Consider the following 57,671-nt stretch of genomic DNA (forward strand, 5'->3'; position numbering starts at 1 on the left):
CCGAGCAGGCCGCGCAGGCGCTCGGTGAAGGCGATCTGGTCCTGCAGGTTGAGGGCATGGCTTTCGGTACGTTCGAAGAAGTCGTTGGCCCGTGTGAGCGCCGGCTTGGGCTTGCCGTACACCGGGTTGTAGATGTCCAGGCCATAGCCTGCCGAGGTCGCGCTTTGCGGGTATTTCTGGCTGTTGCGGTAGTTTTCGTATTCAAGCCCGATCAGGCTCTGGTGCTGCCAGCCGAGCAGCTGGAACTGGCCGTGCAGCTCGGCCTGGGTGATGTTGTCGTTCCACTCGAAGTCACGCTCGCGGTAGAAGCGGGTGAGGGTGTTGCCGACCAGGGCCTGGGGCTCGGAGCTGTTGCCCTTGAGCGTGCCCTGGGTGTAGTGGTTGGCCAGGCGCAGCTTCCAGTCGTCGTTGAGAAAGTGCTCCAGCGCCAGGTCGAGGGTCTGGTTGTCGTTGCGGATCTTGCCGTCGTTGGGTTCGCCCATGAAGGCCGAGCGCGGCACCGAACCCATCTGGCCGTTGACCGCCGGAATGCCCCGATCAAACACCGATTCGGTGCGCGAGAACTCGGCATCGAGCATCACCCGGGTGTCCGGCGACAGCTGCCAGCTCAGCGACGGGCTGACGATGCGTCGTTCACTGTTCACGTGATCGCGGAAACTGCCGTTGTCCTCGACCGCCAGGTTGATCCGGCCCAGCAGGTTGCCTTCGCTGTCCAGGGGCGAGTTGGCATCCAGGGCGGTGCGGTAGCGGTCCCAGCTGCCCGCGCTCAGGCTGAGGGTGCTGAAGGTCTCGGCCTGGGGGCGCTTGCTGACGATATTGACCAGCCCGCCAGGGTCGCCACGGCCATAGAGGCTGGCGGCCGGGCCCTTGAGCACTTCGATGCGCTCGATGCTGGAGGTGTCCGGGGAACTGTAGCTGCCGCGGTTGATGGCAAAGCCGTTCTTGTACAGCTCGCCGGTGGTGAAGCCGCGCACGCTGTAGTTGAGGAAGGTCAGGCCGCCGAAGTTGTTCTGCCGCGACACGCCGCCGGCGAAATCCAGGGCGCGGTCGATGCGGGTGGTGTTGAGGTCCTTGATCACCTGGGCGGGCACCACCTGGATGCTCTGCGGGGTGTCGCGGATATCGCTGTCGGTGCGCGTGGCGGTGGCCGAGCGGGTGGCGCGATAGCCTTGCACCGGGCCGTCGGCACGCTCTTCGAGGTAGGCGTCGGTGATCGAGGTTTCCTCCAGCAGCAGGGGTTGGGCTGCCGAGAGGGGTTGGCCGAACAGGCCCAGAGTGAGGCCGGCCAGAAGCGGTGCGCGAGGGTTCACGGGGGATCTCCAATTAATATGTAATAACGTAACATTTACCATTGCTCTGACGCCATAGGGAGCTGTGGTTTACGGCGTGATTGTCAGATGGGAATGATTCGCGTTATTGTAATGTTATTACGTAACTGGAGGTTCCCATGCAAGTACTGTCCTCACTCAAGCAGGCCAAGCGCCGTCATCGTGATTGCCAGGTGGTCAAGCGTCGTGGCCGGATCTATGTGATCTGCAAGTCCAATCCGCGGTTCAAGGCCAGGCAGGGCGGGGTGAAGAAGAAGCGGGGGTAGCACGCTGTCCTGGTCGAATCGAAGAATTACGTTTGGCTCCATGAGAGATCGTCCAGCCCTGTTATTTCTGTGGGAGCGGGTTTATCGGACCGCCGCACCGCCGCGAACACCGGCGGAGCCGGTGCCATTCACCGCGCTGGATTCTTCGCGGGTAAACCCGCTCCCACAGAGTCAAGCTAAACCAATGGGTTACATGTCGTCCCATAGGAGCCCACCAGAAAGTGACGCACCTGATGCCATACCTTGGACGCAGAGGCTACCGGAGCGTCCTGCGCAAACGCCGCCAACCCAGCACCACACCACTGAGGGCAATCACCAGTCCACCGCTACTCAGGACGATGATCAGCCCTTCCCGCAACAGCGGCCGCGCCAGCAGCGGTTGCCAGTCCCAGCTGTGCAACAGGTTGAACAACCAGCGGCCGGTGCGTTGCGCCCGGTCATGGCTGGCCACCAGCATGCCGCTGGCCGGGTCCATGTAGGCCCAGGTGCCGGATGGGTCGTCGAAGCGCAGGCGCAGCACAGGTAACGGCCTGGACTGGAAACCGTACATGCTCTGCGGATCGCGGGCGAAGTAGTGGAAGTCGTAGGCGGTCTGCCAGTCGTCTTGCACCGCAATGCCCGGGGCCATGACCTGCGCGGCCGTCAGCAGACGTTGCCGGGCAAACGCCCGGGCCGGTGGCGCGCCGGCTTCAAGGATGCGGCTGTCGCCGTTGGCGTTGCGTGCCACCAGGTAGGTGACGTCGGCCAGGCGCTGCCACTGCAACTCGACGGCATTGAAGCCTGCCTCATCGCGCAACCGCGCCAACGCGGTGGCGATCGGCAGCTTGAGGTCGGCGGCGCGTAGCGGGCCGGGTTGCAGGGCGATCTGCGAACGGCTGTCGGTCAGGCCCCAGGGGCGCATCGACATCAGGCCACTGAACACCCACAACACCAGCACGCCGCCGAACAGCAGCCCGCCGATGTGGTGCCAGCGCAGCCAGCCGCTCGGGTAAGGGCTGCACGAGCCGCTGCGATAGCGCTTGCGCAAGCGTAGGCGCAGGATGCCCACCGCGATGCCCAGGACCGCCATCAGCGTGCCGAGCACGGACAGGCCGATCACCAGCGTGCGCCAGCCGTTGTCGAAGCCGAACCCGCCGCGCAAGGGATAGAGCCAGTGCAGCCAGGCACCGACCCAGTTCCATGTGCGTTCCTGTGCGGTGGCGTCGCGGACCACTTCACCGCTGCGCCCGGACAGGTACAGCCAGGTGCCGGCGGCATCGTCCACCCGCACCCGGTGCAAGGGCCGGTCGCCGTCCAGGGCCCGGGAGTGGGTCCACATGTCCTCGTCCACCGTGCCCTGGTAGGCCAGTGCCGCGTCACCGGCGTACTGCCGAGCATTGGCCAGTGCCCAGTCGGCGTCGGCCTGAGCCAGGGGCGCGCCGCTGGCGGCATCGAGGGTGACGCGGCGCCCGTCGGCCAGCTCCAGCAGGTAGTGCGCCCGCCCGCCCAGGCTGGTCAGGCGCAGTGCCTTCAACGGCTGCTGCGCCCACTGCGCCGGCAACTCGGCGCAGCAACCCGCCGGCAGTGCCGGCAGGTGGGCCAGGCGCTCGGCCGGGGTCAACTTGGGGTAGCCGACATACAGCATGACCACCCCGGAGACGAACCACAGCGCCATGAACAGGCAGGCGACGATACCCAGCCAGCGGTGCCACAGGTACAGCTGGCGTTTCAGGCCCATCAGTAGCGCCACTGCACAGCGACTTCCAGGCTGCGCGGCTCACCCAGGTAGTACTGGGTGTTGGTCTGGTGGATGAAGCGGGCGTAGACCTCGTCGGTGAGGTTGCGCAGCCGCGCGCTGAGCTGCACGTGCTGGTCCAGGTCGTGGGTCATCGACAGCCCGTAGACGGTGTACGACGGCACCCAGGCGGTGTTGGCGGTATTGGCGTACACCGACGACACATAGCGGGCGTCGGCGCCGACCTGCCAACCCGGCGCCAGGTCGTAGGTCAGCCACAGGTTGGCGACCCGGTCGGGGATGTTCACCGGGTTCTTGCCCTTGCGCGAGTACACCACGCCGCCGATGGTCTCGTTGAACTCGTCGTACTCGGCGTTGACCCAGCTGAAGTTGCCCGCCGCCAGCAGCTTGGGCGTGACCTTGAACGAGGCCGCCAGCTCGATGCCGGTGGACGTCTGCTGGCCCGCCTGCTCGGTGGTGTTGGGCACGGTCGAGGAGGGCACCGAGATGTTCTTGCGCACGATGCGATAGGCCGCTGCAGTGGCCGAGCCGCGCCCATCGAGGAAGTCGAACTTGCTGCCCACTTCCACCTGGCGGCCGGTGCTCAGGTCGAAGTCGCCGACCTGGCTGATCGAGGCGCCGGTGAGCGAGCCTCCCGGCGGCTCGGCCGAGGTGCTGTACTGGGTGTACAGGCTGACATTGGGCGTCAGCTCGTAGACCAGGCCCAGGCGGCCAGTGAAGGCGTCCCAGCGCCGGTCCAGCTTGGCCCGGGTCACGTGGTCGACCACGTCGAAGTCGATATGGTCGTAGCGCAGCGCGGTGATCAGCGACAGCTGGTCGGTCAGGCGGGTGCGGTTTTCGACGAAGCCAGCGGTGGTGTCGGTGTTGGTGCTGCGGCCTTTGGCCCGCGGCGCGTCCATGCCGGGGATGTCGAGGAAGTGATCAGGTTGGAAGCCGTTCGGGTCGATGCGGTCGAAGGCACCCTTGGACAGCGGGTAGTTGGTCTGTTGGTTGCGGTTGTAGTCCACGCCGAACGCCCAGTCGCTGGCCAGGCCGAACAGCTGGCCCTGGTGGGTCAGCTCGACGCGGTTGCCGTTGACCTCCTGGTCGTGGCGCTGGCGGTAGCCGCCGGAGCGGTCGATGGCGGTGTTGCCGGCGTTGTAGCGGTACACCTCGAGGTTGCGGTAATCGCGCTGGCCGTTGTAGTGGTAGAAGGTGTTGCGCAGCTGGTTGCTGTCATCGATGCGGTAGTCGGTGATCGAGCGCAGCCAGCGCGTGCGCTGCTCGTAGCGGCCGTCCTCGACGTTGTAGTTGTTGAAGCGATTGTGCTTGTCGATATGCAGGGTGCCGACCGCCGGCTGCAGCACCGGCGAGCCCCAGTACGGGCTGTCCTCTTTTTCTTCCAGGTACTCGATGGCCAGGGTGTGCGACAACTGGTCGTTGATGTCGCTGAGCAGCGAGAAGGCCAGGTTGCCGGCCCCGTTCTCCTGGCGGTCGATATAGCCATTGGTGCTGGTGCGGCTGTAGTCGAGCCGGGCGTAGTGGCGTGGGCCGTCGCCGCTGTTGAGCGCCTTGTTGAAGCCGACCGAGGTCTCCATCGTGTCGTAGCGGCCATAGCTGACGCGGCCTTCGAAGATGTCTTCGTCGCGGTTGGCCAGCTTGGTGATCATGTTCAGGCTGCCACCGACGGCGCCGCTGCCGTTGAGGAACGACGAGGGGCCGCCGAGCAGTTCGACACGGTCGTAGATCCACGCCCCGACCGGTCGCCCGGCAGCGCCGTACTGCAGGTTGATGCCATTGAACAGCTGGCTGACCTGGGCACCGTTGAAGCCGCGGTACGACACGTAGCCGCCCCAGCCGGGCGGTGCCGAAGCGTTGACCCCGGGCAGGGCGTTGGCGGCGTCCTGGAAGTTGCGCGCGCCGATGCGTTCCATGGTCTTGCGGTCGGCGACGCTGACCGAGGCGGGGTTTTCGCGGGCGCTGAGGTTCAGCCGCGAGCCACTTTCGATAGGGCGGTCAAGGTCGAGGCCGGTGGCCTCCTTGGGTTGGTCGGCGGTGGCCGTGACGTTGCTGGCGGGCAGGGTCAGGGTGTCATCCTGCGCCCAGGCGCAGGTTGCGCTGCCAACGAGCAGCGCCAAAGTGGTCATGCGAAACATGCAAGGCTTCCTGGCTGAAATCGGTTAGCGCACGCCCGCTGCCGATCAGGCAGCGCAGGGCGTGGCGATGTCAGAACGCGAGAAGCGAAGCAGGAGAGGCGCGCGGATTGACCAGTGGCCAGCGCTGCTTGGGCAGGGGTGGCGCGGGTTGCCTGGGTAAGGGTTTGCTCGACTCCCCGGCGAGCAAGGCCAGCAGGCCGAAGAACACGGCCAGCAGGGTGGCGCTGAACAGGCTGGCGATCACGCAGTCGCCGCCGGCGGGCAGCACCGGGTCGCTGATGTCCTGGTCGCCCTTGAACACGCCGCTGCTGTCGGCCGCGCACCAGGCGGCGTCATCCAGGCCGGCCAGGCGCAAGCCCGCCATCTGGCCATGGCCCATGGCGCACAGCAACGAGCCGAACAGGATGCTGAAATACAGCACCCAGGCGACTTGCGATCGTGTGTGGCGGGCCAGCTTCATCGGCAAAGCTCGAAGGGAATGAGAATAGGTTCGGCGTGCGGATTCTACAGCGTTTGAAACATCTGCCTAGAGTGCTCGGCCGATAAAAAACATTCGAATCGATTCACCTGGCTGGCTTGACGCCTCTCGGCCCCAGGTGTTCAGATGCCGACCGATTTCAGGTGTCCCATGCCGCCGCGCATGGGGTGAAACGGGAAACCGGTACGCGCTTCGCGCCAGTCCGGTGCTGCCCCCGCAACGGTATGCAAGTGATGCCTTCGACAGACCACTGTGGCCAGTGCGCCATGGGAAGGTGAAGGTGTCTTGTCTTGCGAGCCCGGAGACCGGCCTGGAATGTGGTAGGCAAACTCCTGCGGTGGGCGGGCATGGGCCGGTATTGGCTGTGCGCGATCCCTGCTCCTGCGTGCTTCTGCGAAAGTCACTTTCGAGAAGAGCATGATTGCTGTGATTCACTCCCGACGTTTCTCCCCCAAGGCCCGGACCCTGCTTCTGGGCTGCCTGGCCAGCCCCCTGGCACTGGCCGAAAACACCCCTCTGATCCTCGACCAGCAGATCGTCGCCGCGCCCTCGGTGGAGTCGACTACGGTCGCCGCCATGGCCCAGTACGGCAGCAAGGTCGAGATCGTCAGCCGCGAGCAGATCGAGCGCGCCGGCCCCGCTGCCGACATCACCCGGGTGATGCAGATGTTCATCCCCGGCTTCTACGTTGCGCCGAAGAACGGTCCGTTCGACTACGGCACCTACTCGCTGCTGGGCGGGCGCAACGACGACACCTTGATCCTGCTCGACGGCGTGCGCCTGAACAACCGCCTGTACGGTGGCCTATACCTGGACACCCTGCCGGCCAACGCGGTGGAGCGCATCGAGGTGCTCAAGGGCGGCCAGAGCCTGTTGTTCGGCACCCAGGCGGTGGCGGGGGTGATCAATATCGTCACCCGCAGCCCGCAGCGCCGCGAGGCTTCGGGGGAGGTCAACCTGGGCCTGGACAGCTTCGCCGGCAACAGCAAGGACGCCCGCGTCGAGCGGATCTTCAGTAATGGTTTCGGCGACCTGGGGCTGCTGGCCTATGTCAGCCACAATGTCTCCGACGGCTACCAGCCGTTTCGCAATCGCGACTACAGCGGCAACGTCAGCGACAAGAAACGCGGCTACGAGGTGACCACCTTCGGTGGCAAGGCGATCCAGGCCTTCGGTGACGATGCGCGGCTGGAGCTGTTCTACCAATACACCGACGCCAACCTCGATTTTGCCCGGCCGGTGAACAACTACAAGACCACCAACGACCGCGTGCAGCAGATCGCCACCGCCACCTTCGAGCAGCGCCTCAACGAGCGCCTGAGCTACTTCGTCAAGGGCCATGTCAACGACTGGGACACCCGCTACACCCGCATCAACAACCGCGCCGACGGCAGCCGCAACGTGGTCAACCACAACGACTACTGGGGCTTCACCGACTGGGGTGTGCAGGCCGAGGGCAAGGCCGAGCTCGACGGCGGCCATGTGCTGGTGTTCGGTTCCGACAACCAGTGGTTCAAGGGCCAGGACGACGTGCTGGTGATCGACGACAACAAGGCCCAGGCCAATGCGCTGTATGCCCAGCTGCGACCGAGGATCGAGGCCCTGCCGAACTGGCACCCGAGCCTCGGCGTGCGCCACGAGGCCATGAGCGGCGGCGACAGCGCCACGGTGGGCATGCTCACCTCGCTGTACGACCTGAACGACAACTGGCAGCTGCGCGGCCAATATGGCAGCGCCTACAAGCTGCCCAACGCCGAGCAGCTGTTCGTCAACGAACCCGGCGACGAGATCGGCAACCGCGACCTCAAGCCCGAGAAGAGCCGCAATGCCGAGCTTGGCCTGGACTACCACGGCCTGCTGCTGGCGCGTGAGTTCAGCGCCAGCGTCACCGTGTTCCGGCGCAAGATCACCGACCTGATCACCCTGGACGGCAGCCAGTGGGTGAATGGCCAGGGGCAGGTGCAGATGCGTGGTTTCGAGGCCGATGCACGTATCCAGCTCGACGACCAATGGAGCCTGCAGGCCGACATGACCCGTAACCTCACCGAGTCGCGCACCGGGGCGACGATCAACGACGTGCCGAGTTTCTTCGCCCGCTCGCGGCTCGGCTACGAATCGGCAGACCGCAGGTGGGGTGCCGGAGGGGCCATTCGCTACATTCGCGACGTGGTCAGCTCCAAGGGCGTCGACTATGGCCATTACTCGGTGGTCGATGCCGATGCCTATCGCTACCTGGATGGCGCCCGCCAGCACCGGCTGAGCCTGCTGGTGGAGAACCTGTTCGACCGCGACTATGTCACCAGCCGGGCGAGCAATGTCGACAACCTCGGGCGGCCGTTCACCAGCGAACTGCGGTACACCTACACCTTCTGAGGGGCGTGAGCATGGACTATCAGCGTGTGCTGTTCGTGGGCCCCGGTCTGGCGAGTGGCTCGGTGGCCGAGGCGTTCGGCGCCGAGGTTCGCGACCTGCGTGGCCGCGAGGCGGACCGGGATATCGTCGATACCCTGGAGGGCTTCGACGGGCTGTGGGTGGTTATCCGCGAGGCCCTTGACCTGGGCATTGAGCGCTTGCTGGTAGTGGACCTGGAACCCACCTCGGACAGCGCCTACCTCGACTGGCTGCGCGATGAGCTGGGGCGCCTGGCGCAAGGTCGCGCCGGTATCTGGATCACGGCCCAGGCCCTGGGCCGGCGCGGGCTGGATGCTCGGGCGGCGTGTGCCAGCGTCGGCGAGCATGCCCGTCACCTGCCATGCGACCAGGTCAACGCGGTGGCCAGCGATCCGGACTGGTCGCGGATACCCGAGCATGCCCGCCAGGTGTTCCTGTGCACCGGCCCACGCTGCGTGCGGCGCGGTGCCTTGCCGTTGTGGAAACGCCTGCGCCGCCAGTTGCTGGAGCGTGACTTGATCGAGACGCCAGGCGGCGTGCTGCTGACCCGTACCGGTTGCCAGTTCCCCTGCAACCTGGGGCCAGTACTGACGGTGCACCCGGACGGCTGCTGGTATCGGGTACGTGATGGTCGGGAGGTGGAGGAATTGGTAAAAACGCATCTAGAGGGCGGAAGGATCGCCGAAAGATTGCTGATCAAGGGAGGGACATGCGATGCGTAAAGCCTGGTTGCTGTCGCTGGCCCTGTGCTGTGGCACACCGGCCCTGGCCGAGCGCTTTCGCAACTGCGGGCAAGACTGGCAACGGCCTGCGGCGACGCCTGCACGTATCGTCGCCCTCAACCAGCACGCGGCCGACCTCCTGCTCGCCCTTGGCGTCGGGCCGTCGATGGTCGGTGTGGCCTACCTGGACGACAACGGCGCCGCCTACAAGCAGAGCCGCTACCAGGGCGTGCCGGTGATCGCCCGGGAGTATCCGGCCAGCGAGGTGCTGTACGCGCAAAGGCCGGACCTGGTGGTCGGCGGATTCGCCACGGCCTTCGGCGATGGGGTCAGCTCGCGAACCCGGCTGGCCGGCAACGGGATCGCCACCTACCTGCTCGAGTCGGCCTGTGCCGGCCATTCCCTGGACTACTACGCCCATGTCCGGCGTGACCTGACCCTCCTTGGCGAAATGCTCGGCAGGCAGGCGAGGGCGCAGGCGTTGATCGAGGCGATGGAGGCGGACCTGGCGCGGGCCAGGGCGATCGCGCCTGTCGGCAAGCCGCTGTCGGTGTTCTACCTCGACAGCGAGGTCCGGGGGCTGGACAGCGAAGGTGGGCGGGGTTTCGTCACGCCATTGCTGGCCGCCGCCGGGGCGCGCAATGTGCTCGGCGGGATTGACCAGTACCGGGTGACGGTCAACCGCGAGGCGCTGCTGAGCAGCGACCCCGATGTGATCCTGCTGGCCGACGCCCTGTGGTCGCCGGCCAGCCGCAAGCGTCAGCTGCTGACCCGCGACCCGGTGCTCTCGAGCCTGCGGGCGGTGCGCGAGAATCGCATGATCGATATCCCGTTCACCGAGCTGGTACCCACGCCGGCCAGCGGGCGGGTGGCCCTGGAACTGGCGCGGCGGCTCAGGGAAGTGGCTGTCCCATAGCTGGCCCGCCCTGATCGCGAAGCTTGGCGTGGGAGCGGGCCTGCCCCGCGATGGGCTGGGTGCTACTCGCCGATGACCAACTGACGCGCCAGCTGGTTGTGCCGCTCCAGTACCCGCGGCAGGTCGACGGTGGTGATGCGCCCACCCTGAACCACCACACGCCCGTTGATCACGCTGGTGTCGACATGGGTCGGGGTGCAGAACACCAGCGCCGCCAGCGGGTCGTGCAGGGCGCCGGCATAGGCCACATGGCCAAGGTCGAAGGCGACGAAGTCGGCGACCATGCCCGGGGCGAGGGCGCCGATATCGTTGCGGTTGAGCACCTTGGCGCCGCCCAGGGTGGCAATCTCCAGCGCCTCGCGGGCAGTCATCGCATCCGGCCCGAAGCCGACCCGTTGCAGCAACAGCGCCTGGCGCACCTCGCCGATCATGCTGGCGCCGTCGTTGGACGCCGAACCATCGACCCCCAGGCCCACCGGCACGCCGTGGTCGCGCATCTTGCGGATCGGCGCGATGCCTGAGGCCAGGCGCATGTTCGAGCACGGGCAGTGGGCGACCCCGGTGCCGGTGCGGGCGAACAGCTCGATGCCGTGCTGGTCGAGCTGCACGCAGTGGGCGTGCCAGACGTCGTGGCCGACCCAGCCCAGGTCCTCGGCGTACTCGGCCGGGGTCATGCCGAACTTCTCGCGGCTGTAGGCGATATCGTTGACGTTCTCGGCCAGGTGGGTGTGCAGCGACACGCCATACTGGCGGGCCAGAACCGCCGCCTCGCGCATCAGGTCGCGGCTGACCGAGAACGGCGAGCAGGGCGCCACCACCACGCGCAGCATCGAGCCGTGGCTGGCATCGTGGTAGTCCTCGATCAAGCGCTGTGACTCCTTGAGGATGTCGCTTTCCTTCTCCACCACCGAGTCCGGCGGCAGGCCGCCCTGGCTGCGGCCGACGCTCATGCTGCCGCGCGCGGCGTGGAAGCGCATGCCGATCTCCTCGGCGGCGTGGATGCTGTCGTCGAGCTTGCAGCCGTTGGGGTAGATGTACAGGTGGTCGCTGGAGGTGGTGCAGCCCGAGAGGATCAGCTCGGCCATGGCCGTCTGGGTCGATACCGAGATCATCTCCGGGGTCAGCCGCGCCCAGATCGGGTAGAGGTTGGTCAGCCAGTTGAACAGTTCGCCGTCCTGGGCCGCCGGCACCACGCGGGTGAGGCTCTGGTACATGTGGTGGTGGGTGTTGACCAGGCCCGGGATGACCACCTTGCCGGTCATGTCGAGGATCACGTCGGCGTGTTGCGGCAGGGTATCGCTGGGGCCGACCTGCCTGATCACATTGTCTTCGATATAGAGGCCGCCGCGTTTGATCTCGCGGCGTTCGCCGTCCATGGTCACCAGCAGTTCGGCGTTCTTGACCAGTAGTGTCTTGGGCATGGGTGTCCCTCCCGCTTGGGGTGTGTTTTCTGATTGTAGGGAAGCGTCAGGCGCCGTGGCGAAGCCCGGCGTCGAAGGCTGGAGCAGAACCGCGCACGCGCAGGATCGGCCCTGGCGAGGGCGTATCGGGCGTGTGGGTCGATGGCAGCAGGGCGGATGCGGCGTTCAGGACGCACGGCATTCGAGAAGGGGGCCCGGGGAGGTTGGGCGATAGCGGATGTCGCATGGCTTGAGCCTGTCGCAATACGCAACGGCGATGACCGTTGTCGTAGGCGTGAGGCAGTGTAAACAGAATTTCTTTTTTTTGTATACGAGTTTTTTGCCGCAATTCTGACGACTGCGGGACGGGCCACTCTCATGGAACAAACTTGATTTAGCTTGACCCTGTGGGAGCGGGTTTATCGGACCGCCGCACCGCCGTGAAGAATCCAGCGCGGTGTATGGCACCGGCTGCGCCGGTGTTTGCGGGCAAGCCCGCTCCCACGGGGATCGCGCCAGATTCTAAAAATTGAGCAAGACAGTTGCTCCCACAATGATTCAGGGCATGATTGATGTCGTTGCGCCAGCATGCGACTGTCTCGCTACCAGCCACTGTCACAGGCCGGCAGGTTCGCGCGGGCTGATTACACTGTGGAAATCGCCACACGGGGAGTACCTGGGATGGGCTGCGCGTTGATGGGGCATGCGGCAAGGCTGGCGTCTGCACGGGGCAGGCGTTCATGAACAACCGTGGCCGGAGTATCTCCCTGCAATGGCTGGTGGCGCTGGCGATCATGCTGGGCATGCTGGCGCTGGGCGCGGCCCTGGCCTGGCAGGGCTACCTGGGGGTGCGCCAGACCCTGGTGGCCGCCGCCGGCGATGCCGCCCAGCAGATCGGCCGGACCATCGACGAGCGCGCCCGACGCCTGGTCGATCCGGTGCAGAGCAGCATCCGCCTGCTGGCCTTCGATACCGCTGCGGGCACAATGGCGCAGCACCTGGAGCGCCTGCCGCAACTGGTCGAGAGCCTGCGCGCCAACCGCATGCTCAGCGCCGCCTACCTCGGCTACCCCAATGGCGAGTTCCTGCTGGTCCGCCGCCTGCGCGACCCACAGTTGCTGCAGCGCTTCGCGGCACCGGCAGGCACGATGTTCCTGGTACAGACCGTCAGCCTGGGCGAAGACGGTGCGTTGCATGGCGAATGGCGTTTCTACGACCAGGCGATGACCCTGCTGCTGCACCAGCCCAAGCCGGACTACCGCTACGATCCGCGTCAGCGCCCCTGGTTCGTCGAAGCCTCTGCGCAAGCCACCACCGTGCTTACCCGCCCTTATGTGTTCTTCACCACCCGCGAGATCGGCCTGACCATGGCCCAGCGTAGCGTCGATGGCGCGGCGGTGATCGGCATGGACGTCTCGGTCACCGACCTGGCCAGCGAGAGCCGCGACCTGCGCATGACGGCTGGCACCGAGATCGCCGTGGTCGATGACCAGGGCAGCGTGGTGGCCTATCCGGACCTGCAGCGGGTCATCGTCCGCGAAGGCGAGGGCGTGCGCCTGTCGCGCATCGATGAACTGGGCATTGCCAGCCTCGCACGGATCCATGCTGATACCCTCCAGGGTACCCGGCCACAGCCGTATCAGGTTGAAGGGCAGACCTGGTATGGCATGCGCGTGCCGCTGACCACCGTGGCCGGGCAGGACCTGCAGGTGCTGATTGCCGTGCCGGCCCACGAGCTGCTGGCCGGCGCGCGCCAGGTGTTGTTCGAGCAACTGCTCTGGGCCGGCGCGCTGGCGGCGGTGTTGCTGTTGCTCGGTGGCTTGCTCGGCCGGCGCATCGGCCGCCCGTTGCGCCGGCTTACGGAGCAGGTGCAGGGCCTGGCCGGTTTTGATTTCAGCCGTGAGGTGGGTGTGCTCTCGCGGGTGTCGGAGGTGCGTGAACTGAGCCGGGTGCTCAGCCGCATGTCCGGCACCATCCGCAACTTCCAGGCGATCACCCTCACGCTCAGCCGCGAGACCCAGCTCGAGCGTATGCTCGACGGCGTGCTCAACCACCTGGTGGCGGCTGCCAGCGCCAGTGCCGGCGCGGTGTACCTGTACGATGCCGACAACGCACGCCTGCGCCTGGCTGCGGCCTGCCGGGCCCAGGACTATCCGGCTGAACTGGCGGTACATGAGCACGACCATCAAGACCTCGCCAAGGCCGTGACCCAGGCCTTGTCGTTGCAGGGACGCAGCCTGGCGGTGGTGCTCAACGACCGCGGCCAGTCGCTCCTCGGCATTCTGGTCCTGCAACTGGAGGACGAACACGCCGGGCAGGCGTTCCGGCGCTTCGTCGAGGAACTGTCCGGCGCCGCCGCCGTGGCCATCGAGACCCGCCAACTGGTCGAGGCCCAGCAGCGCCTGCTGGATGCCATGATCAAGCTGCTGGCCGACGCCATCGACGCCAAGAGCCCCTATACCGGCGGCCATTGCGAGCGAGTGCCGCAGCTGGCGCAGATGCTCCTGGACCAGGCCGTGCAGGCCGAAAGCGGCCCCTATGCCGGCTTCAGCATGAACGAGGACGAGCGCTACGAGTTTCGCGTGGCCGCCTGGCTGCACGACTGCGGCAAGATTACCAGCCCCGAATACGTGGTGGACAAGGCGACCAAGCTCGAGACCCTGTACAACCGTGTGCATGAGGTGCGCATGCGCTTCGAGGTGCTCTGGCGCGACGCCGAGATCGCCTACTGGCAAGGCGTGGCCAACGGCGATGACGAGTTGCTGCTGCGCCAGGCGCTGGAGCAGTGCCGGGCCGAGTTGCAGGACGAATTTGCCTTCGTCGCCCACGCCAATATCGGCGGCGAGTTCATGCAGGAGGCCGACATCGAGCGCCTGCGCCTTATCGGCCAGCGCCGCTGGCTGCGGCACTTCGACAACCGCCTGGGCATCTCCCGCGACGAGGCCGCGCGCTTCGCCGACACGCCAGTCGCGCCCTTGCCGGTGGAGGAGCCGCTGCTTGCCGACCGCGACGAGCACCAGGTGCCCTGGGGGCCGCGCAAGCCACCGGTGGCCAAGGACGACCCGCGCAACCACTGGGGTTTCGACATGCGCCTGCCGGCCCATGCCAGCAACCACGGCGAGCTGTACAACCTGTCGATCCGCCGTGGCACCCTCAACGACGAGGAGCGCTTCAAGATCAACGAGCACATCGTGCAGACCATCATCATGCTCAGCGCGCTGCCGTTCCCGCGTCAGCTGCGGCGCGTGCCGGCGATTGCCGGCAACCATCACGAGAAGATGGACGGCAGCGGCTATCCGCGCCGGCTTGGCAAGGATGCGCTGGGCATCCCCGAGCGGGTGATGGCGATCGCCGACATCTTCGAGGCGCTGACCGCGGCGGACCGGCCGTACAAGGCGCCGAAGACCCTGTCCGAGTCGGTGAAGATCCTGGTGTCGATGGCCCGTGACAACCATATCGACGGGCAGTTGCTGCGGCTGTTCCTCAACACCGGCGTGTATCGCCAGTATGCCGAGCAGTTCCTGCGCCCCGAGCAGATCGATGAGGTGGACGTGGCCTACTGGCTGGCGCAGTTGTAGGTATTCAAAGCCTCAGACCCTCAGCAGCAGGTGCTCACGCTCCCAGGCGCTGATCACCTGCCGGTAGTTTTGCAGCTCGGTGCGCTTGACCGCCACATACCCGCGCACGAACCGGTCGCCCAGGTACTCCCCAAGCAGCTCGCAACCCTCCAGCCGCGCCAGCGCCTCGTCCAGCGTGGCCGGCAGGCGCAAGCCGCCATGGTCGTAGGCGCGTCCCTGCACGGGCGCGCTGGGCGCCGCCTGTTCGAGCAGGCCGAGATAGCCGCACAGCAGACTGGCGGCCATGGCCAGGTAGGGATTGGCATCGGCGCCGGGCAGGCGGTTCTCCACGCGCAGGGCGGCCGCTGTCGCGGTGGGCACGCGCAGGCCCACGGTGCGGTTTTCTTCGCCCCATTCGACATTGACCGGGGCACAGGCGTCGGGCAGGAAGCGGCGGTAGGAATTCACGTTCGGGGCGAGCAGCGCCAGTGCCTGGGGCAGGTACTTCTGCAGGCCGCCGATGTAGTGCAGCAGCCGATCGCTCGGTGTGCCGTGGGCGCTGGCGAAAAGGTTGGCGCCGGTGGCCCTGTCCAGCACGCTCTGGTGGATGTGCATCGAGCTGCCAGGTTCATGGGCGATCGGCTTGGCCATGAAGGTCGCGCTGATACCGTGCTGCAGCGCCGCTTCGCGCAAGGTGCGCTTGAAAACGATCAACTGGTCGGCCAGGCGCAGCGGGTCGCCATGGTGGAAATTGACTTCCATCTGCGCAGGGCCGCTTTCGTGGACCAGCGTGTCCAGGTCCAGGCCCTGGACGGCGCACCAGTGGTAGACGTCCTCGAACAGCCGGGCGAATTCGTGGGTGGCTTCGATGGAGAAACCCTGCCGACCCGTCTCCGCCCGGCCCGAGCGGCCTTCGGGCGCTTCCAGCGGCAGGTCCGGGTCATGGCTGCGCTTGGTCAGGTAGAACTCCAGCTCCGGCGCCACCACCGGTTGCCAGCCACTGTCGCTGTACAGGGCCAGCACGCGCTTAAGCACATTGCGCGGCGATAGCTCGATGGGCTGGCCGTGCCGGTCGAAGCTGTCGTGGATGACCATGGCGGTCGGCTCCGCCAGCCACGGCAGGCGGTAGATGGCATGGGCGGCGGGGCGGCAGTGCATGTCGATGCCGGCTTCGTCCAGCAGCGCGTAGAAGACCTCGTCGTCGACGAAGTCGCCGGTCACCGTCTGCAGCAGCACACTCTCCGGCAGGCGCATGCCGCCCTCGTCGAGGAAGCGGTCGAGGGAGGCGACCTTGCCGCGGACGATGCCGGAAAAGTCGCTCACCACGCATTCGACCTCGCAGATACCCTGTTGCCTGAGCTGCTGCGCCAGTGGTTCGGCGGGGGTGTTCATTCCCACCCCGGAAGGGGGCATGCGTTCATCCTGAATGCCGGCCCGCCCAGGCAGGGGATTCGCGTACAGCGTCATGTTGCACTCTCGATACGCCAAAGACCTGGCAAAGGGTATTGAGTTGCGTATCAAGTTGCTGTCGGTTTGCGGCTCGTCGGCGTAAAGAGTTGATAAAGCGTGGCGGGTAAAATCGGCCCGCCACCGCTCTATGAAACAACAGGCGCCTTTCAGGCTAGACAACGTCAGCGTGGGAGCGGGCTAGCCCCGCGATCACCGGCGTAGCCGGTGCCATACACGGCATCGCGAGGCAAGCCCGCTCCCACAGCGATCTCTCAGGACGGTTGGGCCGCCAGGCGATTGCTGACGCTGCGCCCCAGCACCAGCACCGTGACAAAGCCGCAGCCCACCAGCGCCGTGGCCAGGCTGAACAGCACCGCGCTGCCCATCTGGTCGACGATCCGCCCACCGAAGAACGAGCCCAGGGCGATGATCACCTGGAACATGGCGACGAACAGCGGCATGCCGCGCTCCACATCCTTGGGCGCCACGACGAACATCCAGATGCTGGCGCAGGCCGGGAAGGCGCCGAAGGCGAAGCCCCACAGCGCGATCAGCATCGCCGCGCCGGTGAGGTTGGTGGCGAAGTAGGGGAACAGCGCGGTGCCGACGCCGATCATCAAGGCGACCAGCATCAGGGTGTAGCGCACGCTCTGGTTGGCGGCAAAACCGGCGAAGACATTGCCCAGCACCCCGGCCACGCCGTAGAGCAGCAACAGCGAGCCGATCATCGGCCCGTCGAAGCCGGCGTTGTGCTTGAAGAACGGCGCGACGTAGGTATACGCGGCAAAGTGCGCCAGGCCGATCAGCAACACCGCGATCAGGCCGACCCGCGCCTGCGGGTTGATGAACAGCGCCGGCAGGTCGCTGATGCGGATGGCCTTCTCCGGGTTGAGCCGCGGCAGCAGCAGGACCTGCGCCAGCAGCACCGGCACGCCGACCAGCGCGGTGACCAGGAAGGTCATGCGCCAGCCCATGAGCCCACTGAGCCAAGTGCCCACGGGCACGCCGAGCACGGTGGCCAGGGTCACGCCGACCATGATGATCGAGGTGGCCTGGGCCACGCCCACGCCCTTGGGCGCCAGGCGGCCGCTCAGGGCGATCGCGGTCGCCCAGAAACCACCGATGCTGATGCCCAGCAGCACCCGGCCGAACAGCAGCAGGCCGAAGTCGGTGGCGTAGGCCACCACGGCGTTGGCGACGATCATGATCAGCGTCAGGGCGATCAGCAGGTAGCGTCGGTCCAGGGCACCGATGCCCACCGACAGCAAGGGCGCGGCCAGGGCCGCCATGATGCCGGGCAGGGTCACCATCAGGCCGGCCTGGCCGGCGCTGATGCCAAGATCAGCGGCGACATCGTTGAGCACGCCCACCGGCAGGAACTCGCTGGTCACCAGGGCGAAAGCGCCCACGGCGACCGAGAGAATCGCCAGCCACTGCTGACGGACGCTCTGCTGGCTGTGTTCGGGTGGGCTGTGGGGGGACGGGTTGGGGCTTGGCATGGTGCGGGCTTCCATAGGGGACTGTCGCCTGGGACAGGCGCTGCAGCGAGGGGAAAACGGGGAGGCGATTATAGGGGGTGGATTTTGCAGCTCGACAGGCGGGCGGCTTGATAGTAATCATCAGTGGGATCGATGGGTGGCTTGGGTAGAGCGTTGCGGCCATCCCTTTCAAGTGTTTTGCGATTTTGGGGATTCAAGATTGCCGGGGTCGCTTTGCGACCCTTTCGCGGCACGAGGCCGCTCCTACAGGGATCGCGTACCCCATGTAGGAGCGGCCTTGTGTCGCGAAAGGGCTGCAAAGCAGCCCCAGTACGCTGACTGACAGGCATCACAATTTTTCACCAGCACAGAAGGACATATGACAGCGGCACATCAAGGAAGCTGCCTGTGCGCAGCGGTCAGCTACGAGTTGCTCACGCCACCCAAGGCCGTGAGCCATTGTCACTGCAGCCAGTGCCGCAAAGGCCACGGGGCTGCATTCGCGTCATACGGTAGCGTGCCGCGCAGCGCGCTTCGCATACTTCGCGGGGCCGACAGCATCAAGGCCTACGCCTCTTCGCAGACAGTGTTACGCGAGTTCTGCGGGGCGTGTGGCTCGACGTTGTTCTGGTCACGACCCGAAGGTGAGTTCGCCGACTGGATCTCTATCGCGCTGGGTACACTTGATACACCGTTCCAGCCACGCAAGCAAAAGCACGTCTACATCGATTCTGCGGTGCCCTGGTATACGCCATCCCGTTATTGTCCCGAGGCCGACTGACGGCTTGCATCGCCGGAGTGGGGTATGTTGTTGCCTCTGCGCTTGTTTACTGGCCTGTCATCACTGCTTGAGTACTCGATGCTGATTTCCACGCTTTCCAACGGTCGATTCATTACGCCATCGCTCCAGGCCGAACCCTGTGTGCCATGGTGGAGTTTCACCAAGACGGTGTTGGCCGCGACCGCCCTGACTCTGGTGCGCGACGGACGACTCGCCCTGGATGCCGCGCTGCCTGAAACCAATTACACCCTGCGTCAGCTGCTGCGTCACGAAGCGGGTCTTGCGGATTATGGCGAGCTTCCCGCGTACCACGCGGCGGTTGCCAATCATGAATCCGCGTGGTCCGCGGACGAGATGATGCAGCGCCTGGATGGCGCTCGACTTCGCTACGCCCCAGGAGCGGGTTGGCGCTACTCGAATGTGGGCTACATGCTGGTAGCCAGGCTCATCGAACGTGCCACAGGCCTGCCGCTTGAAGAGGCGCTCAGGCAGCAAGTTCTGGCTCCACTTGGCATCTTGTCGGTTCGCTTGGCAACGAAACGCTCAGACCTGCACGGTGACTACCTCGGTCATTCGTTGAACTACGACCCTGGCTGGGTCTACCACGGGTTGCTGATCGGCCCTGTTTCCCAGGCTGCCCTTTTCCTGGAGCGCCTGCTTGCCGGGACACTGCTTCCGGGCAACCTGCTCCAGGAAATGCAGGCAACAAAGGTGTTGGGTGGGCCAATGGCCGGCCGGCCGTGGATCGCACCAGGCTATGCCCTGGGTCTGATGCGAGGGACGATCGAGGGCGGCCTGACGCTGGCCGGGCATACCGGGTGTGGCCCCGGCAGTGTGGTGGCGGTCTATCGATGTGCGGTTGGGGAGGCCATCGCGTGTTGCGCAGTGTTTTCGAGGGCCTTGGATGAGGGGCGTATCGAGGCGCTGGTCGCTCAGGAGATACGCAAGGTGCTTGAGGCTGTGCGCTGAGGCTGCCTGGTTCTTGTTCCGCTTTCAATGGATATCACTTGCTGCCCGATTCAATACCCATTTTGAATTGTTAACGGATACACGTGAGCGGCTGCTTCCGACCCAAAGCGGACAATCATGAAGCGCAGTAATCGGCCAAATGCGACCGCTCGGATATGCCTGCGAATGAAGTGGCAATTGCCGAAACAACGGATTCGGATCAACACCCGCTTGGGCTCAGACACCCTTGCCACGAGCTTTACACTACCCCGTGTGGTACTTGTCCCAGAGCTTGTTCCGGAATCGCCCTCCTGGATCGACTTGCGCTTTGAGTGCTAACAGACGGCGTGCGTTTGGGTAGGCACTTGAGAAATGTTCCTGCGTGGCATGCAGTTGGTAGGGAAGATAGTAGGTACCGCCAAGCAACAGCGCAGCGTTGATGAGTTCGCGTGTCCACACGCCAACTGCCTCGCGATCATCCACCCCAACGCGCTGCCAATAATAGAGCACGAATGAAAACACTTCTTCGCGTGCCCAGGACAGAAGCGAGTCGGGGTCGGCCGGAGCGTGTCGGATGGAGATATTAACGGCGTCAACGCTGTGCGCCTGAAGAATGGCGGCCATTTGCGTTACGAACGCATTGAGCTGTGTCACTGGCACAAAATATTCTTGCAACGCATAGGTACTGTTTCGGGTTGCAATGGGGCCAAGCGAAGCGACATCCGCACTGGCCTCGTAGTTGCGCCGTACGACCGGTTGATTGAGATAGCGCAGTGGATCGATCACATCCTTGCGAATCATTGGGCCACCGGGAAGCTTGGTCACACTCCACATGACGGTCTGGTTGATCTTGTACGACTGCCCCGGGGCCACCAGCCTTTCCGCGACGGTCAACGCTTTGTCCGAGGCACGCCAAGTGATGGAAGTAGCCATGTCGAAATAAGGGGGGGCCAAATCGGCATTATGCAGGATAGCCTGTTCGTTCTCGCGGACGTGCTCATTGAAAAAACGCGGGTAATCAGCAACTGGCATGCGGCGTATCTGACGTTCAATTGTGATGTTGGACGCAAGGTCCAGTTCGACCTCAGTGATCACCCCGATCGCACCGTAGCCACCGATAGCCGCGTAGAACAGGTCGGAATTTGTGGTGCGGGACGCTTCTGCTACCGAACCGTCTGCAAGCACCAGTTGCAGAGAACGCACCGAGTTGATGACTGGACCTGCGCCGACATAGCGTCCATGAGCATTGACTGACAGCGATCCGCCGACGGTGAAGTTGGCATAACTCTGCATGATTTTTATCGAGAGGTCGTCCGGGTCTATGACCGACTGCAGGTCACGCCAACGCATCCCTGTTTGCACGCGTATGACCCTGCTCTCAGGCGAGTATCGGATTACCTGATTAAACTGACGCATGTCGAGGTGCAGGCTGTTTTCGGTAGCAATCTGCCCCCCCATGCTATAGCGGCCACCACCGATGCTGACTGGGCCTGACGACATAGCGAGCGCCCGCTGTAATTCGCCCGTGGTACGAGGTGCGAGCAGACGATTGACCCAAATCGGATTGAGCATCGTCACATCGTTCACCAAGACGCCCGATGGTGCCGCCCATGACGACCACGGTGAAAGCACACTGACGGCAATCCCGGTCATCCCAGCCTGGAGTAGATGGCGCCGAGTAAGAATAGGCGATGACTCTGAAACGGCGTGCTGTTGCGTACTGTCGATCAATTGCGCTCCCTCGCTGAGAATCAAAAATAATATGCGCCTTCGGATTTCAAAGCAGCCTAGGTCCGCAGCCAGTAGTAGAGGTTGCAATTCGACTGCATGTGCTGAGAGGGTTGGTTGTCGGAGTCAGGGTCTGGAATGGCAACTCGGCGAGCCCAGAGCGGGAACCACTCGTGATCACGTACATCGCTATTGTTAGGCTCTCGCACATTCTTTGACATGCTTCGTTCGCAGGCACCGAATTGGACGAAGTTCACCTGCGCCTCAATCAAACTACATCTATTCGGGCCACCCTCCTGGTGAGGGTAGTAGAGCTGGAACACGTCATCCTCCCAGAAACAAATTGGGCAGATGTCGTATGACCCTGGGGGTTCCTCGAAGACTGCATATCCGCAGCATGGGCACGTAAACATCAATTCTCACTTATGGGTGGCCGTAGCGACACGCCGAACGGCTGCAATGGGCCAAAGCAGCCGGGGAGGGCCGCTATGATCTTTGTGGGAGCAGGTTTACCCGCGAAGCAGGCAACGTGCCGGATAGCACCGCTTTGCCAGTGCAACTGTCCAGTGTTACCTATGCGTCCAGAGCAGGCCTGGCCCACTGCGCCAGAAACTCGGCAATTCTGCGCTCAATACCACTCTCCACCGTCCGCAGCCGCAGAATGGGAAGGCCACTGGCAGCCAGAATCTCATTCTTCCTGGCGTCCCGAGCGGCCTGCACGGGGTGATCGTGATACCCGCCATCGACCTCGATCACCCCAACCGGGGTCTTGCCCACTTTGAAATAGATGACGAAGTCGCAACTGGCGCGGCTCATGAACGCCCGCTGGGTTTGCGTCCACTCGGGCTTGCTCGGCGATGCGAGCATATCCAGCTGGATATGCGTGTGGAACGTCAACGCATGGCACGCCGGGGCCGAGAGCGCTTCGCGCAGCAACTGCGCCACGATCTGCTCGGACTTGTAGCGTGAATCCTCTGACCGCAGACGGGCGTTCAGGCGTGCCAGGGACTGGTCGTACTCGCGGTACAACAAGTCGAATGCCGACACCACTGGCGCACGCACGATCTGCTCGTCCTGTGCGTAATAGCTGATGTAGCGGATCAGCGCGGCGATGTGGCCATTGTTTTCGGTGAACACCTCGTCACCGGTCACCAGGGTGAAACGATGCTTGGCCCGCGACACTGCCACGTTGATCATGCGCGGGTCGTCGACGAAATCCAGGCGTCCTTGCGTCTGGTTGTAGCGCTTCTTGTCCAGCACGGTGGAAAAGACGATCTCGTCGCACTCGCGCCCTTGGAACTTGTGCACCGTGTCTTTGACGAAGTCCGCCGGCAGGTGCTTGTCGCAGAGGTTGACCTGTGCCCGGAACGGGGCGATGTAACCGCGGCCTTCACCGTCCACTGCAACAGATTGTCCCTCGTCTTCGAGTACCTTGAGCAAGGAATCCAGCTCCCGAAGGTTGGTGTTCTTGCGTGCGTGGTTGCCCTTGGCGGTCACCACCAAGCGCAGGGGCTCCTCGCCGTTGTCCACGGTCATCGGCACCAGTGCGTTGTCATAGAACTGCTGGTTGCAGAACTGGATGATCCTGGGGTGGCAGCGGTAATGCTCCTTCAGCAACGTCCTTGGCAGTGCCTCCTGGAACACGGCAATGCACGAATCCAGCAGGCTGTAGTGCTCGCAATCGTAGGCCTCGGCCGGCGCCCGCAGCCCCAGTTTCACGGGGATGTGCGGCAACTGGCGGTTGTCGCCGACGACGATCAGGTTCTTGGCGCAGCCCAGCGGCAGGATGCCCGGCACGATGTCCTGCAAGGAAGCTTCGTCGATGATCACGTAGTCGAGGATCGCCCCCGGCGCGATCGAGTTGACGATCGAGTGCGTGCCGCTGCCCAGGATAGGGAAACGCTGCACGAAGGCATCAAAGTCCCTGCGGTAGGTCTTGACATCGAAGCTGTCTCGCGGCGGAACCTGACCTTGCAGATGCTGCTTCAGATGCTGCATCGATGCGGTTGTCAGCTCTTTGAGCAAGGCCGTGAAGTTTGCGCGCGCCAAGGATTCACGGCACGCCCGCAGCTCGGTTTCCTTATCCTGCAGCGACTTGTCGTAGTAATGCATCTGCAGGGCATGGAACGCGGCCATGCGCGCCTCGCCCTCGGCGAACGGCTTGGTGCGAAAGACTCTGAATTGGAACAGCAGCTCGATGCGGTCCTTGAGCTTCACGCGGTGCTCGCCCAGGTGCGCCAGGTAGGCCATGAGGTCGGCAGTCTTGCGTGGGGTCAGCCGGTACTTGTCCAACGAGCCTGTGGCCGGCACACCGTTTTCTGCCTGCCACTGCTGCAGGTAGCGCCGCTCGATGACCAGCTCGTCCAGTTCGATCTGCAATTGTGCTGCCCGGTTGTGGTCTTGCAGGTGCTGCTTCAGGCGGGTCAGCAAGCCCTGGATCTCTTCCAGGGACGGTGCCGGCCCGGGTGGGCTGGAGGGCCATACAGGCAGGTCGTCGAAGAAGGCTTCGCGGTTTTCCTTGTTGCCAAGCTTGGCGACCAGGTAGCCCAGGCCGCATTTTTCCAGCTTTTCGTAGACGTTTGCCACGGCCGCATTGTTGTTGGACAGTACCGCCACCGTCTGCCCGCGCAACAGGATATTGGCGAGGATGTTGAGGATGGTCTGGGTCTTGCCGGTTCCCGGTGGGCCTTCGATCACGCTGATTTGCGCGCTGAATGCCCGCTCGACGGCCTGGTACTGGCTTTCGTTCAGCCCGAACGGATAAATGAGCCCCTGACCTGGGGCGAGCGTGCCGTTGCGCCCGGTGCAATAGGCTTGCAAGGCAGTACTGGCGATGGCGGGCAGTTTTCCAAGCTGAGTCACGACATTGCTGGCTATGTCACAATCAGCCTTCGACTGCGCTTGAGCGTGTCGGGCACTCGCAACCGTAGTAAAGTAATCGAAGACCGGCGTGTCCTTGATCGAGGTAGGGGCGCTGAAGACGATGCCGTCCATCTTGTGGACATAGGGCCTGGTGCCGCCCGGATAGTGCACCACGGCATATCGCTCGCCGTAGATCACTGCTTTGTCGATGGGTTTGACGATGGTGCTGCCAGGTTTGCTCAGCAGTACATTGCTCAACTCGCGGGAAGGTGACACGCGGCAGTTACTGAGCGGGCGGGTGTATTTTTTACTGGAGGGGAAATGACAGGTCAGTTCCAGTGCTTCGAACTTTTCGCTCCAGCGAATCGCCCAGTCGCTGATCTTTGCGGTCTTGTCCTCACCATCCACCTGAATCGAAGCCATATTCCCTTATTCCTGTACGCATGACATTCGGTTACGTCGTGTACCGGATGCTGCTTTCCCTAATTGGTGTCATAGTGCCATTATTGGGTGCAGGTTCGATAGCTGGTGTGTGCGTTTTCCTGCGGGCATTGAGGTCGATGACGCCTTGGGGATGGCGGAGCAGACTGAGATCTGAAGCGGTGCGGCGACGGTTGAAGCATGACCGTCGCTATCCAATCCATAGCGGTCCTTCAACATAAGTGCCTATCGGCCAGAAGCGCTCGGTTGTTTTCATAGATGCACGAGTCTATTACGGCGGTTCACCTCTGGCTGTTTGCTGCTCTCAGCGTAGGACCGCCATGGGTCGATAGCAGCCGTTCCCGGATGACCGCTTTCGACCCATAGCGGACATTCAGCGGAAATGGATTGGGTCTCCGCGCAATCCTGAAATAGGATGGGCCATCCCCATCCAACATTGCGCACTACAAGCTTATCCATGGAACGAAAAGCAAACCCGTCCTCCGCTGATTGGGTCATACGCAGCGCCACGCCTGGTAGCGTGGAGCGCATCGAGGCGTGGATTGGCGGCCATGGCTACGACCCCCATCGGCACGATACCTACTCGATAGGCCGTACCCTTGCCGGCGTACAGAGCTTTCACTACAAAGGGGCGCTGTGCCACGGCGTGCCGGGCAACACCCTGGTGCTGCACCCGGACGAACTCCATGACGGCATGGCCGGCACGGATATCGGCTTTCGCTACCGGATGGCCTACATCGATCCTTCGCTGATCCAGAACGTGCTCGGCGGCGAACCGTTGCCGTTCATTGCCGGCGGGCTGTCCAGCGACCCGCGCCTCTATCGCGCCAGCGAGGCCTTCGTGCAGGCACTGGAGCATCCGCTGGAAACACTGGAGGAGCAGGACGCCATCTATGACCTGGCCATGGCGCTGCGTGCAGTCGGCGGCAAGCCCCGCGGCCGCAAACGCCTGGACTACCGCTCGGCCGAGCGCGCCAGGGCGTTCATCATGGAGCACCTTAACCACGGCATCACACTGGAAATGCTCGAGCAGGCCAGCGGGCGTGAGCAATGGAGCTTGTCACGGGACTTCCGGGCCCTTTACGGCACCAGCCCATACCGTTTTGTCACGCTACGACGCCTGGACTGTTTTCGCAGGCTGATCCTGGAAGGCTTCACCCTGGTCGATGCCGCCCTCGCTGCAGGCTTTCACGACCAGAGCCACATGACCCGACATTTCACTCGCACCTACGGCGTGCCGCCCCTGCGCTGGTTGGAACGCTTGCGGCCTGCCCGCTGACTTGCAGGATCGTACAAGAGACGCCTGCTTTCTCTTCGGTAGCCTGGTCACTCTAACTACAGAGGATCTGTCATGACCGACTTACACCCTCAACGCGCATCGCAACCTGTGAACCTGGCTCAGAAGGCTGCACTGATCGAGCAGCAGTGGAGCCCAAGGGTGGTCGCGGAAATGAACGACTACCAATTCAAGGTCGTGCGCATCGAAGGGGAATTCATCTGGCACTCGCACCCGGAGACGGATGAAGCGTTCCTGGTGCTTGAAGGCACCTTGCGTATCGATCTGCCAGAGGGCAGCGTGTATGTGCAGCCGGGTGAGCTGTATGTCGTGCCGCGTGGTGTAGAGCACAGAACAGCGGCCCAGGCGGAAACGAAACTGATGATGATCGAGCCGCGAGGCGTTCTGAATACCGGTCATGAAGGAGGGGAGCGAACTGCGGTGAATGACGTCTGGATCTGAGTTGACGTTGCAGGCGATGAGGCCGGTACCGACTAAAGAGCCTTGAATCGATGTGCGCTTTGAGTCGGAAGCGGGAGCTCACGAGCGGCCGTTTTCGACCCAAAGCGGCCCCAGTGCCTTCCGTCATACTTGACTCTGTGTTCTAGCCTTTCGTGACGTCATAAGCGTTTGGCACATAGTCGCCACTTCTGGGATAGCCACAGCCAGCGTGGACAATACCTGATGCATTTCCTGGGCATCTGGAAATGGATATACATCCAGGCTCATGGCAATCGTAAGCTTGCGCGGATCTTGCTGTTCTCTGAGCCACGTCTCGACCTCACGCGTCATTGCCGCACCGTTATCGTTTGTTTGCCAAGCCAACAAATTGAAAAGTTCGGCCACCAGCTCTTCGGGCACTGTTCGGGGTATTTCTGCGAAGAGGCGATTGGCTAGGTCAAGCTCGCCAAATACGCTTACCACGTCATGCACCGCGTAAAACGCCTGGGTGTATTCAGCTACGTTGCGCTCGATATTAATGATGTCGAGCGCTTGTTTTAGCGATGGGTGCATCTAGTCATTCCATGGTGTTGCAGGAGTGTTTGACTATGCGGCCATGCAGACCCAAGGCATCGTCAGCGCGTTGAACCACGGTGTCGCAACGCCTCACACCTTAGAGGCAAGCGTTGAGGACGAAAAGAATTATCTTTTTACCTTTTTCAAGCGACCGCTTCTGGCCGGTTCCTGCCCTTGGTGAATGGCAGCTATGGGGCGAGAGCAGCCGGTCACCAGGGGCCGTCATCGACCCACAGCTGTCGTCGACAAGGCCATGGCGAGGGCGAAGCAAAAATGCTAATTTAGATTCATTCTCATTTATTGCCCGTTTTCATGGACAAACCGCGATCCACCTCATCCGACCCAATTGGCGAACTGTATGCAGGGCACCATCACTGGTTGGTGACGTGGCTGCGCCGTCGCCTGCAATGTCCTCACCAGGCCTCGGATTTTGCCCAGGACACCTTTTACCGTGTACTCACGGCCGGGCACTACGATCCGCCTCGTGAACCTCGAGCGTTCCTGGCCACCATCGCGCGTCGTATCCTAATCGACAACGGTCGCCGCTTGCGGCTGGAACAGGCCTACAGAGAGGAGCTCGAGCGCAGTATCGAGCACATGGATCAGGCGTTTTCTCCCGAACAGATCCTGCAGGCCATCGAGCTGCTCGAACGTATCGACCGGGCGTTGTCACGCATGAAGGCGAGGGTCCGGGAGACCTTCATCCTGCGTCACCTTGAAGGCTGGTCCCAGGATGACATTGCACGCCATCACGGCATCTCGGTGAGGACCGTGCAGGCCGACCTGGTCGAAGCCATGCTGACGTGCGATGCCGCCATGGGGATGAGCTGATGGCAGAGACGACGGCCGATCCCGTCCTGCGCGCAGCGGCGCAATGGCTGGTGCTGCTCGACAACCAGGCCGATGCGCACTTGCAGGCAGCATTCCAGGCTTGGCTGGCCGAGTCGCCCGAGCATGTCGCGGCGGTCGCCCGCTTGCAGGGGCGTCTGGGTTCGCTGCAACAGCTTCCCCGCCACGCGGCCGTCAAGGCCCTGCGCCACGCACCGCGCAATGCCCTGACCCACAAGGTGCAGGCATTGGCCTTGGCGATCGCCCTGGTGCCAATGGCCTGGGCTGCCACGGCCTATTGGCAACAGGGTTACCTGCTGGCGGACCTGAGCACTTCGGCAGGGGATTGGCTCGATCACCAACTTGACGATGACAGCCAGATCCACCTGGACGCAGGCTCGGCGGTGGACGTGCACTTCGACGCAGGTGAACGCAGGATCGAATTGCTGCGCGGCGAAGTCCTGGTCGATGTCGCCAAGGATCCTCGCCCGTTCGTGGTGGTCACGGCGCATGGGCGTGTGCAGGCTCTTGGCACGCGCTTCACGGTGGAGCGACAGGACGACTCGACGCAAGTGGTCATGTTCGAGTCGACTACTGCCATCAGCAGTGCCGGGCAATCATTGCACCTGACCGTCAACCAGCGCGTGCGCCTGAGCGCCGAAGGCCCTGGCAAGGTAGAGCAGGTGCAGGCAGGACCCCTTGAGCAGGCGTGGCGCAAGCACCAGCTGCTGGCAGATGATCAGCCGCTGAGCGATGTGCTCGCGCGCTTGTCGCGCCACTACCCCGGTGTGCTGTGGGCCGACCATGCAGCCCTTGCAGGCCTGCGGGTCACGGTCATGCTGCCGCTGGACGATCCACGCCAGGCACTGCGGCTGCTGCAACGCACCTTGCCGATCGAGGTCAGCCAGTACACCCCCTGGATAACCAGGGTGACCCTGAAACCCGATGTGGTGAGTAAATAATTTCAATAATCATTTCGTGTTTTCGATTTTCGCCCGTCCTCCCATGGCCAACACCATCAGGAGTATCGAAAACATGAACTCGCCGATTCGAGCGCTGCCGCGTTCCACCTCGCGCAGCCTCTGCCTGGCCGTGCGCCTGGCCCTTTGTGCGGCACCGCTGGTGCTGCCTGCCAGCGCCTTGGCCGAGCAGATCGTGCAGCGATATGACATCGCTGCCGGCCCATTGGGTGAAGTACTCAGTCGTTACGCCCAGGCCAGCGGCGCCCCCATCTCGTTCGAGTCCCGCCAGGTGCAAGGTTTGACCAGCCCGGGCGTTCGAGGCAGCTTCACCATCGAAGGCGGTTTTGCCCAGGCGTTGCTGGGCTCGGGGCTGGTGGCAAGCCCGACCCAGGATGGTTATCAACTCCTGCAGGCATCGCCGGTTACAGACGCACTCGAGCTCGGGGCGACCACCATTTCCGGCAAGGTGCTCGGCGCGACTACCGAGGGCAGCGGATCCTACACAACGGGCTCAACCAATACGGCGACCAGGCTCGCCCTGAGCCTGCGCGAAACACCGCAGTCGGTGACGGTGATCACCCGCAAGAAGATGGACGACCAGAACATCCAGAACCTGGACGATGTCGCGCGCACGGCGACCGGTATCACCCTCACCAAGATCGGCACTGACCGCTCTACCTATTACTCGCGCGGCTTCGAGATCAGCGATCTGCAATACGACGGTATTCCGACCAATATCTCGGAAAACTACTCCATGGACGTCATGTCCACTTCGAACATGGCGATTTACGACCGTGTCGAAGTCGTACGCGGGGCCAACGGCTTGCTGCAGGGGACGGGCAACCCGTCGGCGGCAATCAACCTGGTGCGCAAGCGACCGACCCAGGACTTTCGCCTGGGCGCGGAGCTGGGGGCAGGCTCCTGGGACAATTATCGTAGCCAGGTGGATGTGTCCGGGCCTTTGACCCCCACGGGCAATGTTCGCGGCCGCGCAGTGGCTTATTACAACAACGCCAACAGCTACAAGGACGGCTCCGGACGGGACAACCAGTTGCTCTACCTGGTCGGCGAAGCGGATCTTGACGACGCCACCGTGCTGACGGTCGGCGCCACGATCCAGAAGGACAACCAGAACGGCTATGACTGGGGCGGCTTGAATACCCGCAGTAACGGCTCTTTCTATCCGCTTTCGCGTTCCACCAACCTCAACGGCAAGTGGGCCCATCTGGATCGCAACAACTACACGCTGTTCAGCGATGTCACGCACACCTTCGACAACGAGTGGAAGGTGACCCTGGCCATGAACGCGATCTGGTCGGACGCCGACTTTCTCTCCGCGTATCCGAACCGGGTATCGGGTGACAACTATCGGATGACCGTCTCCCAGGCCGACTACGAAGACACCCAGTTTGCGCTGGATCTCTACGCGACCGGCCCCTTCGAGCTGTTCGGGCGCAAACATCAGCTGATGCTTGGGGCCAACACGCGCCAGGACCAGTTCGACGCGGTGATCAAGAGTGCCACCAACAACCCGACGATCAACATCACCGACTTCGACTACAGTGCGCTGCCCAGCCCCATCCTCAATGCCATCGGCGCGGACTACAACTACACGCGCAAGGAGCGTGGCCTGTACGGCGCCTCGCGCTTCAGCCTCACTGATGACCTTAGTCTGATCCTCGGCACGCGGGTGAGTTGGTCGGACTACAAGGTGGGCAGCCCCTATACCAACGATCAATACCGCGAGAATGGCCGGCTGGTGCCATACGCCGGGTTGGTACTGGACCTGGACAAGCACCACACCTGGTATGCCAGCTACACCGAGATCTACAAGACACAGAGTTACTATGGTGTCGGCAATACCCTGCTTGATCCGATCGAAGGCGAGAACTACGAAACCGGCATCAAGGGTGAGTACTTCGAAGGCCGCCTGAACACCTCCCTGGCGATTTTCCAGACCAACCTGGAAAACATGCCCGAGGCACTGTCGGTGTCGCCCACCTGCGGCGTGACCGGTACGAGCAAGTGCTATGAAGCTGGCGCAAAAGTGCGTAACCGCGGCTTCGAGCTGGAGATTTCAGGCGAGCCATTGGAGAACTGGAACGTCAGCGCGGGCTACACCTACAGTGACCCCGAGTATGTGGCCGGCAGCAGCAAGGGCTCGGACTACTACCGCAAGATCCCACGGCGCCTGCTCAAGGTGTCGACTGACTACCGCTTGCCCGGTGTCCTCGACCAATGGCGTGTGGGCGGCGATGTGTATGCCCAGAGCCGCACCGCCGCCGATGTGACCGGGTACACGATTGAACAGGGTGGCTACGCCTTGCTCAACTTGCATGCCCATTATCAGATCAACCAACAGTTCAGTGTGCAGTACAACCTCAACAACGTGCTGGACAAGACGTACTACCAGTCGTTGCCCACTTCGAACAATTTCGGTGGCCTGTACTACGGTGATCCTCGCAATTTTGCGGTTACCTTGCGCTACCAATATTGATCAAAGGCCTGGGGTGGCGCTTCACCCGTCTTGTACCGATGCCCTTGCAAGTACGCATGCAGTTGACCGCGTCGCTGATTGCCGTAGAATCGCGCGCCCAAAATTCAGCAGGCAGGGAGCTTCAATGCAACGGGTGATGATCATTGGCCAGCCAGGGTCCGGGAAAAGCACCCTGGCGCGCAAGCTGGGCGAGCGCACGGGCTTGCCGGTCGTGCATATCGACACGATTCATTGGCAGCCAGGGTGGGTCGAGCGCAGCCGTGACGAGAAGACGCGTCTTTGCCATGAGGTCGAGGCCCGTGAGCGCTGGATTTTCGAAGGGGGGCATTCGACTACATGGACGAACCGGCTGGCCCGCGCTGACATGCTGATATGGATCGATCGCTCGGCGCCGCTTCGATTCTGGCGCGTGCTTCTCAGAACGGCGCTGAACCGCGGTCGCTCTCGGCCCGACCTGCCGGATGACTGCCCGGAACTGCTGGCCAACCTGCCGGAATTTTTCAGGTTCATGTGGCGGACGAAAACCTCGTCTCGAGAGGCGATCAAGCGATTCGTGGCGACGGTGCCGTCGGAGTGTCGCGTGGTCTGCCTGCGGTCGAATCGGGATACCGAGGTTTTTCTCGCGAGTCTGGGGGCGCAGCCTGATCAGGCTGTGCAAGGCCACTAGAGACTCTATCTCGGTTGATCGGCGGCAGGTGTCTGCCGTGAAGGCGCATCAGAACGTTTTAACTTTCCCAAGGATGGCCCATGGCGCTGACCAGCAAGATTACGACCTACAACCCTGAATGGTCGCAGCGGTACGAGGCGGACAAAGTGCTACTCGCCTCGGCATTCGGTGATGAGCTTCTCGGCATACACCACGTAGGCAGCACGGCTGTTGAGCAACTCGCCGCCAAGCCCGAGATCGATGTGCTGATCGAGGTTTCAGAGCATCGCAATGAGGCAGCGCGAGACGAGGTGTTGCTTAGTCTGGGGTATGTACGCGGCAGTGACCTGTCGCAAGGACACCATTTCTACCGCCGCAATGTTGGCGAGGTGCGCACCCACAAGGTCCACATTTGCAGATGTGGTCACTCTTCAGTCGTCCAGATGCTGACGTTCAGGGATCTGCTCAGGAACGACGCCTCCCTCCGGCAGCGGTATCAGGACCTCAAGATTGAGCTTGAGGCCACCAATACCGGGGGGATGGCTGAGTATCTGGAGAAGAAGGGGCCGTTTATCCTTGCGGCGCTGTGTGAGGTCGGCATCAGGCCTTGGTGATGGTTTGCAATGAGGCTATTCAGTCGCATGTGATCGGCTGCTTTCGACCCATAGCTGCCGGTGGCCAAAAGCTGACGTACTGTCCATCTTCCTGTAATGGGCGCATTTTGGAAAAAAGTCTGGGTCGGTGCCCACCTGGAGTTGTATGCCTGAGCGCTGCAGATGCATTTCGTCTAGAGGCAAATGCATGGAGCACTATCCGTTAGGTCTAGCGAGGCAGCATCCCTACTGACGATTCGCCGTAGGCGACAGATCTAACCAACGGCGGAACGCGCTGGAGGGTTGCGGGTGGTCGATGCGTCAATCATGCCGTCGCCGCTGGTGGGTAGTACCAATACGACGTTGATCATGCTCACCGAGCGGGCGGCGCAGTGGGTGATGAGGGGAGGTACTGCTTGTGTCTGGGCTGGCCAAGGCCAGTTCCCTCTGGTAGGCACACCAATCGGTGGCGTTCATAATTCAGGGCCGGATTGGGCTCGGGCAGCGAGTACGAGGCCGAGCACTGCTGTTGCCTCCACTTGATCGACAGGGTGTCCTGGGTTTTCTCGACCAGTGCCAGCGCCTTGCCCATGGGGTCGGAAATGGCCAGTTGCTTGCCGCTGGCGTCCTGCACCGAAGCACCGAAGGGGATGGGGCTGTTCTGTGCATCGAACAGCTCGAACTCGACCCGGCGGCCGGTCTTGGCCTTGTACCGGGCAACGACGATGGCACCGCGACGGGGCACCAGCTGTTGGGTGGCATTGTCGATTTCGATTTCGCCGCCCAGCTCACGGGTGTCCAGGCTGACCCAATTGATGCGGTAAGGCTGGGCGTTGGGGATCACCGCATAGCCGTTGCGGCCGGTTTCGACGCCGCTGTAGCTGCTGATCCGCGCTCCCTTGATACCCGGCACCTGGGCCAGGGCAAAGGTTTCCCCGACCGGCTGGCCCAGGTTGATACCGTCCGCGTGGGCAACCACGGAACCGGAGAGGTTCAGGTTCTGAGAATCGTAGCCGCGCCCTTGGCTGTAGCCCAGGTTGATGTCGGCCAGCGCAGTGCGCATGTTGAGGTTGGCTGAGCCCGAACTGCCGCTCGTACTGCTGTTGCCGCCCTGTATCGAATACGAGGTGTTGCTGGTGGGGGAAGTGTATCCGTTGATGCCTACCTGGGTGCTGTCCCCCCCTTTCTGGGTCGTGGTGGTGACGAACGCGCGGGGCGCCCTGGCCTGACGTCCGAGCGGAAAGGACGCCGACAGGTTGAACTGGGTATCCTGGCTCGGCGTGCCGCTGTAGCTGAAGTCTTCAGTGCGGGCGATATCGAAGCTGTAGCTGACATCGCCCCAGCTGCTGCCGTAACCGGCGGAAAAGCTGCGGGTGCCACCTTGGCGCCAGTAGCGCTGGTCGCTGGCGTTTATATACAGGCTGCCCCATTCGCGATTGCGACCCAGGCTCTGGTAGATGGTCAGGTCCGTGCGGGTCTTGGTGTTGCCGGTACGCTTGGCCACACCCTCGCTGATGTCCTGGACATGGTCGGTCAGGGTGCGATAGCCCTCGGTGGAGTAGCGGTGGGCTGCCAGTGTGAAGCTGGTATCAGTGCCGCTGAAGGTCTTGGCATACAGGGCGCGCACACTGTCGCCTTCTGTGGTCTGGCCGAGGACCTGGTTCGAGGAATGGGTCATGTCCAGCGATACCGCGCCGAGGAAGGTATTGCGCCCGAAGCCCACAGCTAACGCCTTGAAGTGGTCGCTGGTCTGCAGACCGAGGATGCCGGTGAGGTTGCTGCCCAGGCCGTAGGCCAGCGTGGCGCTGAGCATCTTCAGCTCCGCCATGCCGTCGGTGTTGCTGCTGTAGGTGCCAGCCGAGAGGCTGTATTTCAGCTGTCCTTCACGAACCATGATCGGCAGGCTGGAAAACGCCTGCTGGCTCACCCGGCGGCGCCCGTCGGCCTCGATGATGGTGATCTCGAGGTCGCCACTGGAGCCGCTGGCGTAGATGTCACTGATTTCGAACGGGCCGGGTGGCACGTTGGTGCTGTAGAGCAGGTAGTCATTCTGACGAACTTCCACGGTCGCGCTGGTTTGTGCCACACCACGCACAACGGGGGCATAGCCCCGCTCGCTGTCGGCGCGCATGCCTTCGTCGGAGGCCAGCTTCAAGCCACGATACCGCACGCTGTCGAACAGTTCGCTGTCGGTGAAGATGTCGCCGGCGCTGAACTGCCCCTTGAGCGCGGTGACGTCGTGCTGCAGGTAGCTGCGGTTGCTGGTGAAGGTGCTCGGCCGGCCGGTTCCGTTGCTCAGGTTAGACTCGTTGCGCAGGCGCCAGCCGCCCAGATTGATGCCGTTGCGCAGGCCCAGGTTGTTGCTGTAGCGGGTGTAGCCATTGCTGGCGTTGCGGCTGTCGTTGAGCTGGTAGTTGATGAGCGCTGCGGGAACACCTTCATCCCACAGTTGCGGGTCAACGTAGCCACGCATGCCGCGTTGCATGGCCATTTGCGGCACGCTCACCAGCAGACGCAGGCGGCTGCCGTCGTAGCGCAGGCTGGCCTGGTCGATCAGGGAAGGCAGGTCGTAGCATGCCTGGGGGGCTGCCGGGTCGACCGTGCCTTTGGCCTCCAGCTTGCCCATGTCGATGCCCAGTTGTGTGAGCAGCTCCAGGTTCATGCAGGGCTCAGTGTGCCCCGTGGCCGGGTCGAGGTTGAAGGTAATGTCGCGGCGACCGACCAGGGCGTCGTTGCTGTACACGTCGACCCGGTAAGTGCCCGGCAGAACACTGTTTTCGACCAGCAGAAGTTGCACATCCACATCGGTTGACGCGCCTTGCAAAAAGCGGGTGTTGAAGGCGAGCGGTGCGGGTGTATCAAGGGGGGCGGAGGCGAGGGCCAAACTTGCCGGTGCAGAAAAAAGTACCATGTATAGAGTATTCAGTCGCAACGAACCGGCGCGACGGGTATCGGCAATGAACGACATGCAAAAGCCTTTATCATCCGCACTTGACTGGAGTTGCCACGGATGCCAGTAAGTTTCTGGTGTGGCGTCAGGGGGTGTTTTTGACGTCGGCGGATTTCTCTCCGTTGCTTGCGCCAACAGTGAGTTGGTATTGGTTTTGCGCGCCGTAATCGTTGATGCTGTCGAACGTCAGTTGTACAGGTGAAGTGCCACTGAACTGTTTGACCTTGAAGCGTCTTGTTTCGCCGGGTGCAATCATGCTCGAGTCCGCAGCAAGTTCAACACGCCCATCAGCCTCAAGTTTTATATCGCCCATCGATACGTGGAACAGTGTGGGATTCCTGACTTTCAATTCTCCCCCCGACAACACCCACAGCAATTGCGACGGTGCTATCAACGGATCGCCGGAAAGGTGCGCGGGGCGGAAGAACACCTTGATGCGCTGGCGCACGGCCAACTGCAGGGTATTGGCCTTGGTGGTTGCCTGCGGAATTTCCTGTACGTTCAGCCACACCACCGATTCCTTGTCAGTAGACAGGCCTTTGCCTTCGTACAGGATGCGCAGTAATTGCTGTTCGCCGGGGAGGATCCTGGCCAGCGGCGGTGTGACGGCGAACGGTGCGGCCCCCGACGCTTCGCCGCTATCGATCCACGACTGGACCAATACTTCCTGCTTGCCGTTGCGCACGTTGATGTTGGCTTCCTTGTGCGCGCCTTGGAACACCACACGTGTGGCGCTCAGGGAAATGCTGGCACTGGCGGGGCCAGCCAGTAACAGGCCCAGTAACCCCAGGCAGGCGGGGATGGAAGGGTGCAACATGCGAGTGCCCTTGAACTGGAGAAATAGGAGCAAGGCCCGAAAGCCTTGCCCATGATCGATCCTGCGAAGCCTTACTGGTATTCGAGGATGAACGGCAGGGTGGCGTCGCCACGGCCGGCAGTGGCCGTGCCTTCGGTACCTGTGGTGACGTAGGCGGCGGAGAAGCTGAGGATGGTTTCGCCGCCGGTACCGACTTTCTTCATGTCGCTCTCAAGCCTTGCGGTGGACTTGGAGCTCAGATCGATCAGGGCACCCCTGGCGTCAATCAAGGCGATGCCAACGCCGGTCGCAGAAGCGTTGCCGCTTTCCAGCGCCAGGACCTTCTTGCCGGCCACAAGGCCCGAACCGCCACTGTTGGGGTCGAAGACCATGGCGACTTTGGTGCCAGCATTGCAGTTGATGTTCAGGTTGAAGTTCTGGCCGGTGCTTCGACCGGAGGTCGGGTTCTCGGCGGTGCCCATGTCCTTGATCGCAATGTTGCCCATGTCCATGGCGATCACCCGGTTTTTGTCGGCGCCATCAATGGTGCAGGCGTCATTGTTGATGGTGCCGGTGAAACTGATCTTGCCACTGCCACCCTGGACGGCTGTTGGCGGTTCTCCAGCTGCAAATGCATGGCCGATGGAAGCCATCAGTGCCAATGCGAGCGCGGTCTTTTTCATGTAATTGCCCGATGTCGATTTATAAGAGGTCCAGCACATAACGCCACGCCACGATAAGAAAGCAGGCGCATTGTTGAAATCAGACGATTCTTATATCGGCGGGCAGGTGTCACGATATTTCATTAATTGAAGATGCCGCGCTCCCGGCAGTAATTGAGCAAGTCCTGGTTACTGCTGACTTCAAGCTTGCGCATAGCGGAATTTTTTTGTGCGCTGATAGTTTTCACGCTTCTGTTCTGGTTGCGGGCAATATCACCGACGCTGGCACCGGAAATGAACAGGCGAAGAATTTCAAATTCCTTGGGCGACAGCCTTTGCAGGCGCGCATCCAGGTCAGTATTCGATTCAATAACGGAATGCTTCACAGTATTGGGATGCTGGTATCGCCTTCCTTTCACAACAGCGTCCAACGCGCGCTCGATTTCGGTGTGCAGCTGGTTCTTGCGAATAACCCCGATCACCCCCAGCTCTTGCAGGTGAGTAAGTACCAACGGGTTGGAGATCATCGTCAGTATCAGTACCTTCACGGCTGGATAATGACGTTTGAGGTAGTCGACCAGCTTTAGTCCGTCGCCATAGGGCGAGTCGTCGGGCATGTTGTAGTCGGTGATCACCAGGTCCACCGGTTGCTCGGCCAGCAATTGCACCAGGCCGCTGGAGTTGACTGCCTCGCCGATCACGCAGAAGCGCGGGTCGCGTGCGACCAGTTCACGCACACCCAGCAATACGATGGGGTGATCGTCGGCAATGAGAACCTTGAGTGTTGGCATGAGCGGTAACCGTAATCTCGGAGTCGGGTATGGAGTCTAGCGAAAAGCGGATAGGTCGATCTTCCTGACCATTTTGCAGGAGCTTGCAAGCCAGCTCCCGCCGGGCATCACCTACGCCCTACGTCATGGTCTTGAGGATTGACAACATCCTGCCCATCACCCCGCGCACCTCGAGCGCCAATTGGGCATCAAGCCCAGTGCGGCCCAATTCGCTCTCAAGCGCAGCGCACCGGTCGGCCAGTTCGATCGCCTGGACGGCGCCCAGGGCACCGGAAACGCTATGCAGATGCTTGCCGAGCTGTTTGTGGTCGCCCTGTTCCAGGGCGTTGCCGATCAGCTGCAGGTCGTCTTGCATCGTGCTGAGGAACAGTGGCCTCATCGCTGGTGACAACTGGATGCTGTCGCTATTGGTCGATGTAGCCGCAGGCTCCGGGGTTTCCGGTAGGGATGCCGGCTTGCACTGCTTGATCAGTTGCGCCCGCAGGGTCTGCAAACTCAGCGGTTTCACCAGCCAGGCGTTCATCCCTGCGGCCGCGCAGCGTTGCCCTTCTTCGCGCATGGCGTTGGCCGTTACACCGATGATTGGCAGTTGGGCGTCCAGCTCGCGCAAGGCAATGGCCAGCTCGTAACCGTCCATGACTGGCATGTTGACGTCGGTCAGTACCAGGTCGAAGGCTCCGGGTTGCCACAGGTGCAGGGCCAGTTCGCCGTTGGCGGCCACCATTGCGCTGCAGCCCAGCGTTTCCAACTGCTCCTTGAGGATGGCCTGGTTGATCGGGTTGTCCTCGGCGACGAGGATGTGCAGGTTTGGCGCCGGGTTGCGTGAGGGCAGGGGGGCACTGGCGATTTCCGGTTGGGCCGAGCGCGCCTGCAGGATGGCCCGGGCGATGGCTCGCAGGTCATGCAAGTCTACCTCCCAACCGCTTTCGACCGGCTGGGCAGGTACGGGACCGCCACTGGTGCAGCGCACCTGTGGGCCGGGCCAGTTCGGCGTAGTGTCGGCGGGCAGCACATCCACCAGCAAGGCGTCAGCCCGCGTTGGTTCCAGCGGCAACACCGCCACGCTGGCCGGGATGCCCAGCCGGTTGAGCCAGGCGCAATGACTGTGCGCCAACTCCGGCACCGGTGCGCGAACTTGGACAGGCGCCAGCGACGGGTCGACGGCTTTCATGTTGGCGGCCTCCGACGGCAAAACTGGCAAGGCCATGCGCAGGCAAAAACTGCTGCCCAAGCCGGTCTCGCTGACCACGCTCAACTGCCCGCCCATCATTTCGCTGAGCCAGCCGCAGATCGGCAAGCCGAGGCCCGCGCCCCCTTCTCCGGAGGCCTCCCGGGCCTGGTAGAACAGCTCGAACAGCCGCGCTTGTTCGGCCTGGTCGATGCCGATGCCGGTATCGGTTACCTGCCACTCCAGGCTGACCTCCTCGGCACTGGTCGCGAGTACTCGGGTACGCAGCACTACCCTGCCTGCGTCGGTGAACTTGATGGCATTGCTCAGCAGGTTGTTGAGGATCTGGCGGATGCGCAGTGGGTCGCCCAGCAGCCGCTCGGGCAGGGTGACATCGGTGCACCCATACAGCTGCAGGCCCTTGCGCTGGGCGAAGGCAGCGTAAGTACGCAGGGTGTCTTCGATCATCTCCAGTGGTGCAAAAGCCACGGGCTCGATGTTCATCTGGCCGGACTCGATCTTCGACACATCGAGCACATCGCTGATCAGTTGGAACAGGGTAGCCGATGAGCGCTGGATGGTTTGCAGGTAGGCCTGCTGGCGTGGCGCAAGCGGTGTCAGGCCGAGCAGTTCCAGCGTGCCCAGCACTCCGTACAACGGGGTGCGGATCTCGTGACTCATGGTCGCCAGGAACAGGGTCTTGGCTTCGTTGGCCAGGTCGGCGGCGCGCATGGCCTGTTCCAAGGCGTGGGCATCCTCGATATGACGAGTGACGTCGTTGAAGGCATAGAGGTTGACGTCCTGGCCCTGGTAGCGGGTTGAGACGAGGTTCACTTCCAGGTGGCGCCCGTCGATCTCTATCGGTAGTTCGCTAGCACTGTTCCCCTGGCTTCGGGCTTGCAAGGCACTGATCAGCCGGGTGGTGCCGGACCATTGCCGAGCGCGCTGGTTTTCCATGACGACCTGGCTGTCCGCCTGGTTCACGACACACAGGCCGGTGGGCGCGGTGTCGATCACCACGCGGCTGAAGGCGATGCTTTCGGCGATATTTTCGTGGGCCTGGCGCGCCGGATGGATCACGTTGCGGCGGTACCAGCGGCTGGCCAGCCAGCTCAGGCCAAGCAGCGCCAGGAAGGTGGCCACAACGGCGCTCAAGGGCCATAGCGCGGCGCGGAAGAAATGCCCGAAGCCGATGGTGTAGACGGCGGTCCAGTCCTTGCCTTGAGCGCTGTTCAGCTTGAATACCAGGCCTTCACTGCGCAGGTTAAGGCCGTCATGCAAGGGCGAGTCCGGGTCCAGGGCTCCGATCAGGACCTCGCCGGTCGGGGCAAGCAGGGTGAAGCGGTTGTAGATGGACCAGTCCAGGACACGTTCGAAATCGTTGATCTGGGCCAGGTCCAGCAGCAGGGCGAGGGTTATATGGGCGCCTGCGCCCTTGATGGTCATCTGCTCAGGTTCGAGGTCCAGGTTGACGTAGGCCAGCAGGCGGGCGGGGGCAGAGCCCTGCGCGGTATCGACATAGCTTTTCCAGAGGATGCCGGTGCTGGCTGGCTGTTCATCTGGCCGTCGGGCGAACACGGTATTGAACACATCGATGAAGCGTTCATGGGAGGCCATCATCTTGCCGTGCTCGCGTCCCCGTCCCGCCGCAGGCACGGTGATGTCGTAGTTGCCCTGGTGGTTGAACAGGAAGACTTGCGGCGAGCGGTAGTAGGAGTCGGCCCAGAAGGTGCTGTAGAAGTCGGCCAGGTTGGCGCCAAGGCCGAGCACGGGCGCAGTGAGGGCATCGGCTGTGACCTTGACGCTGAACGGCATTGAAAAGGAGAAGGCCTGGCCCTGATAGATGTTCGGCCCTTCTTCGGGCAAGGGGGTGAGCACACGCACCTTGTGGCTGCCGTCGCCGAGCAGGTCACCCTGCAGGCTGTGGAGGGTCAAGGCCTGGAGAAAGTCTTCCTGCTCCTGGATGTTTTCCATCAGCCGGGCGAAGTGCAGGCGCATGGTGCCCTGTGTTTCTTCAATCAGGCGTTGTAGCGACCAGGCGCTGAGCCCGACCAGCAACAGGGCCATCGCTACCAGCAGCGTCACGCTCTTGTTCAAACGTGAAGAGCTGCGGGCCAGGTTTTCCAGGCGGTCGTTGTTGTGTTTCATGGGAGCGGCTCGTAGCGCGTTGATGGGGAGCCAGGTTTATACCCTCAGCCTAGGGGTTTGCTTCAGCAGCCAGCATCTGTTCGAACTGACTTGCCGGCAAGGCCTGGGAAATCAGAAAACCTTGGGCTTGCTCGCATCCGGTCTTGCGCAGTAACTGGAGCTGTTCGGCTGTTTCCACGCCTTCGGCCACCACGGTCAGGCCCAGCTTGCGACCCAAGGCAATCAGGCTGCTCAGCGCCGAGGCCATATGATCGTTGTCCTGGCTGCCCTGCACCAGCGCCCGGTCGATCTTCAGTTCGCTGAAGGGGGTGGACACCAGATTCAGGTAGGAACTATAGCCCTTGCCGAAGTCGTCCTGTGCGAGGGCAAAGCCCTTCATGCGCAACCGGCAGGCGCCGGCGTAGTAGTTGGCAGGCTTGAGCGTGTGGGAAGACTCCAGCAGCTCGAAGCACAGATTTCCAGGCGCCCCCTGGTGATGCAGCACGAATTTCAGCAGCCGGTCTGCAAGGTTCGGATCGTCGAGCAGGTGGGTGGGCAGGTTAATCGACACCGGAATGTCGAAGCCTTTGAGGCGCCAGCACGCCTGCGCCGCCATGGCTTGCTCGAGCATTTCCCAGAGCAGGCGTTCCTCCAGCCCGTTGGCTTCCAGAGCGGGCAGAAACGCACCAGGCAACAGGACTCCCCGCTCCAAGTGTACCCAGCGCACCAGCGCCTCTGCCGCCACGATGTTCCCTTTCTGCACCGAGACCCTGGGCTGGAACCACGCCTGCAAGGCTTGCGAGTCCAGTGCCTGGATAAAGGATCGCCGGTCAAAGGCAGGTAGTTCCGAGCGGTCGGAGGTGCTGTGCCTGGCCGGGCGCAGTTGTGCGACCAGTGCATGCAATGCCGGCGGCGTCATGGGTTTGGAGATCAGCCCGACCACCCGGATACCGAGGTTCTTCGCTACCAGGCTCGCCGCTGTCAGCATGCGCCGTGAGGCGCTGGTCATGATTGCCAGGTCTGGCCGGCAAGGCAGGGTCGCCAGTTGCTGGATGAACAACACGCCGTCCATGGTGGGCATAAGCAAGTCAGTCAGCACCAGATTGAATTCGCCTTCGTGCAGGCGTGCCATGGCTTCGTGACCGTCCTTGGCGGTATGCAGGTTGAAGTGGCCCAGTTCGCTGAACAGGTGATGCAGGTACTGGCGCTGGAAAGGATGGTCTTCGACGATCAGGATGCTATAGGGCTTCACGGCGGTGTCCGGGGTAATGCTCCAGGCAGTTGTAGAGCGCCTGCAGGGTGAAAGGTTTGAGCAGGCAGTGATCCATCCCGGCCGCGAGGCACAGCTCCTGTTCACCACGCATTGCATTGGCCGTGGCGCCAATGATCGGCAGTGACTTGTCGCGCAAGCGCAGGGCCTTGGCCAGTCCATAGCCATCCAGGCCGGGCATGTTCACGTCGGTGAGCACCACATCGAAGCGCCCCGGCTGCCAGCGCAGCAGCGCCTGCTCGCCATCGGCGGCCACTTCCACGCTGCAGCCCAGGGTTTCCAACTGCTCTTTGAGGGTGAGCTGGTTGATGGCGTTGTCCTCGGCCACCAGGACCCGCAGGCCGAGCTGGCGAATCTCGCCAGTGCGGTGGCGGTCATTCTCGCGATTGGCCCCTATCCCTTGGGCCTGGCTGATCGCCGCGTGCAGGGCCGGCAGGTTGTTCAGGTTGACGTGCCACACCTGGGCACCCGGCAGGTGTTCGCTGCGGCCATCGGCGCTGGCCAGGATCTGCGGGCCGCTCCAGCTTTCAACCAGCCGGTGTTGCAGCACGCCCGGATGCACTTCGAGCAACTGACCGTGGGCCGTGGCACTGGCCGGTGGCTGACCTATATGAGGTCGGGCGCCCCAGCGATACAGCCAGCCGGCCAGGGTTTGCGCCAGCTCGCGAACTGGCGAGACGATATAGACGGGCTCGGCCAGTAGCGTGTATGGCAGCGTTGCGCAGTCGGTGCCGGGGGCGAACTCCACTGGCAGGATCAAGCTGACGCTGGTGCCCAGTCCGCGCTCGCTGACCAGGTGCAACTGGCCGTGCATCAACTCGGTAAGGCGTTGACAGATGGCTAGCCCCAGGCCGCTGCCGGTGATTGCCCTGAGATTGCCTTCGGTCTGGTAGAACGGCTGGAAGATCCGCAGCCGGTCTTGCTCGGCAATCCCCTTGCCGGTGTCGCTTACCTGCCATAGCAGGCTGGAACCTTCAGCTTCGTGCCGCAGGACACGTGCCCGCAGCACCACACGCCCGCTGTCGGTGAACTTCAGCGCGTTGCTCAGCAGGTTGCTCAGCACCTGACGGATACGGTTCACATCGCCCACCAGCCGTTCCGGCAGGCGCGAGTCAAGGCAGATATATAGTTGCAGGCCTTTGCCGATGGCGGCGGCGCTGTAGGTATGAACCACCTCCTGGGCCAACTCGAGGGGCGAGTACTCGGTCAACTCCAGGGTCAACTGGTCGGCCTCGATCTTCGACACGTCCAGCACGTCGCAGATCAGTTGCAGGAGTGTGGCGCAGGCGCCTTCCAGGGCCAGCAGATAGTCGGTCTGCTGGGCATCGAGCCGGGTGCGGGACAGCAGTTCCAGGGTCCCCAGCACGCCATGCAGCGGGGTGCGAATTTCGTGGCTCATGGTGGCCAGGAACAGGGTCTTGGCCTGATTGGCCGTATCGGCGGCACGGCGTGCTTCGATCAGTGTGGTCTCCACCTGCTTACGCGTGGTGATGTCGCTGAAGGCACAGAGCACCACGTCCTCGCCCTTGTAGCGGGTGGTCGCACGGTGGATGTACAGGTGGCGCCCGTCAATGGACTCGACATGATCATGCCCCTCGTCGTCGGTCGCGGCGAAGGTCCGCTGCAACCAGTCGTCACTCAGCCATTGTTGGGCCAATGAATTTTCCAGCACCACTTTGCTGTCGCTGCGACGCAGCACGCACAGGGCCACCGGCGCGGTCTGGATCACGGCGCGGCTGAACGCCTCGCTTTCCACCAGGGCCTGGAGGCGCTGCAGCCCCGGGAGGATCAGGCGCTGTTCGAAACGTCGGGTCAGCACCACGATCAAGGTCAGGCTAAGCAGGCAGAACAGCAATGCGCCGAGCAACTGTTTCCACAGGCCTTGCAGCAGTGAGTGCAGGTCGATCCAGTACATCAGTTGCCAGTCGGAGGCGGCAAGTTTCTTGCGGATCACCAGCCGTTCGGGGATCAGGCCGTTGCCCATGAAACCGAAGAAACCGTCGTTCTCGGCATCGCAGAGTTGCTGGTCTGCAGGCGTGTTGTTGCTGAACACTTGCATGCCATCGGCCGTCAGCATCACGAAGGTGCCGGCACTCTGGTCGCTGAGCGTGGCGGAAACTTCCTGGCTGTCCATCTCCAGGCCCAGCCATCCGGTTGGCGCGTCGTGGGCGTCGAGGCGGGTGAACAGATAGAGATGCGGGCGTTTGCCCGCCTGGTCGCTCAGCCACAGTTCGTTGACTGCACCGCTGCGGGCATCGAGCGCCCTCAGTTGATCGAGGACCCCGGGCGGGAGTCCAGGTGGCAGGGATGAAGCATTGTATAGCCAGCGGATGCCTGGCTGTTCGTCGGTATTCACATACAGCAGGCCGAGCTTCTTTTCCTGCAAGTAGTCGCCCAGGCGACGAGTGAGCCAGAAGTTCCAGACATGGGTGGGGTCGCTGCCCAGCAGAAGATGGGTTTCCTCATTCTCAGGCATGGGCGTGGATGCCAGGGTTTGCAGAGGGGTGCGCACCGCTGTGAGGCTCAGGCTTTCCAGCAGAGCCTGGCGATTGGTGAAAAAGGTATGGGCCTCGGCGATGGCGCTGCTCATGTAGCCACGACGCTGGGAAAGTTCGTTGTTGAAGGTGAATACCAGGACGTTGTACACGCCACTGAGGATGCCGATCGCCAGAACAATGGCGAACAGCCGAAGCAGCCGCCGGGCGGCTTCGGGTGTGGAAAGCACGGGGTTGATCTGCAGCAGGTATCGTCGTAGATGCATCGGCCGATTCTAGGAAGTGGCCTGAAGAGGGACGATCAGACGATTCTTAAACGTGGCGCACGTGTGCGGTTTCGCGGGGCGGGCTGGCCATGGCATAGCCGCCTTCGCGTCTTTCAATGAGTTGCCTTGAGTGGCGTAGCGATTTAAGAATCATCTGATTTGCGGTAAAGGCACAGTGCTGAAAAATAAAAACCCCTCATGGAGCAATCATTGCGCTGTCTATTTCGAACAGGTTCACACTTGCTCAAAACAGCCCGCCACCTTAATTGCACCAGGCACTACCCAATGCAAGACGAGAGCTCGCTTAGCTTTATAAAACGCCGAAGAATCACGATGAAACCAAACAAAGCAATTGCGTTAGCGTCACTATTGCTCATTTCCTGCAACTCAATGGCGGAAATCTCATCTTTCCTCCAGGGCAATCAGGCAGGCGCTGTGAAATACAGCATCCCATCCATGATCTCAGTCCCACAAGACGCTCCTGTTGGTACAGTTTTATACGAAACCCCTCTAGGGCCAACAGGCGTCACAGATAATAAGTGGCGGTGCGCTCTCACATGCCGTAACGGTCTAAAGAATCAAGTGGGGGATACCACGCCTGGCGCCTTTATGCAACCTATAGGAAATACAGGAATTTCTTGGGCGTGGATATATGCCTACCGTATAGGCGGATATCCTGACGGCAGCTCGATTCCTGGTTCTTATACCCTGAATAACTACTACTCCGCGTTACAAATAATCAAAACCGGTAGCATAGTAAGCGGTGCGGTGATCCCCCCGGGAACTCTCGGGTTTTACCGGGTTGAAGAAATATTACCTCTTGAGATTCAAACAACGGGCACCACTATTATCTCAATGTCCTGCGAGACGCCAGCCGTCCACGTTGAAATGGGCGATGACTACACGCCTGATGACTTTCATCAAGCCGGCGCCATAGAAAAAAGAGTCAGCTTCAGCTTGACCTTGAATAATTGCCCTCCCGGCTTGAAGAAAGTGAGTTATACGCTGAAGGCAACCGGCTCAGCGGTAAGCGAATCCCAAGGTATCGTTTCCCTTAACCCAAACTCCACTGCCAAGGGCGTTGCACTGCAGCTGTTCGACACTGGCGGTAGGCCCATTCCACTGAGTGTTCCCCAGAAATTTTCAAGCTACGATAGCAACGGTGGAAACTTCAAAATCCCTATGAGCGCTAGTTACTATCGATTGCCTTCTGAACCGCTCTATCCGGGGACAGCAAACGCCGAAGTGACGTTCATCATGACCTACCTTTGACTTTGTGCCACCTGATTTCCAGTCTCCCTTTTGTGGCCGTCACTACTGTATTGAAACCGATGGCCCTGGCTCAGCCCGTAGCCTGCGAACGTCAGAAGGTGTACTTGATACCCGTCATGATGTTCCTTGGAGCACCGTACATGCCGTGGTCGCCGGCATAGCTGAGGTATTCACGGTCGAACACGTTGTTCAGGTTGACTGACGCACTCAGATGCTGGTTGAAGTCGTAGCGAGCCATGAGGTTGGTGACGGCGTAGCTGCCCTGGGTGAAGGTGTGCAGGTCGGCACCGGTCTTGCTCTGCCAGTTCACGCCGCCGCCGATGGTGACCTTGTCCAGAATGCCCGGCAGGCGATAGCTGGTGAAGGTCTTCAGACTGTGGCGGGGCAGGGTGGTCACGATACGCTGGTCGTCAGCGTCGGTGCTGACCGCATAGGCATAACCGGCGGATGCCTGCCAGCCTTCGGCCAGTTCTCCGTCCAGGGTGAATTCAGCGCCCTTGGTAGTGGTGCCCTGTTCCGACTTGTAAGTGTTGCCGCCCGGGGTATCGATCCAGATCGCCAGGTTGTCCTGCTCGATCTTGAACAGCGCGACGCTGGAATTCAGCTTGCCGTCGAAGTGGCTGCCCTTGACACCGACTTCATAGCCGGTGCCCTCCATCGGGTCCAGTGGCTTGTTGTTGATGTCGCGAACCCAGGACGACTGAGGATTGAAGATTTTCGTATAGCTGGCATACAGCGACCACGTGTCGTTGACGTCATACACCACGCCGGCATACGGAATGTAGACGCCGGTTTCCGACTCCTTGGTCTTGGTATGTTCAGCATTGTAGGGTTTATCCTCGATGTCGCGCTGCCAGTCGATCACGCGGCTGCCCAGCAAGATACTGAAATCGTCGGTGGCGTGCAGGCGCGTGGCGAGGTAGGCGGCGTATTGGGTTTCGTCGACAGTGGATTTACCCGTGACGTCGAATTGCGGTTTTACCGAGGCGCCGTTCCAGTTCAGCAGGTTGTCGATCGCGCCGGCCGGAGAGCCGGAATAGTCGTACTTCCACCCGCCGTAGCTCGGCACGTTCTCGTAGTAGTTGGACAAGGTCACGCCGGCGATCAGCTCGTGCTCGCGGCCCAACATACTGAACGGGCCAGTCAGGTAGGCATCGATATTGTTCTGGCGCGGGATACCGGAGAAGCGCACGGGCAACTGCGTGGTGCCACTTCCGTCCGGGTTGAGGCTGCCGTTGACGTAGTTGAAGACCTCGTCAAACTTGTTCTCGGAGTGGGTCAGCTCGATCTTCCCGCTCCAGCCATTGGCGAACTGCTGTTCGATCGAGGTGAAAAAGCTGGTTTGTTCATGGTCGTTGTATGACCAGGTCTGAGCCGAATTGAGCGAGCGTTTGAGGTTTGTGCGAGAGCCGTCGGTGAAGCGGGTCGGCAGCCCGGAGCGCATGGGGGAATCGACGTCTGTGCGTTGATAACTGAAGCCCATGGTCAGCAGGGTGTCTTCAGTCAGGTCGAACTCGGTAATGCCGTAGATCAGTTGCGAGTCCTGCTTGTAGCGGTCGATCCAGGACTGCTCGGTCTTGAAGTCGGCGACCAGGCGACCGCGTACGTTGCCGGTTTCGGTCAGCGGGCCGGACACATCAAAGCCGGTACCGTAGCGGTCCCAGTTGCCGGCTTCAGCGGTGACGCTGGCCTGAGCCTCGGCGGTCGGGCGCTTGCGGATCAGGTTGATCGTCGCTGAAGGGCTGCCCAGGCCGCTGATCAGGCCGGTAGCACCGCGCACCACCTCCACACGGTCATACATGGCCATGCTCTGGGTGTAATTGTCCATGCGCTTGACGGTGGGCACACCATCGATTTCAAAGTTCTGGATCTCGAAGCCCCGGGAGAAGTAACCGTCGGATTCGGCACCCTGTCCGTCGCGCAGCACGATGATGCCTGGTGTGGCATCGAGGGTATCGCTGAGATTGGTCAGGCGCTGGTCATCCAGGCGCTGGCGGGTCATGACGGTCAGTGACTGCGGGGTTTCCTTGGGGGTCAGGTTCAGACGGGTCGAGCTGCTGGATGAGTAGGTGGTGTAGAGTCCGGTGCCCTCTGTAGTCGACCCGGGAGCCTTGCCCGAAATGGAAATGCTCTGCAGCTCCAGGGCGGCAGGGGCCGGTGCGCGCTGGAGGGTGTATCGCCCATCCGGCTGGCGAACCGCAATCAGTTGGCTGCCCTCGAGTAGCGCCTGTAAAGCACCGTCGACCGTGTAATCGCCACTCAAGCCAGGGCTGTTTCGCCCGGCAATCAACTCATTGGGAAACGACAACAACAAATGGGCTTGCTGGCCCAGTTGATTGAGCGCAGCGCCCAGTGGCGCCGGGGCAATTTCGTAGTGCTGCACGCGGCTATCGGCGGCTGCCCAGGCTGGCGATGAAGTGGCGAGCAGAACCGCCGCGGTAGTGGCGAGCGAGGTTACGTAGTAGGAGGAAATACTGCGATGATGCATGTGAAGTTTCCCGATGATTTTTGATGTATGGCCTATGAGTCTCGCCAGAAATCAAAACGGCTCATCGAGGACGCAAAAAACTTCAAACGTTAGCGGGCAGGGGACGCAAGTTGACCCACAGGCGAGTGAAACGCTGTACATCCAGTTTCAGTGTGTGGGCGACGGCATCGATGATTCGATCGCTGTCTGCCAGCGGGTAGGTACCCCATACGCGCAGATTGGCCAAGGCGGCGTCGCACCCCAGATGCCCATGACGATACCGGCCAAGCTCATCGAGGAACGCCTGAAGCGGTTGGCCGTTGGCGACGATCATGCCTTCGGCCCAGGCGGGAGCGGATGCTTGCATTGCACCCTGATCGAGCATCCCGAGCGGCCCGAAACGCGCCAGCTGTCCGGCTTGCAGGGTGGTCCAGGTGCCGGCTTGAGTCGGGATGACTTCAAGCGAGCCACGATAGACAGCCAGCTGGGTCGAACCATTGTCAAACTGCCGCATCGTGAAACGCGCCGAGGACGCCTGCGCCCGAACCTGAGCGGTTTCGATTAACAGCGCCGGGCTCACGGCCGTGTTGACCAAGACCTCGCCGCTGAGTAATCGCAGGTGCCAGCGCTGGTCAGTCGCGCGAGCATTTATCGCACTACGGGTATTGAGTTCAAGCGACAGGTCCGAGGCCAGCGCAACACGTCGCTGCTCACCCACACCCGTGGTGTAGTCGGCACTCATGCGCGATACCAACTCGCTGTCTCGACTCAACCAGGCACCGCTACCTGCAGCCAACAGCAAGGCCAGGCCCTTTATTGCCCGACGCCTGCTCAGCCCTTCCTGGGAGGGGAGCAACAGGGCCTGTCGGGCGAGGTCTGGATCGCCTTGGGTGCGCAATGAATCGAGCTGCTCCCCCAGCGCCAAGGCTTTTTCCCAGGCCAGCTCATGCAAGGGGTGTTCACGACGCCATGCCATGAAAGCGGCCTGTGCGGGTGAATCGAAATTGGCCTCCTGCATATCGAGCCACCATTCCATCGCCTCCTCACACATTTTCGGCGATAGCGCGGGTTCTCGGCCAAAGGTGTTGGCGGTGATAGTCATTACAGTGCTTCCGTCACCAGCATGCATCGCGCACCCGCCTTGATGATATGGCGCTTGACGGTAGCGATTGAAATACCCAGCCGCTCGGCAATTTCTGCGTGGCTGAGCCCATCGAGTTGCGACCAGAGAAAAGCCTTTTTGACGGCGACATCGAGTTCGCACAGCGCTTCGTCGAGTCGAACCAGCGTCTCGAAAATAATCAGCTGGGTCGCCAGATCCGGCAGCACGCTTTGGTCTTCGGTCTGGAGCGCCTCCAGATAGGCTTTTTCCAGGCGTGCGCGGCGGTAGTGGTTGGACAGGACACTGCGTGCCACCTTAGCCAGAAAAGGCCGAGGCTGGCGGATTTCGAGCGCCTCGTTGCTGGCCAGCAGACGCATGAAGGTGTCTTGCATCAAATCAGCGGCGCGGTGTGAGCAGCTCAATTGCCGATACAGCCAGCTACGCAACCAGCGGTGTTGCTGTTGGTAGAGAGCAGTGAGCTGAGCGGTATCGATGGATGCCATGAGCTGCCACGGAATGGGTGCAAATGAGACTTAGTATCATATGAGATTAATTGGGTAGCGACAAGAATGCAGAAGGGCGCAGGGCAGGACTGGCCTGATGGGTGAATAGCAAAGTCGTAGAGGTATACGACAAGATACAGGCCAAGAACCTGCCTTGTGTGGTGATGGTCGGCATTTCCAAACCGCAGACCCGTCAACAAGCAGACACCCTCAATACCCAGCGCACCAGCATTGCTATCCTTGCGCTCTCCGCCTTCGGTGGGGCTGCTCGTACCGTGGGCAATCTGGCCGGGCCAGTAGCAGGGCTTGCCGCCGGTACTGCTGTAGGAATGGGTGTGCGCTCTTACGTCAATGACGGTTTACCCACTTACCATGCTGGCGACGTTGTCGTGAGCATCCAGGCTCAGGTGAATGGTGGGATTGGCCCGCAGCGTATTGCCGAATCACTGATCAACAGGGCTTGAGAGAAAGTGCACATGTCCGAGATTACCCAGGCAGTCATCTTCGTTGCGCTGGCTTTTCTATTTGAACGGTTCATGAAACCGTACCTGCTGCGTAAGTGGCTAGGTGTTGCGTTGGTCATTGCTGGGCTGATTGGTTGTGTGGCGCTGAGCCAGGCCCGTTTGCAGGGCTTTGACCTGGGATTGATGTCTGCCCTTGCAGTGCCGGTCGGTATAGGGTTGTTCCTGAGCAGACGACGATTTGAGAGGCGAGAGTAGGGCGCTTGTCGAGGCGCCTTTGGCTGGTTCAGTTACACCACTTCCCGGGACACGATCACTGCTTCCTGCTGCGTCAAGAAATGAAGAATTGAGAAAGGGGAGCTCTAGGCAGCAGAACCAAAAAAGCCGTGGCCACGAAAGTGAACCACGGCTATGGACAATCATCAAAAGCACCTTCAAATTCGAAGCGCTACTCAATGCGTCCTAAGGGAGGATTGTTAATCAACCATTGCTGGGGAAGGCAAATTGCGCAGCCTCGTGATTTGCGCGGCGCGGCCAGCGTTGGGTGATAGCCTTTTTACGGGTGTAGAAGCGCACACCATCCGGGCCATAGGCATGCAGGTCGCCAAACAGCGAGCGCTTCCAGCCGCCGAAGCTGTGGTAGGCCACTGGCACCGGCAGCGGCACGTTGACACCAACCATGCCGACTTCGATCTCGTCGCAGAACAGACGCGCTGCTTCACCGTCACGGGTGAAGATGCAGGTGCCGTTGCCATATTCGTGATCATTGATCAACTGCATGGCCTGCTCCAGGCTGTTCACCCGCACTACGCACAGCACCGGTCCGAAGATCTCTTCCTTATAAATGCGCATCTCGGGGGTGACGCGGTCGAACAGGGTGCCGCCGACGAAGTAGCCATCTTCATGACCGGCAACCCGCAGACCACGGCCATCGACCACCAGTTCGGCACCGGCAGCCAGACCGTCGTCGATGTAACCGACAACCTTGTCACGGGCGGCGGCGGTCACCAACGGGCCCATGTCCAGGCCGCAACTGGTGCCGGCACCGATCTTCAGGCCCATAATCTGCGGAACCAGCTTGGCGACAAGCGCATCAGCCACGTGGTCACCGACACAGACGGCCACGGAAATTGCCATGCAGCGCTCTCCGCAGGAGCCATAGGCTGCGCCCATGAGTGCGCTGACGGCATTATCCAGGTCGGCATCGGGCATCAACACTGCGTGGTTCTTCGCACCACCCAGAGCTTGCACGCGCTTACCGCGTTTGGTGCCTTCGCTATAGATGTACTCGGCGATCGGAGTGGAGCCAACGAAGCTCAGCGCTTTCACTTCCGGCGCCTCGATCAGCGCGTCCACGGCTTCCTTGTCGCCATGCACCACATTCAGCACGCCCTGTGGCAGGCCCGCATCCAGAAGCAGTTGGGCGATGAACAGGGTCGAGCTTGGGTCACGCTCGGACGGCTTTAGGATAAAACAGTTGCCACAAGCGATGGCCAGCGGGTACATCCAAAGCGGCACCATGGCAGGGAAGTTGAACGGGGTGATACCGGCAACCACACCCAGTGGCTGCAAATCACTCCAGGCATCGATGTTCGGACCGACGTTGCGGTTGTATTCGCCTTTAAGGATCTCTGGGGCCGCGCACGCAAACTCGACGTTCTCTATTCCACGTTTGATCTCGCCGGCGGCGTCCTCTACCGTTTTGCCGTGCTCCTCGCTGATCATCTGCGCAATCTTCGCTTCATTCTGCTCCAGAAGCTGCTTGAAGCGGAACATCACTTGAGCACGTTTAGCTGGCGGTGTGTTGCGCCAGGCCGGGAAGGCGGCCTTAGCCGAGTCGATCGCTTTCTGTACGGTGGCACGGCTGGCCAACTCGACTTTGCGAATGGCCTCGCCGGTGGACGGATTAAATACCTCGGTGCTGCGGCCTTGGTCAGTGATGTATTCGCCGTTAATAAGATGCGGCACGGTGGTCATCTTGATTCCCTCGAAAATAGGTTTAGTGCATCGCTCTCGGTGCAGAGGTAGTGATTAATTGATGACTTGCAGCGTTTGGCCGACCGCATCGAATAGGCGGTCGAGTTCGTCCACAGTGGCATTGAAGGGCGGGCCAAACTGCAGGGTGTCGCCGCCGAATCGAACGTAGAAACCCGCCTTCCACAGGGCCATTCCCGCCTCAAACGGACGGACGACTGGGTCGCCATCGCGTGCAGCTAACTGCAACGCGCCGGCGAGGCCGCAGTTGCGAATGTCGATGGCATGTTTGGCGCCTTTGAGGCCATGAATGAGCCTCTCGAAGTGAGGTGCCAACTCGGCGGACTGCTGTACCAGGTTCTCTTTTTCCAACAGGTCCAGAGTGGCCAAGCCAGCGGCGCAGGCGACCGGATGCGCGGAGTAGGTGTAGCCGTGAGGGAACTCCACTGCGTATTCCGGGATCGGCTGGCTCATGAAGGTGCTATAGACCTCACTGCTTGCAATCACCGCGCCCATGGGGATGGCGCCGTTGGTAATCTGCTTGGCCACGTTCATGAGATCCGGAGTCACGCCAAAATACTCGGCCCCAGTCCACTTGCCCATACGACCGAAGGCAGTAATCACTTCGTCGAAGATCAGCAGGATGTTGTGCTGGTCGCAGATCTCACGCAGGCGTTGCAAGTATCCAACTGGCGGTGGCAGAACACCTGCGGAACCTGACATCGGCTCGACGATAACGGCAGCGATGTTAGATGCATCGTGCAATTCGATTAGCTTCAGCATTTCATTTGCGAGCTCCACACCGCCCGTCTCTGCTGCGCCCTTAGTGAATGCTAGACCCTGCTGGAGGGTGTGCGGCAGATGGTCGACGTCCATCAATTGGCCGAACATTTTGCGATTGCCACCGATGCCGCCTAAAGAAGTACCCGCGACGTTCACGCCGTGATAGCCACGTGCGCGGCCAATCAGTTTGGTCTTCTGCGGCTGCCCCTTCAGGCGCCAATATGCACGGGCCATCTTGATGGAGGTATCAGCACTTTCGGAGCCTGAGCCGGTGAAGAACACATGATTCAGTTCACCTGGAATGAGATTGGTGATCCGATCAGCAAGCTGGAAGGAAAGTGGGTGACCATACTGGAAGCCAGGAGAGTAATCGAGCGTGCCCAATTGCTTGGACACTGCTTCCTGGATTTCCTTGCGCGAATGACCGGCGCCGCAGGTCCAAAGACCGCAGAGGCTGTCGTAAATTCGACGACCCTGATCGTCGATCAACCAACTACCCTCGGCGGCGACAATTATCCGCGGATCCCGCAAGAAATTTCGGTTGGCGGAAAAGGGTAGCCAGTGCGAATTCAGCTTAAGCGGATGAGTCTGCAGTTCAGACTGTAAGGAAGGATGATTCATGTTCATGATACAGGTCCAAGTATGTGATGGGAGACTCATCTGGCTTAGGTTTTTATTCAGATAAGTCAGGGGATGCGCGTCCTCTTTTCGCGACGGGCGTTTTCTAAAGTTCCACGGGTCAACATAGAATGTTGCGAATGCACTGTGGGATAAATCCCCCGATTCAAAAGCCGACTTTCATCGATTTGAAAGTTAGGCGCCTAGCCTTCGTTGGGTGCGCGAAGACCGCAGCGCGACTAGCTCTGTCGAAATGGATTCGAAGATATCAAATTAGTATTTAATTGCTGCAGCAATACAAGCTATTGAGTGCTTCAGCAGCCAAATAAACACTCTAGGAATTTTGTCAGCGCTGGCCTTGACTCTTGCCCTTGACGAGTAGCGCAGTGAAATTCCGAACGGTACGACAATCGTTCCGGGTGTAATTCACGAAGTTTTCCTTCCTTTACCCAAGCAGCCGCGTAATGTGTAGGCAGGTAGCCAATATAGGTACCGGATAGGAGCAATGTCGCGATTGCTTCCATAGAGAAAGCTTTAATCGATTTACTGAATCGCAGATCGTGAGGTCGACGATTTTCCGCCATATAACCACGATCTACGTAATCAACTGCACAGATCTCTTCGATACCGAGTGCTGAGTCATCACGGCTGAAAAACGGGTGTTCGCTGCTGCAATAAAGATTTTGCTCCTCTTCAAACATCGACTGGTAGTGAAGTCCTGAGAGCCGATGGTGAAAAGCGCCTATAGCAAGTTGCAGTCGCCCTTCGAGGACGCCTTGCTCCAACTCGTCAGGCCGCATGATATGCAAGTCGATACGCGTAGTGGGACAATCCTTTCTGTACAGAGCGATTGCCCGAGAAAGCGGCGCCTCTACGCATGTAATTAGACTGTCTACCGTCCCGATTTGCAGAAAATCAGGTAGGCCACCGTGCAGAGTTGTCGTACGCTGGCGGAATCGATTGATATCGGCAAACAGCTCTTGGGCCGCCACGTATGTGGCCTGGCCTTCTTCTGTTAGCTGAAAACCCGCTTTGCCGCGCGAGCATAGGGAGTATCCCAGGCGAATTTCTAGGTCCCTCACTAGCACGCTCAGGCGCGGTAGACTGGTGTTCAATCGGGCTTGAGCGGCGGTGAAACCGCCTGCTTCAACGATGGAGCAGAAAATTCGTAACATCCGCAGATCAACATCAGTCAGCGTACTTAGCATATTTTCTGCTCATCGTAGAGATTGAGTATTATCGGACTAGCGCTATGGTTCGTCAGCCCACCATCGCCCCACCGCCGTTCACCCCAAGGACTTGACCGGTCATGAAACTGGCCTCCTCGGAAGCAATAAACGCTACCACGTTAGCAATTTCCTCGGCAGTTCCCAAACGCTGCAGAGGGTAACGCGCGGCCTCCTCTCGGATGTAGTCCTCACCCAGTCGGGTGACCATCGGTGTCAGAGTGCCTCCAGGTGCCACGGAGTTCACTCGCACATTCCAAGAGGCGAGTTCCCGGGCTAGAGACTTGCTGAACGCGATGATTCCACCCTTTGCGGCAGCGTAATGGCACAAATCGGCGCAGCCAAGCTGACCAAGGTCTGAAGAGATATTAACGATTGCACCGCTCCGCTGACGCTGCATGAGGACAGCAGCCCCTTTCGAAAATAGGAATGCGCCATGGAGATGAACGCAAATCATCCTATCCCACTCCTCAAAGGTGAGCTCAGTGATCGGCTTTTCGAAAAGAATCCCGGCATTGTTGACCAAGATGTCCAATCGTTCCAAACCAGTGAATGCATATTCAGCGGCACCCGGATCGGATACGTCGCCGAGCACTATGTTAGTCTTAATATCTCGACGATGTAATTCATCTACGAGAGATTGAAGAGCCTCGCTATCACCCAAGTCATTCAAAACTGCAGTATCTCCGGCGTTGCCTAAACGCAATGCAATAGCCCTTCCGATTCCGTTTGCTGCGCCGGTTACGAGATAAGTTTTCATACAAGTATCCAGTTCAATAAGTATGAAGAGCTAGCCAGTCTGCATAGCCGGCCAGGCCATCACCTAAAGTGTAATGGGGCTTATAGCCCAACTGCTCAATTGCCGCGTCAATACTGAAGCGTGCGTTCGAATCCAAAACGGAGATGGTCCCAGGGCCGATATCGATGTTGGCATCGGGGAACATACGGGCTACTCGACGAGCCACATCTGAATAGCTTTCTTGTTCACCTGCAGTCACGTTGAAAACGCGTTGCTTCAGATGATCGCTTGGGACTTCAGCAGCCAGGATACAAGCTCTAGCGACGTCAGAGACGTGTACATATTGCAATAGGTAGTCACCGCCCTCCTCATCATGGTGTGGGGTACCATCAATGGCGCTGCGCAGAAGAGACTTGAGATAACATTGCATGAATTGACCTGGACCATAGATCCAACCGGGGCGGAGCGAAATCACATCAATCCCATACAGGTCGTTGTATACCTTGCCAAGCTTTTCTGTGAAAACTTTGGTGCAACCATAAGGGGTGGTGGGCTGAAGGTCGGCGGACTCGTCTATTACGCCAAGTTCCAGATTATGGCCATAGGCACACTCCGAGCTTAGATTGACAATCCGGCCAACTCCGCTAATTCGAGCAGTTTCGAAGACATGTGTTGTCCCGACTGCATTTGTGAGTACGGTCTGGAGCGGAATCCTTCGAGAGTCCACAGGGTGGGAAATCGCGGCGGTATGGATGATCGCTGATGGCTTGAACGCTTGGCACGCTTGGAGCAGCGTTGCGATATCGGCAAGATCCCCTTGGACATAGCTGTATTTTTTGTCGGAGATCGCGCTGGTAAGGCTTCGATCATAGCCCAGTACTGCATGACCAGCAGCCAACAACTGACGTGCCACTTCCTGGCCCAAAAAGCCATTTGAACCGGTTACCAAATAGTTCATTTGTTGAAACCTCAATAGGGCTGAAGGGGCAACTCAATGTTCCCGGCTTTCCAGTGTGAGTAGACAGAGTCGGGGGTGCAGAACCATAGGTCCTCTTGAGAGCGCATCAGCTGGATCAGGTCCTCCAACATCATTAGTCGCGACGGTCTGCCGATCACTTCAGGGTGCATGGTGAGCATGAAGTGACTGCCAAACTCACGCATGCCGGCAAGCTCAGCTGCCCACATGCGATAGACCTTGTCTGGCTCTTCAATCACCCCGCCAACAGCAGGCTCGGCGGAGTAGGCAAATTGTTCGAAGTCATCGAGCAGCCAGCTAACGGGTAATTCAAGAAGGCTCTGCTCAGGCCCGCCTACGAGATATGGACGATCATCTCCCATCAAACTGCTGTCGGTATGGAATCCCAAGTCGATCAGTGACTGAACTACATCTGGGGTGATTTCCCAGAGGGGGGCTCGGTAGTGACAGACCTCCCGATCAATGGTTTGCTCGAGAATATTCTTGCTGTCCCTAAGAATTATCAGGTTCTCGGCCGGGTTCATTTCATCGACGCGCTCATGAAAGAATCCATGGCAACCGATGCCATGGCCGGCCTTGGCGATACTACGT

44 protein-coding genes, 1 pseudogene and 1 riboswitch (2 of these 46 only partly in view) are annotated in these 57,671 nt (G+C 61.3%); of the genes and pseudogenes, 18 read left to right on the forward strand and 27 right to left on the reverse strand.

Annotation, left to right across the window (positions count from 1 at the left end; all coding sequences use genetic code 11):
- Positions 1-1,310, reverse strand: the 5' portion of a protein-coding gene (locus NMG10_RS09815) for a TonB-dependent siderophore receptor (protein ID WP_254464261.1). 781 nt of this gene lie to the left of the window's left edge; only the first 1,310 of its 2,091 coding nucleotides appear in the window; the start codon lies at positions 1,308-1,310; its stop codon lies off the left edge, out of view.
- A gap of 137 nt (positions 1,311-1,447) precedes the next feature.
- Between NMG10_RS09815 and ykgO the strand changes: the two genes are divergently transcribed.
- Entirely contained in the window at positions 1,448-1,594 is a 147-nt protein-coding gene (ykgO, locus tag NMG10_RS09820) for a type B 50S ribosomal protein L36 (RefSeq protein WP_023632134.1), read from the forward strand.
- A gap of 256 nt (positions 1,595-1,850) precedes the next feature.
- On the opposite strand, the gene NMG10_RS09825 is transcribed toward ykgO, so the two are convergent.
- The 3 genes from NMG10_RS09825 to NMG10_RS09835 form a co-directional block, all read right to left on the reverse strand.
- Positions 1,851-3,305, reverse strand: coding sequence for a PepSY domain-containing protein (locus NMG10_RS09825; protein ID WP_254464303.1), 1,455 nt, complete (start codon positions 3,303-3,305; stop codon positions 1,851-1,853).
- Between the two features lie 5 nt (positions 3,306-3,310).
- Positions 3,311-5,464 carry a TonB-dependent siderophore receptor gene (locus tag NMG10_RS09830; RefSeq protein WP_254464262.1) on the reverse strand — a complete coding sequence of 718 codons (2,154 nt, stop codon included), beginning with the start codon at positions 5,462-5,464 and terminating at the stop codon, positions 3,311-3,313.
- Between the two features lie 70 nt (positions 5,465-5,534).
- Positions 5,535-5,924 carry a DUF2946 family protein gene (locus NMG10_RS09835; protein ID WP_203652483.1) on the reverse strand — a complete coding sequence of 130 codons (390 nt, stop codon included), beginning with the start codon at positions 5,922-5,924 and terminating at the stop codon, positions 5,535-5,537.
- Between the two features lie 142 nt (positions 5,925-6,066).
- A riboswitch (cobalamin riboswitch) is annotated at positions 6,067-6,271 on the forward strand.
- Between the two features lie 88 nt (positions 6,272-6,359).
- Between NMG10_RS09835 and NMG10_RS09840 the strand changes: the two genes are divergently transcribed.
- From NMG10_RS09840 to NMG10_RS09850, 3 genes are read left to right on the forward strand one after another with little or no spacing between them, the layout of a single operon-like run.
- Positions 6,360-8,315 carry a TonB-dependent siderophore receptor gene (locus NMG10_RS09840; protein WP_254464263.1) on the forward strand — a complete coding sequence of 652 codons (1,956 nt, stop codon included), beginning with the start codon at positions 6,360-6,362 and terminating at the stop codon, positions 8,313-8,315.
- Between the two features lie 11 nt (positions 8,316-8,326).
- Entirely contained in the window at positions 8,327-9,055 is a 729-nt protein-coding gene (locus NMG10_RS09845; protein ID WP_254464264.1) for a ferredoxin, read from the forward strand.
- Entirely contained in the window at positions 9,048-9,971 is a 924-nt protein-coding gene (locus NMG10_RS09850; RefSeq protein WP_254464265.1) for an ABC transporter substrate-binding protein, read from the forward strand. The genes NMG10_RS09845 and NMG10_RS09850 overlap by 8 nt, the downstream gene beginning before the upstream one ends.
- Before the next feature lie 62 nt (positions 9,972-10,033).
- On the opposite strand, the gene NMG10_RS09855 is transcribed toward NMG10_RS09850, so the two are convergent.
- Positions 10,034-11,392 carry an 8-oxoguanine deaminase gene (locus tag NMG10_RS09855; protein ID WP_050706082.1) on the reverse strand — a complete coding sequence of 453 codons (1,359 nt, stop codon included), beginning with the start codon at positions 11,390-11,392 and terminating at the stop codon, positions 10,034-10,036.
- A 719-nt stretch (positions 11,393-12,111) separates the two neighbouring features.
- Between NMG10_RS09855 and NMG10_RS09860 the strand changes: the two genes are divergently transcribed.
- Positions 12,112-14,949, forward strand: a complete 2,838-nt coding sequence (locus NMG10_RS09860) for an HD domain-containing phosphohydrolase (RefSeq protein ID WP_254464266.1) — start codon at positions 12,112-12,114, stop codon at positions 14,947-14,949.
- Positions 14,950-14,961: 12 nt separating this feature from the next.
- On the opposite strand, the gene NMG10_RS09865 is transcribed toward NMG10_RS09860, so the two are convergent.
- Positions 14,962-16,320, reverse strand: a complete 1,359-nt coding sequence (locus tag NMG10_RS09865; protein ID WP_232856113.1) for a glutamine synthetase family protein — start codon at positions 16,318-16,320, stop codon at positions 14,962-14,964.
- A gap of 329 nt (positions 16,321-16,649) precedes the next feature.
- Positions 16,650-17,876: an MFS transporter gene (locus NMG10_RS09870; protein WP_232856112.1), complete on the reverse strand. Its 1,227-nt coding sequence runs from the start codon at positions 17,874-17,876 to the stop codon at positions 16,650-16,652.
- A gap of 358 nt (positions 17,877-18,234) precedes the next feature.
- Between NMG10_RS09870 and NMG10_RS09875 the strand changes: the two genes are divergently transcribed.
- Positions 18,235-18,636 carry a GFA family protein gene (locus NMG10_RS09875; protein ID WP_254464267.1) on the forward strand — a complete coding sequence of 134 codons (402 nt, stop codon included), beginning with the start codon at positions 18,235-18,237 and terminating at the stop codon, positions 18,634-18,636.
- Between the two features lie 78 nt (positions 18,637-18,714).
- The gene (locus NMG10_RS09880) at positions 18,715-19,605 is read left to right on the forward strand and encodes a serine hydrolase (protein WP_254464304.1); all 891 of its coding nucleotides are present in this window, start codon (positions 18,715-18,717) and stop codon (positions 19,603-19,605) included.
- A 243-nt stretch (positions 19,606-19,848) separates the two neighbouring features.
- Here NMG10_RS09880 and NMG10_RS09885 read toward each other — a convergent pair whose 3' ends face one another.
- The 3 genes from NMG10_RS09885 to NMG10_RS09895 form a co-directional block, all read right to left on the reverse strand.
- The gene (locus tag NMG10_RS09885; RefSeq protein WP_254464268.1) at positions 19,849-21,315 is read right to left on the reverse strand and encodes an FAD-binding oxidoreductase; all 1,467 of its coding nucleotides are present in this window, start codon (positions 21,313-21,315) and stop codon (positions 19,849-19,851) included.
- A gap of 56 nt (positions 21,316-21,371) precedes the next feature.
- Positions 21,372-21,725 (reverse strand): CPCC family cysteine-rich protein, encoded by a 354-nt coding sequence (locus NMG10_RS09890; protein ID WP_254464269.1) that lies wholly within the window; start codon positions 21,723-21,725, stop codon positions 21,372-21,374.
- Between the two features lie 160 nt (positions 21,726-21,885).
- Positions 21,886-24,597, reverse strand: coding sequence for an AAA domain-containing protein (locus tag NMG10_RS09895; protein ID WP_254464270.1), 2,712 nt, complete (start codon positions 24,595-24,597; stop codon positions 21,886-21,888).
- Between the two features lie 475 nt (positions 24,598-25,072).
- Between NMG10_RS09895 and NMG10_RS09900 the strand changes: the two genes are divergently transcribed.
- Complete coding sequence (locus tag NMG10_RS09900) at positions 25,073-25,894, forward strand: AraC family transcriptional regulator (RefSeq protein WP_203652493.1); 822 nt, start codon at positions 25,073-25,075, stop codon at positions 25,892-25,894.
- A gap of 72 nt (positions 25,895-25,966) precedes the next feature.
- Positions 25,967-26,353 (forward strand): cupin domain-containing protein, encoded by a 387-nt coding sequence (locus NMG10_RS09905; protein WP_203652494.1) that lies wholly within the window; start codon positions 25,967-25,969, stop codon positions 26,351-26,353.
- A 123-nt stretch (positions 26,354-26,476) separates the two neighbouring features.
- Here NMG10_RS09905 and NMG10_RS09910 read toward each other — a convergent pair whose 3' ends face one another.
- Complete coding sequence (locus NMG10_RS09910) at positions 26,477-26,905, reverse strand: hypothetical protein (RefSeq protein ID WP_110737652.1); 429 nt, start codon at positions 26,903-26,905, stop codon at positions 26,477-26,479.
- Positions 26,906-27,220: 315 nt separating this feature from the next.
- On the opposite strand from NMG10_RS09910, the gene NMG10_RS09915 reads away from it, so the two are divergent.
- From NMG10_RS09915 to NMG10_RS26015, 6 genes are all read left to right on the forward strand, one after another.
- The gene (locus tag NMG10_RS09915) at positions 27,221-27,739 is read left to right on the forward strand and encodes a sigma-70 family RNA polymerase sigma factor (protein WP_254464271.1); all 519 of its coding nucleotides are present in this window, start codon (positions 27,221-27,223) and stop codon (positions 27,737-27,739) included.
- Positions 27,739-28,698: a FecR domain-containing protein gene (locus tag NMG10_RS09920; RefSeq protein WP_254464272.1), complete on the forward strand. Its 960-nt coding sequence runs from the start codon at positions 27,739-27,741 to the stop codon at positions 28,696-28,698. The genes NMG10_RS09915 and NMG10_RS09920 overlap by 1 nt, the downstream gene beginning before the upstream one ends.
- A gap of 73 nt (positions 28,699-28,771) precedes the next feature.
- A complete protein-coding gene (locus NMG10_RS09925; RefSeq protein WP_254464273.1) occupies positions 28,772-31,195 on the forward strand; it encodes a TonB-dependent receptor in 2,424 nt (807 codons plus the stop codon).
- A gap of 124 nt (positions 31,196-31,319) precedes the next feature.
- Entirely contained in the window at positions 31,320-31,862 is a 543-nt protein-coding gene (locus NMG10_RS09930) for an AAA family ATPase (protein ID WP_254464274.1), read from the forward strand.
- A gap of 80 nt (positions 31,863-31,942) precedes the next feature.
- Positions 31,943-32,455, forward strand: coding sequence for a GrpB family protein (locus NMG10_RS09935; RefSeq protein WP_254464275.1), 513 nt, complete (start codon positions 31,943-31,945; stop codon positions 32,453-32,455).
- A 306-nt stretch (positions 32,456-32,761) separates the two neighbouring features.
- Positions 32,762-32,977: a hypothetical protein gene (locus tag NMG10_RS26015; RefSeq protein ID WP_337994564.1), complete on the forward strand. Its 216-nt coding sequence runs from the start codon at positions 32,762-32,764 to the stop codon at positions 32,975-32,977.
- Here the strand turns inward: NMG10_RS26015 and NMG10_RS09945 are convergent.
- The 7 genes and pseudogenes from NMG10_RS09945 to NMG10_RS09975 all read right to left on the reverse strand — a co-directional run.
- Positions 32,883-35,402 (reverse strand): annotated as a pseudogene (locus NMG10_RS09945) (fimbria/pilus outer membrane usher protein); the annotation flags it as partial. The gene NMG10_RS26015 and the pseudogene NMG10_RS09945 overlap by 95 nt on opposite strands.
- A 67-nt stretch (positions 35,403-35,469) precedes the next feature.
- Positions 35,470-36,201, reverse strand: coding sequence for a molecular chaperone (locus NMG10_RS09950; RefSeq protein WP_254464276.1), 732 nt, complete (start codon positions 36,199-36,201; stop codon positions 35,470-35,472).
- Positions 36,202-36,272: 71 nt separating this feature from the next.
- On the reverse strand, positions 36,273-36,863 hold the full coding sequence (locus NMG10_RS09955) for a fimbrial protein (protein ID WP_254464277.1): 591 nt from the start codon (positions 36,861-36,863) through the stop codon (positions 36,273-36,275).
- A gap of 122 nt (positions 36,864-36,985) precedes the next feature.
- Positions 36,986-37,633 (reverse strand): response regulator, encoded by a 648-nt coding sequence (locus NMG10_RS09960; RefSeq protein WP_254464278.1) that lies wholly within the window; start codon positions 37,631-37,633, stop codon positions 36,986-36,988.
- Between the two features lie 118 nt (positions 37,634-37,751).
- Entirely contained in the window at positions 37,752-40,949 is a 3,198-nt protein-coding gene (locus NMG10_RS09965) for a hybrid sensor histidine kinase/response regulator (protein WP_254464279.1), read from the reverse strand.
- 49 nt (positions 40,950-40,998) lie between these two features.
- Complete coding sequence (locus NMG10_RS09970; RefSeq protein ID WP_254464280.1) at positions 40,999-42,180, reverse strand: EAL domain-containing protein; 1,182 nt, start codon at positions 42,178-42,180, stop codon at positions 40,999-41,001.
- On the reverse strand, positions 42,167-44,959 hold the full coding sequence (locus NMG10_RS09975) for an ATP-binding protein (protein ID WP_254464281.1): 2,793 nt from the start codon (positions 44,957-44,959) through the stop codon (positions 42,167-42,169). The genes NMG10_RS09970 and NMG10_RS09975 overlap by 14 nt, the downstream gene beginning before the upstream one ends.
- Before the next feature lie 285 nt (positions 44,960-45,244).
- On the opposite strand from NMG10_RS09975, the gene NMG10_RS09980 reads away from it, so the two are divergent.
- The gene (locus NMG10_RS09980) at positions 45,245-46,231 is read left to right on the forward strand and encodes a fimbrial protein (protein WP_254464282.1); all 987 of its coding nucleotides are present in this window, start codon (positions 45,245-45,247) and stop codon (positions 46,229-46,231) included.
- Positions 46,232-46,322: 91 nt separating this feature from the next.
- On the opposite strand, the gene NMG10_RS09985 is transcribed toward NMG10_RS09980, so the two are convergent.
- From NMG10_RS09985 to NMG10_RS09995, 3 genes are all read right to left on the reverse strand, one after another.
- Complete coding sequence (locus tag NMG10_RS09985; RefSeq protein ID WP_254464283.1) at positions 46,323-48,719, reverse strand: TonB-dependent receptor; 2,397 nt, start codon at positions 48,717-48,719, stop codon at positions 46,323-46,325.
- Positions 48,720-48,801: 82 nt separating this feature from the next.
- On the reverse strand, positions 48,802-49,800 hold the full coding sequence (locus NMG10_RS09990; RefSeq protein WP_254464284.1) for a FecR domain-containing protein: 999 nt from the start codon (positions 49,798-49,800) through the stop codon (positions 48,802-48,804).
- Positions 49,800-50,303: a sigma-70 family RNA polymerase sigma factor gene (locus tag NMG10_RS09995; protein ID WP_254464285.1), complete on the reverse strand. Its 504-nt coding sequence runs from the start codon at positions 50,301-50,303 to the stop codon at positions 49,800-49,802. Before NMG10_RS09995 ends, NMG10_RS09990 begins: the two co-directional genes overlap by 1 nt.
- 101 nt (positions 50,304-50,404) lie before the next feature.
- Between NMG10_RS09995 and NMG10_RS10000 the strand changes: the two genes are divergently transcribed.
- Together NMG10_RS10000 and NMG10_RS10005 are read left to right on the forward strand one after the other, a co-directional pair.
- Positions 50,405-50,767, forward strand: a complete 363-nt coding sequence (locus tag NMG10_RS10000; protein ID WP_254464286.1) for a hypothetical protein — start codon at positions 50,405-50,407, stop codon at positions 50,765-50,767.
- Between the two features lie 12 nt (positions 50,768-50,779).
- Positions 50,780-51,022, forward strand: coding sequence for a hypothetical protein (locus tag NMG10_RS10005; RefSeq protein ID WP_203652507.1), 243 nt, complete (start codon positions 50,780-50,782; stop codon positions 51,020-51,022).
- Positions 51,023-51,244: 222 nt separating this feature from the next.
- On the opposite strand, the gene NMG10_RS10010 is transcribed toward NMG10_RS10005, so the two are convergent.
- The 6 genes from NMG10_RS10010 to NMG10_RS10035 form a co-directional block, all read right to left on the reverse strand.
- Positions 51,245-52,741, reverse strand: coding sequence for a CoA-acylating methylmalonate-semialdehyde dehydrogenase (locus tag NMG10_RS10010; protein WP_203652508.1), 1,497 nt, complete (start codon positions 52,739-52,741; stop codon positions 51,245-51,247).
- A gap of 54 nt (positions 52,742-52,795) precedes the next feature.
- A complete protein-coding gene (locus tag NMG10_RS10015; RefSeq protein WP_203652635.1) occupies positions 52,796-54,142 on the reverse strand; it encodes an aspartate aminotransferase family protein in 1,347 nt (448 codons plus the stop codon).
- A 311-nt stretch (positions 54,143-54,453) separates the two neighbouring features.
- Positions 54,454-55,347, reverse strand: a complete 894-nt coding sequence (locus NMG10_RS10020) for a LysR family transcriptional regulator (protein WP_203652509.1) — start codon at positions 55,345-55,347, stop codon at positions 54,454-54,456.
- 52 nt (positions 55,348-55,399) lie between these two features.
- A complete protein-coding gene (locus NMG10_RS10025) occupies positions 55,400-56,125 on the reverse strand; it encodes an SDR family NAD(P)-dependent oxidoreductase (protein ID WP_203652510.1) in 726 nt (241 codons plus the stop codon).
- Between the two features lie 13 nt (positions 56,126-56,138).
- Positions 56,139-57,062, reverse strand: a complete 924-nt coding sequence (locus NMG10_RS10030; protein ID WP_203652511.1) for an NAD(P)-dependent oxidoreductase — start codon at positions 57,060-57,062, stop codon at positions 56,139-56,141.
- Positions 57,063-57,073: 11 nt separating this feature from the next.
- Positions 57,074-57,671: the 3' portion of a polysaccharide deacetylase gene (locus NMG10_RS10035; protein WP_254464287.1), read on the reverse strand. The gene runs 233 nt beyond the window's last position; 598 of the gene's 831 nt are visible here — the last part of the coding sequence; its start codon lies off the right edge, out of view; the stop codon is at positions 57,074-57,076.

The sequence above is a fragment of the Pseudomonas sp. DVZ6 genome (assembly GCF_024259445.1).
GTDB classification, from domain to species: domain Bacteria; phylum Pseudomonadota; class Gammaproteobacteria; order Pseudomonadales; family Pseudomonadaceae; genus Aquipseudomonas; species Aquipseudomonas peradeniyensis.

Bases quoted from the DNA above. Each gene is read 5' to 3' on its own strand.
- NMG10_RS09920 (WP_254464272.1), top strand. From the start codon at position 27,739: ATGGCAGAGACGACGGCCGATCCCGTCCTGCGCGCAGCGGCGCAATGG.
- NMG10_RS09830 (WP_254464262.1), bottom strand. From the start codon at position 5,464: ATGTTTCGCATGACCACTTTGGCGCTGCTCGTTGGCAGCGCAACCTGC.
- NMG10_RS10005 (WP_203652507.1), top strand. From the start codon at position 50,780: ATGTCCGAGATTACCCAGGCAGTCATCTTCGTTGCGCTGGCTTTTCTA.
- NMG10_RS09985 (WP_254464283.1), bottom strand. From the start codon at position 48,719: ATGCATCATCGCAGTATTTCCTCCTACTACGTAACCTCGCTCGCCACT.
- NMG10_RS10030 (WP_203652511.1), bottom strand. From the start codon at position 57,062: ATGAACTATTTGGTAACCGGTTCAAATGGCTTTTTGGGCCAGGAAGTG.
- NMG10_RS26015 (WP_337994564.1), top strand. From the start codon at position 32,762: ATGCCGTCGCCGCTGGTGGGTAGTACCAATACGACGTTGATCATGCTC.
- NMG10_RS09845 (WP_254464264.1), top strand. From the start codon at position 8,327: ATGGACTATCAGCGTGTGCTGTTCGTGGGCCCCGGTCTGGCGAGTGGC.
- NMG10_RS09930 (WP_254464274.1), top strand. From the start codon at position 31,320: ATGCAACGGGTGATGATCATTGGCCAGCCAGGGTCCGGGAAAAGCACC.
- NMG10_RS09890 (WP_254464269.1), bottom strand. From the start codon at position 21,725: ATGTTTACGTGCCCATGCTGCGGATATGCAGTCTTCGAGGAACCCCCA.
- NMG10_RS09950 (WP_254464276.1), bottom strand. From the start codon at position 36,201: ATGTTGCACCCTTCCATCCCCGCCTGCCTGGGGTTACTGGGCCTGTTA.
- NMG10_RS09960 (WP_254464278.1), bottom strand. From the start codon at position 37,633: ATGCCAACACTCAAGGTTCTCATTGCCGACGATCACCCCATCGTATTG.
- NMG10_RS09880 (WP_254464304.1), top strand. From the start codon at position 18,715: ATGCTGATTTCCACGCTTTCCAACGGTCGATTCATTACGCCATCGCTC.
- NMG10_RS09900 (WP_203652493.1), top strand. From the start codon at position 25,073: ATGGAACGAAAAGCAAACCCGTCCTCCGCTGATTGGGTCATACGCAGC.
- NMG10_RS10020 (WP_203652509.1), bottom strand. From the start codon at position 55,347: ATGCTAAGTACGCTGACTGATGTTGATCTGCGGATGTTACGAATTTTC.
- NMG10_RS09905 (WP_203652494.1), top strand. From the start codon at position 25,967: ATGACCGACTTACACCCTCAACGCGCATCGCAACCTGTGAACCTGGCT.
- NMG10_RS09955 (WP_254464277.1), bottom strand. From the start codon at position 36,863: ATGAAAAAGACCGCGCTCGCATTGGCACTGATGGCTTCCATCGGCCAT.
- NMG10_RS09935 (WP_254464275.1), top strand. From the start codon at position 31,943: ATGGCGCTGACCAGCAAGATTACGACCTACAACCCTGAATGGTCGCAG.
- NMG10_RS09865 (WP_232856113.1), bottom strand. From the start codon at position 16,320: ATGAACACCCCCGCCGAACCACTGGCGCAGCAGCTCAGGCAACAGGGT.
- NMG10_RS09855 (WP_050706082.1), bottom strand. From the start codon at position 11,392: ATGCCCAAGACACTACTGGTCAAGAACGCCGAACTGCTGGTGACCATG.
- NMG10_RS09995 (WP_254464285.1), bottom strand. From the start codon at position 50,303: ATGGCATCCATCGATACCGCTCAGCTCACTGCTCTCTACCAACAGCAA.
- NMG10_RS10015 (WP_203652635.1), bottom strand. From the start codon at position 54,142: ATGAATCATCCTTCCTTACAGTCTGAACTGCAGACTCATCCGCTTAAG.
- NMG10_RS09925 (WP_254464273.1), top strand. From the start codon at position 28,772: ATGAACTCGCCGATTCGAGCGCTGCCGCGTTCCACCTCGCGCAGCCTC.
- NMG10_RS09850 (WP_254464265.1), top strand. From the start codon at position 9,048: ATGCGTAAAGCCTGGTTGCTGTCGCTGGCCCTGTGCTGTGGCACACCG.
- NMG10_RS09895 (WP_254464270.1), bottom strand. From the start codon at position 24,597: ATGGCTTCGATTCAGGTGGATGGTGAGGACAAGACCGCAAAGATCAGC.
- NMG10_RS09915 (WP_254464271.1), top strand. From the start codon at position 27,221: ATGGACAAACCGCGATCCACCTCATCCGACCCAATTGGCGAACTGTAT.
- NMG10_RS09835 (WP_203652483.1), bottom strand. From the start codon at position 5,924: ATGAAGCTGGCCCGCCACACACGATCGCAAGTCGCCTGGGTGCTGTAT.
- NMG10_RS09990 (WP_254464284.1), bottom strand. From the start codon at position 49,800: ATGACTATCACCGCCAACACCTTTGGCCGAGAACCCGCGCTATCGCCG.
- NMG10_RS09980 (WP_254464282.1), top strand. From the start codon at position 45,245: ATGCAAGACGAGAGCTCGCTTAGCTTTATAAAACGCCGAAGAATCACG.
- NMG10_RS10010 (WP_203652508.1), bottom strand. From the start codon at position 52,741: ATGACCACCGTGCCGCATCTTATTAACGGCGAATACATCACTGACCAA.
- NMG10_RS09975 (WP_254464281.1), bottom strand. From the start codon at position 44,959: ATGCATCTACGACGATACCTGCTGCAGATCAACCCCGTGCTTTCCACA.
- NMG10_RS09965 (WP_254464279.1), bottom strand. From the start codon at position 40,949: ATGAAACACAACAACGACCGCCTGGAAAACCTGGCCCGCAGCTCTTCA.
- NMG10_RS09860 (WP_254464266.1), top strand. From the start codon at position 12,112: ATGAACAACCGTGGCCGGAGTATCTCCCTGCAATGGCTGGTGGCGCTG.
- NMG10_RS09840 (WP_254464263.1), top strand. From the start codon at position 6,360: ATGATTGCTGTGATTCACTCCCGACGTTTCTCCCCCAAGGCCCGGACC.
- NMG10_RS09875 (WP_254464267.1), top strand. From the start codon at position 18,235: ATGACAGCGGCACATCAAGGAAGCTGCCTGTGCGCAGCGGTCAGCTAC.
- NMG10_RS09910 (WP_110737652.1), bottom strand. From the start codon at position 26,905: ATGCACCCATCGCTAAAACAAGCGCTCGACATCATTAATATCGAGCGC.
- NMG10_RS10025 (WP_203652510.1), bottom strand. From the start codon at position 56,125: ATGAAAACTTATCTCGTAACCGGCGCAGCAAACGGAATCGGAAGGGCT.
- NMG10_RS09870 (WP_232856112.1), bottom strand. From the start codon at position 17,876: ATGCCAAGCCCCAACCCGTCCCCCCACAGCCCACCCGAACACAGCCAG.
- ykgO (WP_023632134.1), top strand. From the start codon at position 1,448: ATGCAAGTACTGTCCTCACTCAAGCAGGCCAAGCGCCGTCATCGTGAT.